The following is a 57671-nucleotide window of genomic DNA, read 5'->3' on the forward strand; positions in this document are numbered from 1 at the left end:
TCGCTTCATCTACAACAGAATGCTTGCAGATAAGATAGAACATTACAAGCAAACGGAAACGATGCTCAAGAATACACCAGCACCATACAAAAAGGAATTCGACTGGCTGAAAGAAGTGGATAGCCTTGCATTAGCTAATGCACAAATGAATCTTGAAAAAGCCTATAAGCATTTCTTTCGTGATAAGAAAGTGGGATTTCCTAAATTCAAGAGCAAGAAGACGAATCACCATAGCTTCACAACCAATAATCAAAATGGAACCGTTACCATTGAAGATGGAACTATCAAGATTCCAAAGCTAAAAACGAGAATCAAAATCAAGTTGCACCGTCCATTTGTGGGGCTTATCAAATCATGCACGATTTCCAAAACGCCAACGGGAAACTATTATGCTTCCGTATTGGTTGAAACGGAGATCGTCCAGTTACCCAAATTGGAAACTAAAATTGGCGTTGATCTTGGACTGAAAGACTTTGCTATTACGTCACATGGCGAAACCATAGCCAATCCTAAATACTTGCGTAAGTCTGAAAAGCGATTAGCAAAGTTGCAAAAGGACTTATCGCGCAAGAAGAAGGGAAGCCATAACCGTCATAAGGCGAGGCTGAAAGTGGCCAAGCTACATGAAAAGATTAGCCATCAGCGTAAAGACTTCTTGCACAAAACGTCTGCCAAAATGATAAACGATAACCAAGTCATCGTTATGGAAGACTTGCGTGTAAAGAACATGATGCAGAATCACAAGCTTGCAAAAGCGATAAGTGAGGTATCTTGGAGCATGTTCCGTACGATGCTTGAATACAAGTCTGCATGGTATGGCAGAGAATTGATGATTGCACCGAAGAACTATGCAAGCAGTCAGTTGTGTTCATGTTGCGGTCACAAAAACGCAGAGGTGAAGAATCTTGCCTTGCGTGAATGGACATGCTCAAACTGTCATTCGCATCATGATAGAGACGTAAACGCTGCTCTAAACCTTTTGAAACTAGCCATGTAAATGGCATCTATTGGGTTAGGAATCTAGCCTGTAAGCTTGGGTAAACTTGGAGCAGTAGCTTCATTGACCAAGAAGCCGCCACCTCTTAGGTGGTTGGTAGTTCACTAAGATCCTTTATGCTCGTGGCATAAAGGTCTACAGGAGAGGCTGGAGTCGTATGTTGGATTCAAATCATTTATTTGGACAAGCCCTTGTCAAATCGCTGGTCGGGGAACGCGGTCATATTCGCATCGCCCGTGCTTTGCCCGACATTGATGCCGAGTTGGCGGGACGTATTCATCAAGCTATGCCTTACAGCATCTATCAGCTGTTGAAACATATGCATTATTGGCAGCATTTCATGCTGGAGCATTTGGAAGGACGGAAGCCGCAGCTTCCTGCAAACGTCATGGAAAGCTGGCCAGAAGAGACTGCCCCGCAAGATGAGCTGTCATGGCAGGCGGATATTCAGGCCTTTCTGGACGGAGTCGATCAAGCGGTAGCTATTGCCGAAACCGCACAGCTGGATGAGCCGCTTCTGTATTTTCCAGGTGAGACAAAGGCGGGGCTGCTGCGCAATATTGCGTCCCACAATTCGTACCATCTGGGCGAAATTGTGCTGCTGCGCCGCTTTTATGGTGCTTGGCCTCCCCCAGGAGGCGGATTTCCGGCGTAACGGATAGAGACACCTTTTTACAGTTGCTTAGGGGCATAGGGGCAAACGCTATTTTTATTAACAGCCTCTAGCCCATTATTTAATGACCTCAGTAAATAATGCAGCGACAGTAGCGGCGAGTTGTTCTGGAGGAAGCTCCAGCTGAAGACCAACTTTCCCGGCGCTGACGACGATCGTCTCCTGTAGCTCAGCGCTGCTGTCGATAAAGGTAGGATACCGCTTTTTCATGCCAATTGGAGAACAGCCGCCGCGTATGTAGCCCGTCCACTTTTGCAAATCCTTCACTGGAAGCATTTCAAGCTTCTTCTCCCCGGCCGCTTTGGCCGCTTTCTTCATATCCAGCTCAGCCCCAACCGGAATGACAAAAATGTAGAGGCTGTTTCCGCTATGGGTGACCAGCGTTTTAAACACGCTATCGGGCGCTTTTCCAATTTTGTTAGCTACAGCACTGCCGTGGATTTTCCCATCCTCGTTATCATAGGTGTGCACCTCATAAGAAATATGGTCGGCATCCAGCATTCGCATGGCATTCGTTTTGGTTACTTGCATGTTTTATTCTCCTTGTGTATAGAAATCGATGTATTTCATAAGCTGGGCTGCGCCTTTAAATTGAAGGATAAGCTTTTCGTTTAAATTTTGGAGGGCAAGCTGAAACGCTTGATCGACTTTTGGATAGCTTTGCAGCTCGAAGGCTTTTAAGAGCTCCTTCATATTTTCGATATAATAAATGGTTTTTCTTAAGCTGCTAATGACGAGTATTTTTCTTAATTCAGGTACGGTGAAAATGCGATAGCCATTTTCTTTATCTCTTTCGGATTGAATCAATCCCTCTTTTTCCCAATGCCTAATTGCGGAAGTGTTCACCCCAGCCATTTCGGCAACTTTGCCAATCGTCATTGCATTCGTCATTTTAACATTTCGATATTTGCTAAAATCAGCATTTTTAATCAGCATAAGGATTTCTTCAACTCTTTGTTTTTCCACTTGGTTGAGGTACAGCTGGTTGTTCACCAGCCAAAGGGCCTGCACCTGATCGCCGTTTTTTATTTTTCTCATGACCTCATAAACGATCGGTATATCATAGCCTCGCAGTAGCGAGCGAATCGTTATAAAAGCTTGAAAATGGATGGGCAAATAGGACCTATGGTTGCCTATCGTTCTCGGTACATCCGGGAGCAAGCCCTGCTCCTCATATCTTCTTAAAGTAGTTGTACTTATTTTCAGCTCATTGGCAATTTGTACAGGGGTAAATGTATTTGTCATGCGCCTGCTCCTCATTAAAGTAAAAGCTTCAAGTGCTACGATAACATAAAAATGCCTGCTTCGAAATCCTGCCGCTGCTTCATGATGAAAAACCGGAATATTGCATGAATGTTGTATGGTATTCATATAAGCGGATTAGGAGTGAAAATCATGAAAAAAATCGTAACTTTAAATGACGGTTCAAAAATGGAGGCGGGTCTAACCGGGAACCCTTCCGGTAAAGTCATCATGCTGCCAATAGCCAAAAAATCGGTTTATGGCCAGCAGGCTGAAAGCTTGAAAAGGTGGGGGGTAGATCCTGAGCTGGGGGAACATTTTATCGATGGACTATCCGATCAGTTTCAGGTTTTGTATTTTGATTATGAAGGCCATCTTTTTGAAAATCCGCAGCCGGATCAGCTCACGCCTGACCATATGACAAAGGATTTTCTGCTCATAGCCGATGAAATGAAGGTGGATACCTTTAGTTATTATGGCTACTCATGGCTTGCGTTAGCTGGCTTGCAACTGGCGATTCGAACAAACAGATTGGAAAGCTTGATTATGGGTGGATTCCCGCCATACGAAGGGCCTTATAAAGAAATGATGATCGTAACGGAAAAGACTCATGGGCAAGCTTTAAATCCAAGCAGCTCCAATGATGCTAAATATGAGGAAAATACGACTCCTGATGAAATCGATTGGGATCATATCCAAATCACTCTCGATCCAAAGCAAACCCAACAATTTTTCACCATGTATCAAAATTTAATGGATTTTGATGATACGTCCATTCATTATGCTTCGGACTTTCCTAAACTAGCCTTCGCTGGAGAAAAGGATACGATTGTTTACGGCGAAAGCTTTGGCAGTGTAACGGTTGATATGATTGGTATATTGCAAAAGAATAAACAGCTACTAGAACAATTGGGCTGGGATGTGGCTATTCTCGAAGGAGAAGGAATGGACCATACACAAGCGATGCAGCCTAATGCTGTTCTGCCCTTGATTAAACCCTGGTTGATGGAGCATTTGTAGGTATGATTAGGACTATTACTAGCTTATAGCCTAAAGGCTCACGTCATTAGCCTGTGATAAAATCCCGACTTATGACGTGAGCTTTTGATGGTTCTTTTCTATACTTATTTATCTATCTACCTATCTGGAATAACAAATGACACCGTTGTTCCTTCATTAACGCTGCTCACAATCGACAAGCCTTGGCCGTACAACTGCTGCAATCGTCGATTCGTATTAGGGATGCCAATTCCGCCTTTTCCACTCTGAGCAGCATTTTGCAATTGGGTCGCCTTTTCCTGATCCATTCCCTTGCCATTATCTTTTACTTCAATAAGGGTGAAGCCCTCACGGCGAGCAACGGAAAGATGAACCGTACCGCCCGCGTTTCGGCTGAGGAGACCGTGCTTGACGGCATTCTCGATCAGCGGCTGAATCGAGAGCGGGGGGAGAAGCAGGCGGATGCCTGGCTCGACCTCCCAATTAATGGACAGCCGCTTCCCGAAACGCGTTTTTTCAATATATAGATAGGCTTCTACGAGCTCCAATTCATGAGACAGCTCGACCAATTCCCCCGTATTTAAATAATCAAAGCTAATTCGTAAAAAGGATGAGAATGCCTGGCCCAGCTTGCGCATGTTTTCTGTATCAATATCACTTAACGCCATTAACGAATTAAGGGTGTTGAATAGGAAGTGAGGCTGGATTTGCGCTTGCAAATAGGCGGCCTCCATACGGAGACGCTCATTAATAGATTGCTTTAGCGCTATCAATGCTCTGATCCGATATCTTAACTCCAGAGCATCTACGGGCTTTGTTACGTAGTCGCTTGCTCCGGCTGAAAATCCGGTGTAAATGTCTGACCGCTGGCTGCGTGCGGTTAGAAGCAATACGGGAAGCTCCGACATGGAAAATTGCTCTCTAACCTTCTGCGTTAATTCATAGCCGGACATTTGGGGCATCATGACATCGGCTATGAGCAGATCCCACTGCCTTGTGCCCAGCAATTCCAGCGCTTCTCGTCCGGAACGGGCGGTTGTAATGGTATACGGCTCGGTCGAAAGAATGCTGGCCAGGACATTCAGGTTGATCGGATCGTCGTCAACGGCAAGAATTTGGGCATACTCCTCCTTGAGCAGCGGCGGAAGTGCGGCAGCGGCCTCCATCTCCCCTAAGAAAGGCTGCGGGAATAGGAAGCCAGTTGGCTTCTCCTCATTGATTGCTGGCAATTGTCCAGAAGCTAGCGGCAACTGCGTTAGTGGAAGTGCGGCTTGATCTGCCAAAGGCAGCTCAAAACTGAATACAGAGCCTTTGCCCAATTCGGAGCGAACCGTCAATGCTCCGCCATGCAGCTCGACAAGCTGCTTGCAAATGCTTAAGCCCAGTCCAATGCCTTGTCCATCGCTTATTCCATTAGAGCCTTGTTCATAAGGGAGAAAGATTCGCGATTGGGTCGCCTCATCCATGCCGGGCCCCGTATCAGCAATATGAACAACAGCCTGCCGGTCCGAAATTTCGGCTGATACGGTAATGCTTCCCTCCTCGGTATATTTGAGCGCGTTATGCAGCAGGTTATACAAAATTTGAACGAGCCTTTTCTCATCCGCTAAAACCAAAGGCAGCGATTCCGGCATATCCATATGCAGGCTAATTGGCTTGCGTTCCTTCATAAATTGCAGCATTGCAATAACACCAGGAACGATGGACTGAATGCTGAGAGGCTCCCGCTGCAAAACAATGCGTTGTTCCTGAAGCTGAACGACATCGAGAAGATCGCCAAGCAGCTGGGACATCCGCCTGCTGATCGTAATGAGGAGCTGCATATCCTCAAGGCTGCTTTTCGCAAGCCTAGTCTTCTCTTTGGTGATAACGTTATAAGCAATATTCATAATACCGTGCAGCGGCGTACGGAGCTCATGAGATGTATTAGCCAAGAACTGGTCCTTAATTTTATCCGCTTTTTGTAACTGCTTGTTCAAATCTCTGTTTTCCATCGAATTTCGAAAATACTTTTTAAACCAATAGGCCGAAAAGCCAGTAATGGCAAAAATAATGTCGATGGGATAGTAGACGGTGGTAACATCTCTTACATTCTCAGCAATACTCCATAATAAGTTGGAGAGGATGCCTGCTGCGGACAACAGCAAGAAAATGATGTCATTATCTTTATTTTTTTGCAAAATCATCGTTCCTACTATGTATATAAACCAGGCGAATGAGATGAAATTTATCGTATTCAATATATTGAAATGAATAAGTCCATAAGTAATATAGACTGGCGAAATCAGAAAAATGACGGTAAGAACTACAATGGCCGCATTGTGCGTTCTGAACCAGTTTTCTCGCAGAGGGGTCGCGTTGAAGCTTTTGAATAGCAGAAGCAGGAACACATTTTGCCACAGCAGAGAGATCATTCTAATCTTGAACGTCCAAGTATAGTTGGTCGGCAGCCACAATAAGAGTATATTGTCGTGACCTATTAGAATTGTAATGCCCACGGATAACGTTAACAGCGCTGCGATTAACAATTTCTTCTCTTGCGGACTGAATAGGTAGAGAATGCAAGCATATAAGCAATGAAGCAGCAGTATAAGAAAAATGAGCATCTGAAACCCAATCGAGTACCAGCGTACAAAATCAATAGTGGCCGCAGTGCCAAAGCGAATCGGCGTTACAATACCGCCCTTATAAGGGCTGTCGAAATTGGCTGCACGAATGACCAATTCGATCTCTGTCGCTCCTTCAATGCCATAAGTAGAGGTGAAAGAGGCGCTTTTCGGCGTATATTCATATGCAGAGTCGGCAAGCTTGCCCTTGCCCCCATCATTTTTTCCGTTAATTTCAATTTCTGATGCCGCCTGAATGGTTTTAAACCAGAATGAAACAGGAGCCTGAAGCGGATCGATCAAAATGCGAAGACGATACGTTCCATATCCGTACGAGTTGCTTGAATGGTGCGGCAGCGCGCTACTCCAATCGCCTGGAACGACAACGTGGCTTGCATCGGATTCCGTCTCCAAAAGCTCGCTGCCCGTTAAGAATTTTTCAGGATAAAACTGCCATTCTCCATTCAAATTAAGCACGGGGGAATTTTCTAAATCGATACCGCGGAGGTCAAGTACACCGCCAACGGCAAGCGGTTGCTGGTCTGACATGGGAAAAAGGACAGACCATGCCCACCTCATGCTGACTAATGCAGCAAAAATTAAAAGCATGATCGTTATATATTTAAAACGTGTGATATGTTTTGCCTGCATGACGTTCATCAATTTTGTCATAAATGAATAAAACCTCTTTTGACCGCTCTTTATTGTTAATCCTTTACATTATAGCATAGGATTTAGCCATTCTCTTGCTTGGCTGCTAAAGAGAGCAGGTAACGACTAGCAAAAAGCCCTTAGAATAAACATTGGAGACCTATGAAGGTTCGCCAGTGGCATTCTAAGGGACGTTTTTTAAAATATAGAAAAGGATATCTTAACGCTATCCATTCTCTATATTTCTACGCGAAACGTTAGCTTTGCCGCCAAAGGACGGCTTCAGTCGTTTACACTTGAAATATAGGAAAGTATAGCATTACGCGATACCTTCTCTATATTTCTCGGAATGAAACGCGCCGCGCTGCCAGAGGACGGCGAGAGCCGTTTCACCTTGAAATATAGGAAAGTATAGCATTACGCGATACCTTCTCTATATTTCTAAGCGAAACGTTAGCTTTGCCGCCAAAGGACGGCTTCAGTCGTTTACGCTTGAAATATAGGAAAGTATAGCATTACGCGATACCTTCTCTATATTTCTCGGAATGAAACGCGCCGCGCTGCCAGAGGACGGCGAGAGCCGTTTCACCTTGAAATATAGGAAAGTATAGCATTACGCTATCCTTTCTCTATATTTCTCGGAATGAAACGCGCCGCGCTGCCAGAGGACGGCGAGAGCCGTTTCACCTTGTGGCGTTTAAAAGGGAGATGTCCTCCTGCGTAATCTCCAGCGTGCCTGTATCATCAAACAGAGGCAGCGTCTCGCCTGCGGACGCTTGCAGCAGCCGCTCGATAATGCGTGAGCCCCATATTTGCTCATTTTGCGACAGCGACGCTGTAATTTGCCCATTCCGAATGGCTTCCTGAATTTCCGGCATCATGCCGAACGTTAGGGAATAGCGGTTTAGACCCTGTGCTTTCCAGACGAGCACCGAGGCGGAGCCGGAGAGGGCATCCATCGATACGAGCGCGTCAAAATGCGGATGGTCGTCGATCATTTTTTCCAGCTGCGTCAGGGCGCGGGTTTCGCTGCCTTCGTTATACTGCACATCGAGCACCTGAATGTCGGTCTGCTCATTAATATAGGACAGCATGCCGTCTAGGCGCTCGCTTAAGCTTTTCATCCGCGTCATCCCCGTCTCGACGATAACCATTCCCCGCCCGCCCAGCAGCTCGGACAGCATGCGCCCCATCTGCCCGCCTGCAGCAGCATGATCCGTTCCGATGAAAGCAGCGCGCTTGCTCTTCGGCGAATCGGATTCAAAGCAAATGACCGTAATGCCTGCCTGCACGGCTTTGTTAATAACAGGAACGAGCGCGTCCGCATCAATCGGATCAAGTGCAATGCCGTCTACCTGAGAGGCAATCATCGTCTCCATCATGCGTATTTGCTGCTCCAGATTCGCTTCATCCGGCGCTTTCACAATGAGCTGGACCCCATGCAGAGCTGCTGCTGCTTTAGCGGATTCCGTCACCGTCTCATAATACGGATGCGCCATCGGATATATAATGCCAAAGGTGGCGATGTCGGGTGCTGCTGTTGAAGAACTTGATGCAATAGGGGAGGAGGAGGGCGGGCCGCTATTTCGGCTGCTGGATGAGATGATGCTGGTAGCGCCCGCCGCTCCCATTCTACTATCGTTGTTGCTGGAGCTTCCAGCGGCAGTGCCGGCTGCTTCATCATTAGTACAGCCTGTCATTAGCAGGCTAAGCACCAGCAGGGCTGTAAGCAAAGCAGCGAGCAAGGGCCTTTGCCGCACAGCAGCCCGTCTATGGAAGAACAATGCCGCCTGTGCTTGCATGATGATACACTCCTCCTGCAGCGGGCGAGCTGCCATCCTGTTCCTGCTGCTTGCGAAACTGCGTTGTCGTCATGCCGGTTACCCGCTTGAACAAATTGGAAAAATAATGCGCGTCATTGTAGCCGACCTGATGCGCGATTTCATACGACTTTGCATTCGACGCCTGCAGCAGCTCCATCGCTTTACGAATGCGTGTGTGGGTGAGGAATTCAATAAAGGTCTGGCCCGTCTCTTGGCTGAACACTTTGCTAAGATGGCTGGGGCTGACGCGCACATGCTCAGCTGCATCATTCAGCGACAAATGATCATCGCCATAATGCTTCAAAATATAGTCCTTCACCTGGCTCAGCATTTCGGCATATTTATCCGCGGCTCCAGCGCGCCATTGCCAGAATTGCGCCAGCAGTGTTTGGAGATAGCCGCAGGCATCCTCTTGGCTGCGTACCTCGCTCATTGCCCGCTGCAGCTTATCCAGCTGCTCCTTTGGCATATCCGGATTGCGCTGAATGGATTTGGCAATATGCACAGCTTCCACCGTCAAGTCATTGAGCAAATAATAGCCGTAAAAAGCGCCGCGCCAGTCCAGTTGACGCAGCCCGTCTGCGAAGCTGGCGACGAAAGCTTCCGTCTTGGCGGGCGTACCGAGCTTGAGAAAATCGATGAAGCGCTGGCGCTGGGCGACTACCGATTGCTCGGATAAGCCGGAGGCGGCATCGCTCAGCGCTTTGCGGTTTTGCCCGGAGAGCCTGCGCCAATGCTTGTCATCCTCCGCCTCCAGATAGGAGGAGTGGATGCCTTGCAGGCGATCCTGAATGCTGCCGATGCCAACGGCTATCGAGCAGCCCGCACTCCGCTCCGCCTGCTCCTTCCAGCTGGAGGCGAAGCGCGCGAGCACCTCTTGCAGCTGCGGCAGCGAATCGCTCTTGAGCAGCCAGATCGTCTCCGTCTGGCTGCGCTTATAGGACAGCGTGCCCGGCAGGAGGGAGCTGATGGCTTCGTGCAGTAGCTGCTCCGTCTGCTGCTGGGTTGCCATATCAACGCTGGCGGAGCCTTCCGGGCAGCGAATGTCCGAGATGGCGGCCGCGTAATAGCTGGCCGTCAGTCCAATCGAAAGCGAGCCGGCTTGGTGGATCGCTTCGGCTGTTGTAATAAAGCCGCTGCATAAATCGCTGAGCAGCTTATGCCGCAGCTGTCCCGCGCTTCCGCCTTGGGCGAACTGCTTCTTCTCCAGCAGCTCGCGCTCATAGCGCTCGCGGTCGATGACGCGGCCGACGTCATGCAGCGTCCGCACGATATCGGCAGCGCTGACTGGCTTGAGGCAATATTCCTCTACGCCGACACGCAGCGCGGCGCGGGCATATTCGAATTCGTCATGCCCGCTGAGAATAATGATTTTGATGTCTGGCATTCGTTCGCGGACGATGGCGCTCAGCTCCAAGCCGTCCATAAACGGCATTTTGATATCTGTAATGAGGATATCCGGCTGGCGCTGCTCAATAAGCGGCAGCGCCAGCTCGCCATCAGAGGCGTCCCCGCAAAAAATAAACCCTTCTTGCTCCCAATTGATACAGTCCCGAATGCTTTCCCTGACAAGAATCTCGTCGTCAACGAGCATAACCTTTTTCATTCGGCTTCATCCTCTCCATTGGAATGCGGATCGTAACCTTTGTTCCGAGCTGGTCTTCACTTTCTACGATAACGGTATAGGCTTCCCCGTAATAGAGGCGCAGCCGCTGCTGGACGTTATGCAGGCCGAAGCCGCCGGATACCTCCGAGCCCGTCTCCTCGGGAATGTGCTGCATGCGCAGCGCCTCGCGCAGCTCGGCAAGGCGCTCCGGCTTCATGCCGATGCCATTGTCCTCAATCATCAAATATACGTCCGAGTCATGGCTGGCATAAGCAGTTATGCGGATTAAACCTTTGCCGCGTTTATTTTTAATGCCGTGATATAAGGCATTTTCAACGATGGGCTGGAGTGTCATTTTCAAAATGGGCAAATCCTTTAGCGCTTCCGGCACATCCAGCTCATACTCCAAAATATCGCGGTAGCGCATCTGCTGGATAATCAAATAGCTTTGCACATGCTCCAGCTCATCCTTGAGGGCAATCCAGTCCCGACCCCGATTGAGGCTAATACGGAAAAAGCGTGACAGAGCCTGCACCAGCTGGATGACCTGCCCACTGCGCCCGGCTTCCGCCATCCAGACGATGGAATCGAGCGTATTATAGAGAAAATGCGGATTAATTTGCGCTTGCAGCGTCCGCAGCTCCGCCTTCTGCAAATGCTCCTGCTCCTCAATGCTTTGCTTGAGCAGTCTCTTGATTTTCTCCAGCATAATGTTGAAGCTGTTGCCCAAATCGGCAATTTCGTCATGTCCGCTTGGCTGCACCTTGACCTCAAGAAAACCGCCGGCTGCCAGCCGCATTTTGCTCTTCAGCAGTTGAATCGGCCGCGTCAGGCGCGCCGTAATGAAATAATGCAGCGTAATCGCAAACACGATGCTGAGCAGCACGCTGATAATGATCAGTTGGCGAATTTCATTCGCCTCGGCGACAATTTCCTGCAGCGGCACGGAGCCGACGATTTTCCAGCCCGTTGTGGACGAGGTCGTGAAGGCGACGAACTTTGGGCGGCCGTTGCTATAATCCACATAGCTGTTTTGCTGCAAAGCGAGCTGCGTACTCAGGTCGGCAGGCGGCTGGGCCTTCGCCAAACTCGTCATGGCCGAAGGGAGGAAGATAGGATTGCCCGCCTGATCGACGACATACACGTAGCCGCTCTCGCCAAGCGTAATATTTTCACAGTAACGCTCGATGATCGAATCATCCAAATCGATGACGATAAAACCGATCACCTCATGGGTAATTTGCTGCTTGACCGTTGCCATGATGGAGATGACGTTATGCTGCGAATAATGAAAGCCGTCGAGACGGTCCAGCGGTGAGGCGTCCGGCGGGGGAATGTTCAAAACCTCATCCGGATGGTTCAGCAAATATTGAAAATGCGGGTTGCGCAGCGGATTCCTGTCCAGCTGGAACACGCCTTTGCGTTCGCTTAAGCCCCGTCCATACAGGTTGACGACCGTAATGTTGAGCACGCTTTCGTATTTATACGTTTCCCGGTATAAGTTCATCGTTTGAATAATAGCTTTGGCATCTTCATACGTATCCGTTTGTGAAAATAAATAATGCAGCACCTGCGGGTTGTTTTCCAGCTCCAGCAGCCTTCCCGTATCCTCAAGCAGCGCATCAATGTCATTGCCAAGCTGGCCCACGACGAGCATCGTTGCCGCTTTGCTGTGATCAGATACCGCATTGTACGATTTTTGATAGGAAATGAGGCCAACCGCAATCAGCGGAACGGAGGTCAGAATAATGAACATCAGCAGCAGCTTGGCCCGAAGGCTTGAGAAAATCCAGCGCATCAGCTTCATAGGTTTATAGGAACCTTTCAAAATGGAAATGTATGCGATTTCAAATCTATCCAACCTTCACTATACCAAATTGCCTGAAACGCCGCTACGCACAGATGTTTTATCGACGAAATTTCCACCTTTCGCACAAAAAATCAAACCATTTGCCGCCCTTGCTTGAAAATTACCCAAAAAATCAAATCGAACGGCTATCGGACTCCGTATCCGGGCCTTTTGTAAGCGTTCTATAATGAGGGCACGCCAAACGTTGGTGAATGACAGGGGAGGTAATACAAAGATGAAAAAAGCAGGAAAACTAGGCATGTCGCTGCTGATGGCAACGATGCTGCTCGTCACATCCGCTTGCGGAAGCGGCAATGGTGGTACGAATACGGCAGGTGCAGACAATGCTGGCGGGACGAGTGCTCCGGCAGCGGCAAGCAGTGAGCCAGCAGCAGCGCCGGCGGATAAAAAAGTGACGCTCGGCTTCGCACAGGTTGGTGCAGAAAGCGGCTGGCGCACGGCGAATACGAATTCGATCAAGGAATCGGCGGCAGCAGCGGGCTATGATTTGAAGTTTTCCGATGCCCAGCAAAAACAGGAAAATCAAATTAAAGCGATCCGCTCCTACATTCAGCAAAAGGTGGACGTTATCGCATTTTCCCCGGTCGTGGAGTCTGGCTGGGATACAGTATTAAAAGAAGCGAAGGATGCGGGCATTCCGGTTATCTTGACAGACCGCGCCGTTGATTCGTCGGATACGTCGCTGTACGAGACGTTTATTGGCTCGGACTTCGTAGAAGAGGGCCGCCGCGCTGGACAATGGCTGGTTGATAAATATAAGGATTCGGCTGAAGAAATCAACATTGTTGAGCTGCAGGGCACAACAGGCTCGGCGCCAGCGATTGATCGCAAAACGGGCTTTGAGGAAGTCATCAAGAGCAATGCCAACCTGAAAGTCATCGCTTCACAAACAGGCGATTTCACCCGTGCAAAAGGCAATGAGGTTATGCAGTCATTCCTGAAAGCGAATAAGAAAATCGACGTCCTCTATGCTCATAATGACGACATGGCGCTGGGAGCAATTCAAGCGATTGAAGCGGCAGGTCTTAAGCCGGGCGAGGACATTATCATCATTTCAGTCGATGGTGTTAAAGACGGCTTTATTGCTGCAAGCGAAGGCAAAATCAACTTTATCGTCGAATGCAATCCGCTGCTCGGGCCGCAATTGATGCAGGCGGTACAGGATGTGCTGGACGGCAAAACGATCGAGAAGCGTATCGTGACCGAGGAAGGCGTCTTTACTTCGGAGCAAGCGAAGGCCGCGCTGCCTGACCGGAAATACTAGAAGCAGAGCAGAAGCCAGCGAAGGAAGCCGCGCAAGGCTGGTCCACGTACCAGGCGGACGGCTTCCTTTTTCATCGTTCATCGCATAGGCGAAATTCAAAACCAAAGGGGAGAAGAAGATGGAGCGGGAACGCGAACCTATCCTGCAAATGAGCAATATCCATAAAGGCTTTCCAGGCGTAAAAGCTTTATCCGGCGTCAGCTTTCGCCTCTTTCCCGGCGAGATCCATGCGCTGATGGGCGAAAATGGGGCGGGAAAATCGACCTTGATTAAGGTGCTGACGGGCGTTTACTCCATTGATCAGGGCACGGTAGAGCTTGCGCGGCAGCGTATGGCAATCGATAGCCCTCAGGCGGCGCAAATGGCTGGCATTAGCACGGTTTATCAGGAAGTAAATCTATGTCCGAATTTGACAGTTGCTGAAAATATTTTTATCGGCCGCGAGCCGCGCCGGTTTGGCCGTATTTTGTGGAAAGAGATGAATGCGGCAGCCGAGAAGCTGCTGCTCACCCGCTTGCAAATTCGAATGGATGTAAAACTGCCGTTATCGGCCTATTCCGTCGCGATTCAGCAGCTTGTCGCCATTGCGCGGGCGCTGAATATTTCGGCGAAGGTGCTCATTTTGGATGAGCCGACGTCGAGCCTGGACCGCAATGAAGTGAAGCAGCTGTTCGAGGTCATGAACAAGCTGAAGGCGGAAGGGCTGGCGATTTTGTTCGTCACGCATTTTCTGGATCAGGTATATGAGGTGTCCGATCGAATAACCATTCTCCGGGGCGGAGAATTTGTAGGGGAGTATTTGGCGAAGGAGCTTCCCCGGATAGAGCTCGTATCGAAAATGATTGGCAAGGAGCTGCAGCAGCTCGATGCGCTGCCGCGTGAGAAAGAGGCGGCTTCGGCTGCCGAGTCTGCGAAGGCATTGGTTATTGAAGCGAAGGCGCTTGGCCGCAAAGGGGCAATCGAGCCGTTCGACCTGACTATTCGCAAGGGCGAGGTTGTTGGTCTTGCAGGCTTGCTCGGCTCGGGAAGGACGGAGCTGGCGCGGCTGTTCTTCGGCGCAGATCGGCCTGATCAAGGCGCGCTGCGGGTGAACGGGGTGAAGGATGGCATCACTTCGCCGCGCGAGGCGATCGATCAGGGAATTGCCTTCTGCCCGGAAAATCGCAAAACGGAAGGCATTATCGACGAGCTGACGGTGCGTGAAAATATGATTCTCGCCCTGCAGGCGACGCGCGGCTGGTTCCGCGCCATTCCCCGCAAGCGACAGGATGAGCTTGCTGACGAATATATCAAGGCGCTCAACATTAATCCGCCGAACCCGGAGCAATTGATTAAGAACCTTAGCGGCGGCAACCAGCAGAAGGTCATTCTGGGACGCTGGCTGCTGACGCAGCCGAAGCTGCTTATCCTCGATGAGCCGACGCGCGGCATTGACGTCGGGGCGAAGGCGGAAATTCAGAAGCTTGTGCTGAAGCTGTCGGGCGAAGGCATGTCGGTGCTGTTCGTCTCCTCGGAGCTGGAGGAGGTACTGCGGGTCAGCGACCGGATCGCTGTGCTGCGGGACCATGTAGTAGTTAAGGAAATAGCTGAAGATGAAATGAGCCAGCAGCAGCTTATGCAGGCCATGGCAGGGGAGTGAGCAAGCATGGTGAAGCATCATTTGTTTTGGCCGCTAGTTATGCTGGGGGCGCTGTTATTATTTAATTTGCTGTATTCGCCGGATTTTTTCTCCGTGCAAATGCGCGCAGGCAAGCTGTACGGCAGCTTGATTGATATTTTAAATTTTGGAGCGCCGCTTATTCTCGTGGCTATCGGCATGACGCTCGTCATCGCCACGAAGGGCATCGACCTGTCGGTCGGCTCGATCGTGGCCATTGCAGGCGCCATGGCGTGCATGACGCTCAGCAAGGGCACTGATCAGAACATGCTGGGCCTTGTGCTCAGCGCAGTCGGCATTGCTCTTGTGCTGGCGCTTGCGCTGGGCCTATGGAACGGGATGCTTGTGGCGGCCTTCGGCATTCAGCCGATTATTGCCACGCTTATTCTAATGGTCGCCGGGCGCGGCGTCGCCCAGCTCATTACGGGCGGGCAGATTATTACCGTATCGAGCAGCGCCTATAAATTCATCGGCGCAGGCTCGCTGCTCACGCTGCCCTTCTCCATCTTTATCGCTGGCGCAGTGCTGCTGATCGCAGCGCTGCTGACGCGCAAAACCGCCCTCGGCCTGTTCATCGAGTCCGTCGGCTGCAACCCCGAAGCGAGCCGTCTGGCCGGCATTCGCTCGCGAGTCGTCATGATCGCCGTTTATATGTTTTGCGGCTTATGTGCGGGCATCGCCGGATTGCTGCTCAGCGCAAATGTATCCAGCGCCGACGGCAACAACGCCGGGCTGTGGTATGAGCTTGACGCGATTCTTGCCGTCGTTATCGGGGGCACCTCACTCAGCGGTGGACGCTTTTATTTGCTCGGCACGGTCGTCGGCGCGCTCATTATTCAGACGCTGACGACGACGATCTACATGATCGGCGTTCCGCCGGAAATTACGCTCGTGGTCAAAGCGTTTGTCGTGCTGCTCGTCTGCCTCATTCAATCGGAGACGTTCCGCAAGACGCTGGTGCACCGCTTTAAGACACGCCGCTATCCGGCAGAAAGAGAGGTTAAACGCCATGCTTAAACGGCAGTACATCCCGATCGTAGTGACAGCTGCGCTGCTCGCTTTCATGTTTGCGGCAGGCTCGTTCCGCTACACAGGCTTTTTCTCGCTGCAGGTGCTGCTCAATCTGCTCATTGACAATGCCTTTCTGCTTATCGTCGCGGTCGGCATGACCTTCGTCATCGTTTCTGGCGGCATTGACCTGTCGGTCGGCTCGGTCATTGCGCTGACGACGATGATTTCGGCAAGTCTCGTCCAGCAGCAAGGCTGGCCGCCCGCCGTCGTCATTCCGCTTGTGCTCGTGCTGGGCGCAGCCTTTGGCTGGCTGATGGGAGCGATCATCCATTATTTTAAAATCCAGCCTTTCATCGTCACGCTCGCCGGCATGTTTCTGGCGCGGGGTCTGTGCTATGTCATCAGCATCAATACGATTACGATTGATCACCCGTTTTACACGAGCATGGCGCAGACAAAGATCAAGCTGCCGGGCGGCTTTTTTATCTCCATCAGCGTTGTTATTGCTCTTGTTGTGGTAGCAGCAGCGATTTATTTGGCCCATTATACCCGCTTCGGACGCAATACGTATGCGCTTGGCGGCAGCGAATCCTCCGCGCTGCTGATGGGGCTGCCCGTCGCCCGGACGAAAATTCTCGTCTATACGTTTAGCGGGCTTTGCTCCGCGCTTGCCGGCGTCGTCTTTACATTCTATATGCTGTCAGGCTACGGCCTGCATGCGGTAGGGCTGGAGCTGGATGCCATCGCGGCGGTCGTCATTGGCGGAACGCTGCTGACAGGCGGCGTCGGCTATATCCTCGGCACCTTTTTCGGCGTATTGATCCAAGGGGTTATCCAGACCATTATTAGCTTTGAAGGCACGCTCAGCTCCTGGTGGACCAAGATCGTCATCGGCCTGCTGCTGCTGCTGTTCATCGTCCTTCAACGTCTGCTCAGTGCAAGGCGGCAAATGCAAAAAGCCTGATTGATCGCGGCTTAAGGGTGCAGCGCAACGATTCGACGTTGTTCGCGGCACCCCCCTGAGTCGTTACGACCATGACAAAGCAGCGTGTATCCATTACAATACGATCAGCAAGCTGGAAGGGCATGGACGCTTTTACTGTCTGAACCGGAGGGAGCCTTATGCGAAGACAAGCTGTATTTGTGAAAATGATTTATGCAATCGCTTTCTTGATGCTTCTGAGCAGCTGCCAGCTTACAGCCCCCGCTCCTTCATCATCGGGGGTAGACCATACGCTGCAGACCGGAACGGGTGCAGGAGAGGGCGCCATAGCAGGAGGCGGAGCGCTGCCTGAGGCAACGGAAATCGAGCTGATACAGCCAGTGAGGCCGATTGTTCTGGGTTTCTCCCAGCTTGGTTCAGAGAGTGAATGGCGAATGGCCAACACCAATTCAGTCAAAGAGGCGGCAAAAGAGGCCGGAATCGAGCTATTGTTCGAAAATGCGGAGCAATCACAGGAAAAGCAGTTTGAGGCGATTCGTTCCTTTATTAAGCGGAAGGTCGATGTCATTGCAATTGCACCGGTCGTACATTCGGGCTGGGATGATATTTTAACCGAGGTTAAGCAGGCGGGTATTCCGCTTATTATATCCGACCGTTCAGTCGATGTGGGCGATTCCTCGCTTTATGTGACGCATATTGGGGCGGATTTATATGAGGAAGGGCGCAAGGCGGGCAAATATTTGGTCGATAAAATGCGGGATGCTGCGGAGACAATCCAAATCGTCGAGCTGCGGGGAACGGAAGGTTCATCCCCCTCGATCCAGCGCGGACAGGGCTTTCGGGATATTGTGCTGAAGCAGCCGGGTTATAAAATCATGGCCAGCGTCGACGCTGATTTTACTTTTGAGCGGGGCAAGGAAGTGATGAGCACACTGCTTGAACAATACGGTGGCGAAATGGACGTGTTGTTCGCCCAAAACGACGATATGGCGCTTGGCGCAATTGAAGCGATTGAGGAATATGGACTGCGGCCAGGCGTCGATATTGTCATTATTTCAGTGGATGGGACGCGGCGGGCGTTCATGAAGCTGGCGGAGGGTAAAATCAACTGCATCGTCGAATGCAATCCGCTGCTTGGCCCGAACATGATGCAGGCGGTGCAGGAGCTCGTTGCCGGGCGAACGCTGCCGAAGCGGATCGTACCGCAGGAAAGCGTCTATACCGAGCAAATGGCGAAGAAGGAAATCCCGTACCGGAAGTATTAAGCGCAGCTTTGATGGTGAAAGGATCGTTCCTCATCCATCATGCACAGCACAAGGCCGTTCCCAACAGCGTAGAAGCTGCGCGGGAACGGCCTTGTGTCGTTTCACTATATGGTTTTGGTAGAAGCGAGGAACAGCGTTACATGCAGGATCGGAATAACCCGGTTATCTAGCCTGAAAGCTTGGTGGAAAATGTCCTTTTCTGTAGAATCCGGCACAGGCTCAATGTCGGCTTCTTCAATGGAAGCGGTATTTTCGATATCATCGACGAGCAGTGCTACTTTGGCTTGCCTGAGCAAAATGATTTTTTGATAGCTGTCTGGGGCCTGTCCAAACAGATTGAATTTTTTGCGCAAGTTAATAATAGTGTAGAGGCCGCCACGAATGTTGGCCACGCCACCATGCCACGGCTCGGCGAAAGGAAGTGGTGTTCCTTCTACGGCTGCTTGAATTTCATCAATTTCCGAAAAATGGACAGCAAACGGTTTGTTGGCCACGTTGAAAATAATAAAGTCGCTCATTAGAGATGGTCTCCTTGCCGTGTTTGGTATGCTTCGAGCAATTCCTATCTCTATTATATTATATCGTTCGACACGCTGCATATAACTTTCAAAATAATGATTTGACATTGCACACAACCTGTAACTATAATAGTTACATAGGGCGAATCGCTTTTTTGAAATATAGGAAAGGATATCCTAACGCTATCCTTTCTCTATATTTCTCGGAATGAAACGCGCCGCGCCGCCAAAGGATGGCGACAGCCGTTTCACCTTGGAAAAATGAATCTTATTTTATATTCAGGAGGAATAGAAAATGAAAATAGCAGTTATTGGCGCGACAGGTAAAGCAGGAAGTTTGATCATTCAGGAGGCGGCAGCAAGAGGACATGAGGTGACGGCAATTGTCAGAACGGCATCGAAGTTTACACAGCCCGATGCGGCTGTATTGGAGAAAGATGCGTTCAAGCTGACAGCTGAGGATTTGAAAGCTTTTGACATCGTCGTCAACGCATTCGGCGCACCGCACGGCGAGGAAACGAAGCATGTGGAGCTAGGCAAAGTGCTGATTGAAGCGCTTAAAGGCGCGCCGGAAACCCGCTTGATCGTAATCGGCGGAGCGGGCAGCCTGTTCGTTGATGAAGCAAAAACGAAGCGTTTGTTAGAAACGGAGCAGTTCCCGAAAGAATATTATGCAACAGCCTTCAACCAAGGCAGCAACCTGAACGATTTGCAAAATTCGGCAGGCATTAAATGGACCTTCGTCAGCCCGGCTGCCTTTTTCAATCCGGATGGCAAACGCACAGGCTCTTACACGAAAGGCAAGGACAACTTCTTCTTTAACGCAAAAGGCGACAGCTATGTAAGCTATGCGGATTATGCGATTGCGATTGTGGATGAGGCTGAGCAAGCGAACCATGTGAACGAGCGTTTCGCAGTGGTATCGGAAGCGGAGTAAGCCGCGCAATAATCAAAAATAACCGACAAGGGCAAGATTCATTTCGACATGAATCTTGCCCTTGTTATCGTTCTGGGAGCTTGCAGGTGGGGTGTTCTGTCGACGCTCTAAGCAAGCTGAACCCGTTTGCCGTTCGTCGATGAAGGCAGCAGGGAATATACATTTTGCAGGTAGAACATGCTTGGGCTGAGCTTAAAGCTGGAGCCTTTGAAGGTGCAGCGATCATAGTTGAAATGCAGCGACGATATCGTAATGATGCAGTTGTTGAAGGTACAGCCAATGTAGTGGTTTCCGTCAAACTTGATTTCTTCACCGTCAAATCGTTTGTTTATAATGTATTCCATCGTAAAAGTCCTCCTCGAAATTGAAATAGATTACTTGTTATTTACCCAAGTAAACAGATGTGAAACAGCTCTTTCTCGTGCTTGTTCATTTTTGCGAAGATAACATGGACGGCCCTTTTGCTAATGGAATAAGAGTTTGTCCCATTTTTAGACGGGCCAGCGAAGCATTCATTTCCCCGCCTAATAGTATGATATGCGATGTAATGAATAACCATACTAGCAAAATAATAATGCCACCAATACTGCCGTATGTTTTGGAGTAGTTGCCGAAATTATTAATGTAAAACTGGAACAGCATCGAGGCTGCGACCCAGCCAATCGTCGTAAACAGCACGCCGGGCAGAACTTCCTTTAGGGTCAGCCTTCGGTTGGGAGCGATCCAATACAGCATCGTAAATACGATAAGCATGGCGGCGAGCGGAATCGCATATTTCACCAAATTCCATACCCACTCGCTTTCACTTGGCACATGAAGCAGGTCGAACAAATAGCTGCTGATCGTCTGGCCAAACACGTGCATAAGCATGACGAGCGTAATGACAAGGCCAAGCACGAGCGTGGCGATCAGTGCTATGCCGCGTATTTTCCAGAAGGGACGGCTTTCCTGCTCCTCATAGGCTGTATTCATGCCTTTAATAATGGCATTCATGCCACTCGATGCCGACCAGATCGTCACCAGCATCCCGACCGACAGCAGCGTCCCATTGCTGCCCTGCGTAATTTCTTCAAGCACCTGGCTGATCGACTCGCCCGTCTCGGCAGGGAGCAGGCGGATGAGCTCGGCAACGAGGCTATCCCCCGATAACTGAACGAAGCCCAGCAGGCTGACAACAAACAGCAGAAAGGGGAAAAAGGACAAAATCAAATAAAAAGTCAGCTGCGCCGCTACCCCCGGCACATCATCATCGCGGAAACGGATATACATATCAAGCAAAAATCGCATCGTTTTTGATTTAGGAGCCATAAGCAGCTACCTCCGTTTATCAACTATTTTTGAGCTGAGTTTTTAACCTATTGTTATGCAGGCTGGTCAGGCCTCAACATTCGCTGTTGCCTATACTGTTGATTATGCTTACCCGTACAGGCGGCGACTCAAGCGAAATGAAAAGCGTACTTATTCAAAGCCAAGTTGACAAACTGAATTAGTGTGGAATAAACTGGGTGTATATCAAAATGCTGTTGTTGACCGGCCAACCGGAGGCGAGGTTCTGCAATACGCTCGCGGTGAAAGGGTATTTGCAATCGACACTGGTCGATTACGAGCTGGGCGAGGGCGCACCAATACCACCCTCGCCACACCTTATTGCGGCAGGAAACCATTCGTACAATTAATCGCGCAGCAGGTACAACTTTTTCCAAATGATCAACGTCTATAGCATAAATGGGCGGACAGGAAGTGATCGTTTGGACGTTTATTTGAAAGCAAGCGTCGTCATTGCGCTGCTGCTAGGAGTGGGCTTGCTGTTTATCGCTTCGTCTAAGAAGCGCCACGGCCAAGATGTGCATATGAGCGAGCGTCGAAAAACGCTGCGGCGAATCGGTGCCTGTATCGTCATTTTCACAACGCTGCTGATCGTGTTCGGCTTATTGTCCTATAACGCCGAGGAAGTGCATCAGATGGGGCATTGAAGCCTAAAGCAGAAAGGGGTTATCCGCAAGTCACGCTTAATAAGGCGACTTGCGGATAACCCCTTCTATTTGTTGCGAGTCAGCTATTGGAAAAGCGGTAGGCTGCGCCAGTATGGGTATTTGGCAGACGTGTATTTCCTTTGCCGAACAGGCGCTCGCGAAGCGTATCCTCCTCGTATTCTTGTCGGAACATGCCGCGCCGCTGCAGTTCTGGCACAACGTGATCGACAAAGTCGATATGCGTTCCGGGCAGCACATAACGCTCCAAATTAAAGCCGTCAATACCGGTTTCCTCTACCCAATATTGCATTTGGTCCGCAATTTCCTCAGCTGTTCCGGCTATTACAATACCGCGAAATTCCTTCTCTGCAAAATTATCGCTCACTTCTCGGACGCTTTGAACTTTGCCGCTATGCTTCGTATACCGCTCGGTATGCGTGCGTCCTTGCTCGGTTTTTATCTGTTCGAACGGCGCATCGGGATCCAGCGCGGACAAATCAATGCCCGTCGCGTTCTCATAGGTGAGCAAAGCCGCCTCCCGGCTGCGATGGGCTTTGTATTCAGCAAGCTTGCGCTCAGCTTCCTCACGCGTACGGCCGACCACAGTCGACAGCCCCGTGAAAATTTTAATTTCCCCTTCCCCTCTGCCATAAGCCGCAGCCCGTTTGCGAATATCCTGCACCTGAGCCCTCAGCGCTTCTATAGTTGGGGCTTTCAGGAAGACACCCTCCGCATGCTTGGCGGCAAAATCACGTCCGCGATCCGAGCTGCCAGCCTGAAACAGGACAGGCGTACGTTGAATGGAAGGCTCACTGGCATGGGAAGCCGTCATTTTATAATATTTGCCGCTGTGCTGAATGACATGAACCTTGTCCGCATCGGCGTAAATGCGGCGTCCGCGATCGGCAATTACAGCGTCATCCTCCCAGCTGCCCTCCAGCAGCTTATAGCTTGCTTCCATAAATTCCTCAGCCTGCTCATAGCGTTCATCATGCGGCAAAATGCCGCTGCGGCCAAAGCTTTCCGCGCCGCTAATGCCGCCTGTAGCAACGACATTCCAGCCAATGCGGCCGTTCGTCAAATGGTCAAGCGTCGAGAAGCGGCGGGCATTAGGAAATGGCAGCTCGTACACAGGCGAGGCCGTCGTTACGAAAGCGAGATGCTTCGTGCTGGCAGCGAGTGCTGAAATGACCAGCATCGGATCATTTGAGGGCGTGTATACAGCTTCGCGATACGAAAGCTCACGCTTATGATGGGGATAGCCATAGGAGTCGGCAAAAAACATAAAATCGAATTTGCCGCGTTCCAGCACCTGCGCAAGCTCAATCCAGAAAGCCAGCTCCTTATAGCGTGTAGATTGATTGGCGGGATGGGTCCATAAGCCCTGCGTCATTTGATTAGGGGTATGAATATCGAAAATGCCTAAATGGATTTTTTTCATCGCAAGCAGCGCTCCGTTCCACTATTTAAATATCAAGTTATTCACTCGGAATAATAGTTATAAGTGAGCATAGCGGAAGGGGCATTATTTGTACAATTGAAAATGCTAAAGCGCGGCTTTAATAAACCTAAAGCATGGACGCCGCTACCACTCTGGATCGGGAGTGAGCGCCTGCTTAATATCGGCAATCAGCTCTTTATTAATTTGGCTTAGCGTCGTGCTGTTCCGCTTAATGAGGATGCCCAGCTCAGGCCCTTCGGCTAAATCAATAACCTGCTTGATGATCGTCCCCGGCAGCGGCGGTGAAATGGCGACGACGGGCGATAGGGCAATACCGAGCTGAGCCTGTACATAATATTTGAGCGCGGATATGCTGGCGACCTCAATGCTGTTATGCCGCAGCTTGCCGATTTTTTTCGTGATCATTTCCTCGATGCGAATGCGAAACGAGCATGTTCCCGGCGTGAACAGAAACTTTTCATTCCGCAAATCCTTCATCCGTATTTCCGCGCGTTCGGCAAAGGGATGCTGAGCAGGCAGCAATAAAGAAAACTGTTCCTTCATTAATCCGTGAAATTCAAGCTCGATATGCGGTTCAGGCTGATTGCAAAGCGCCAGATCAATTTCATCGTCGATGACCATCTGCATCAGCTCTTTGGTCGTACCGACTTTGACTTTAATTTGCACCTTCGGCTTTTTTTGCGTATACGCGGACAAAATGCCAGGCAGGCGATTGCTGGCGGACGGCTCGGAAGCGCCTACCCGAACAACGCCGGCATCACCTTGAATGAAGTCCGCCAAGGAGCTGTTTAATTCGTCGTATTCCCGCAGCAGCATGTCGGCCCGTTCATGGAATAGCCGTCCAGCGCTGGTGAGCGTTATCGTTTTGCCCCGCTCGAACAGCTTCATGCCGAGTTCCTCTTCCAGCTTCTTGATTTGTATCGTAATGGTAGGCTGCGAGTATTGCAGTGCCTCGGCAGCACGCTGGAAATTACCGAGCTTAACAATGGTCTGGAACGTTTTAATTAACCGAATTTCCATGCGATTTCACCCCTATGCTTAAAAAATACTAAATTGGCTATTTAAATCTTTCAATTATACACGTCCAGCTTTATGCCCTATTATAACAGATATAAACCCGATTAAATCAAGTGGATTACACATATTTAAAATGGAAAATGGAGGTTTTACCCTAATGTCGAACGAAAGCCTGTACACCAGACACGCACCCAGCTACTCATCCAAAATATTCAGTTATGCTCCCGATGCCTTTAAGGCCTTCGGCTAATTTAATAAGGAAGCACTCGCTGATGGCGTAATTTCAGTCAAAATCAAAGAATTTATAGCCGTTGCCGTTGCCCACGTTACAGGCTGCCCTTATTGTATTGAAGCCCATGTCGGCAAAGCCAAGGCGCTAAATGCATCGTTCGAGGAATTGTTCGAAGCGGCGGCTGTCGGTGCTGCGGTCAATGCGCATTCCGCCTTCTATCATTCGGTCAATGCGCTTAATGCTTTCAACGGCAGCAAAGAAACGGACTTGTACAGCAGAAGCAATATCGAGCTGGCAGAGCGGCTGGAGGATGTGAATGAAGGGCTGTACAATGCTTTCTTCGAATATTTGCATAAGTCGCTAAAGGCGCAGCATATCGAAGCGAAGGAAAAACTGCTCATCGCGGTAGGCTCGGCCCATGTGACGGGAAGTGCTTACAGCATTGAGATTTTTACAAGACAGGCGAAGGATGCGGGAGCGACACTGGAGGAGCTGGCTGAGACGATTGTTGTGGCAACGGTTTTGAAGGCAGGCTCTGCGATGGCGCACCGGGTAAATGCCCTGCAAGCCTACGAGCGGGAGTAGAAACTTTAATAGCCTGAAGAAAAAGAGGAAGAAAGGGGAAGCGAGCATGGCGGATGAAAATAAAGGCTGGGGCGGACAACTCCCCGAGTGGGTTCATGAGCAGGCTGTAGCATGGCGGAAGCATTTGCATCAGCATCCGGAGCTGTCCTTTGAGGAGACGGAGACGGCGCAGTTTGTCGAAGACACGCTGCGCAGCTTTGGCGGGCTGATCATCAGCCGCCCAACGAAGACGAGTGTGCTGGCGAGGCTTGTCGGTGCATATCCGGGCAAAACGCTGGCGCTGCGGGCTGATATGGATGCCCTGCCGATAGCGGAAGAAAACACGTTTGATTATGTTTCCCAAAATCCGGGCGTCATGCACGCCTGCGGGCATGATGGCCATACCGCTGTGCTGCTGGCGACAGCGCGGTTACTTGTAGAGCAGAAGGAGCGGCTGCACGGCGAAATCCGGTTTATTTTCCAGCATGCAGAGGAGCTTCCTCCGGGGGGCGCGCGTGAGCTGGTCGAAGCTGGCGTACTGGACGGCGTGGATTGGATCGTAGGCGAGCATCTGGCCGCCCAATTGCCTGTTGGGCAAATTGGCGTCGTATATGGGCAGATGTCGGCATCGCCGGATAATTTCACCATTACAGTCAACGGGGTTGGCGGCCATGCCGGCTTCCCTCATCGCTCGGTCGATACGATTGCGATTGGCGCCCAGATCGTGACGAATATTCAGCATATTGTGGCGCGTTATACCGACCCATTGGAGCGGCTGGTCGTTTCCGTGACCCAATTCACGGCGGGAGCCTCCCATAATGTCCTACCCGATAAGGTAACTCTGAAAGGAACGGTGCGGAGCTTCAGCGAGCAGGTGCGCAAGCAGGCGGAGGAGCAGCTGCAGCGCATTGTTGCAGGTATTGTTTCGGCGCATAATGCGCAATTCGAGTTCCAGTATGTGTACGGCTATGATCCCGTGGTCAATGACGAAGCATTGACCCGAATCGTGGAGGAGGCGGCGATTGAAGTCGTCGGCAAGGAGCGTGTCGTTCACAACCCGCCGGGCATGGGCGGCGAAGACTTCTCCGCCTATCAGCGCAAGGTGCCTGGCACATTCATTAATATAGGTGCGGGCAACATCGAGAAAGGCATCGTCTATCCGCATCACCATCCACGATTTGCGATTGATGAGGATGCGTTGGCAAACGGAGTGGCCTTGTTCATAAAAGCAGCAGAAAAGCTAGTTGATTGGCAGTCATAATGCAAAATAACAGGGAGGCACTTTATTTATGAAGCATTATCAAAAGTTAGGCCTAATCGGATTGCTCAGCGCTTTGCTCATCGTTTTCGGCTGCTCCAGCAACAGCTCTGCACCTGCAAGCTCGGAAGGAGCGGCTGCTCCAGTCGAATCAGCGGCTGCTGGCACAGCGGCAGGCGAGAAGCTGGCGACAGAACTGAAATATCCGCTCGCGCAAACGATTCCGACGCTTGATCCGCATCTGTCGCTTGGCGGAAGCAATTCTACGATAGCGGTCAATATTTATGAGGGGCTGTTCGCCTTTAATTCCAAGTATGAGCCTGTTCCTATGCTCGCCGAGTCTTATGAACTAAGCGAAGACGGGAAAGTATACACCTTCCACCTCCGTAAAGGGGTCAAGTTTCACAACGGCAAGGAGATGAAGGCAGAGGATGTAGCGGCCTCGCTCAATCGCTGGAAAAATACGGCGCCGCGCGCGAAGAGCTCTTTTTCCGATCGCGAGTTTGAGGTCAAGGATGATTATACGATCGTGCTCAGCTCGGACGTTCCGAGAAATGATACATTGGCGCAGCTTAGCCATGTGCTTAATTTTGCAGCTATTATGCCGAAGGAGGTCGTGGATGCGGCTGGTCCGGATGGCGTAACCGAGTATATTGGAACCGGACCGTTCAAGTTTGTGGACTACAAAACCGACCAATACGTGCATGTGCAAAAGTTTGCCGACTATCAGCCTGTCGATGCGCCAGCTGACGGTTTTTCAGGCAAGAAGGAAGCGCTCGTGAACGATTTGTATTTCACTTTGGCAACGGATAATGCGACACGTTTCTCCTCTTTCCTTGCGAAGGACTTTAACAATGTCGATGTCAGTCTGGATAATTTGCCGCAGGTTGAAAGTGACCCTGATGTGGAAATCATCAAAAACCTGTCCACCGATTTCAATTTGATTTTCAATAAAAAGGCGCCATTGTTCTCGCAGCTGAAATACCGCCAGGCCGTCGCCTCGGTGCTCGATGTTGACCAAGTATTGCTTGGCATCGTGTCCACACCGGAGCTGTACCGCTTGAACCCAAGCTACATGTACAAGGAAAATACGAAATGGTACAGCGAGGCTGGCAGCGAAGCCTATAACCAGAAAAATCCGGACAAGGCGAAGCAGCTTCTTAAGGAAGCGGGCTACAATGGCGAGGAAGTTACGCTCCTGACGACCAAGGACACAGGCACCTTCTATAATGCAACGTTGATGGTGCAGGCGCAGCTGGAGCAAATCGGCATCAAGACGAAAATCGACATTTCTGATTACGCAACAATGCTGACGAAGCGGGCTGACCCGAATGGCTGGGATATTTATGTCGGTCCATTCCTCGTGCCTTCAACCCCTTCACAGCTGCTGTATTTGAACCCGACCTACGGCTTTGCTGATGATGCCAAGCTTGCAGAGCTGCTTGAAGCTTCTACCTCGGCTATTGGCGACGATGCGATTAAAGCGGCGAATGATGCGCTGCAAGCTTACGAGTGGGAGTATTTGGCGGCGATTAAGATTGGCGATATTTACAATTACAATGCGATTCGCAAAAATCTCGTCGGCTTGACGTTCCTCAGCAACATTCCGAATCTTGCAAATACGAAGCTGGTTGAATAACAGCATTACACAGCATTGCAGCAGGCACACAGCAACTGCACGCCGTGCGGAATTCTACTTTGGAAGGAGGTAAACGGTTTGACCGCTTTTATCGTAAAACGGGTGTTATCGTTGATCCCCATTCTTTTCATCATGTCGGTTATTGTATTCCTGATCATTTACCTCATTCCGGGTGATCCCGCGCGAGTCATGCTGGGCGATGGCGCAGACGAAGCGACGATTCAGCAGCTGCGTGCCAATATGGGGCTTGATCAGCCGCTCATCTTGCAATATGGCCAGTGGATGGGCTCGGCGCTGCAAGGGGATTTAGGCGATTCTTATTTTTTGAAAAAATCGGTGTCGGCTGTCATTGGCGAGCATCTTCAGCCTACCCTGTCGCTCGCGCTGCTTGCCGAGCTGATTGCGATAGCCATTGCGCTGCCGTTCGGCATTTGGGCGGCAGTGAATCGCGGGGGCTGGGCAGACAAGGCATTGACCGCCTATACGCTGCTCGGCATAACCATACCCGGCTTTTTGCTTAGCATGTTTCTGGTGCTCCTGTTCGCGGTCCAGCTGAAATGGCTGCCGGTATCCGGCTATGCGCCGATCAGTGACGGGCTGTGGAACTTCCTGAAATTTTTAATTTTGCCCGGCGTTTCGGTCGGCGTCGTCATGTCGTCGGTCATTGCCAGAATCGTTCGCTCCTCCTTTCTGGAGGTGATGAACCAAGGGTATGTGAAGACGGCGCGCTCGAAGGGGCTGCGCGAGCGGAGCATCGTATACAAGCATATTTTGCGCAATGCGCTGATTCCCATTTTGACCGTCATTGGTGGAACGTTCGGTACGCTGCTCGCTGGCGCTGCGGTTGTGGAGAGTATTTTTAACATTCCGGGACTAGGGCAGCTTCTGGTACATTCGGTATCGCGCCGGGACTATACCGTCATTCAAGGCTTGGTGCTGTTCATCGCGTTCACCTATGTACTTGTGAATTTAGTTGTTGACCTGCTTTATGCGGTCGTTGATCCCCGGATTCGGTTGAATAAATAACAGAAAGGAGGCTGGGCGCGGATGGAAAAAGCACAGCCATCGCTTCATCTGGCAAAGCGCAAGCGCGCTTTCGGCAATCGAAGGCGCGGACTGCTCAAGAGGCTGCTGGCAAGCAAAACAGCATCGGCGGGCAGCGTGCTGATTATAGTGGTCGCCTTCATTTCTTTTTTTGCGCCATGGATTTCGGTTTACGGCCCGCACGAAGTCGATATCGTCAACCGCTTGTCGCCGCCGGGCACGGAGCACTGGTTTGGCACGGATAATCTGGGCCGGGATATTTTCAGCAGGGTGATGCATGGCACGCAAATATCGGCGCAGGTCGGCTTTACCGTCGCTTTATCGGTCGCTATTCTCGGGCTTGTTGTTGGCTTGTATGCGAGCATGTACAAGTGGCTAGATCAATTGCTGATGAGGACGATGGACGCTTTGTTTGCTTTCCCGGCGATTTTGCTGGCGATTGCCATTATGGCCGCGCTCGGGCCGAGCGTTTCCAATCTGATTATTTGCCTGATTATCGTTTTTATTCCGTCAGTAGCCCGAATTGTCCGCTCGGCGGCGCTCGTCGCGAAGGAGCAAACCTATGTGGAGGCGATGCATGCGCTTGGCGCGTCGCAGACGAGAATTTTGTGGCAGCATATTATGCCCAGCACGATTTCGCCGCTTATTGTACAGAGCTCATTTATTTTTGCCGAGGCGATTATTGTGGAAGCCGCACTTAGCTTTCTGGGGGCGGGCATTCCGGCACCGATGGCAAGCCTCGGCAATTTGCTGGCCGATGGAAAAATGTATATATACAACTCCTGGTGGATGACGCTGTTTCCCGGCTTTGCGCTCATTATCTCGGTACTGGCGATGAATTTGTTTGGGGATGGAATCAGGGATTTGCTCGACCCTCATGTAAGACAGGGGAAAGGGAAAAAATAGTGCATCGCAGCCGGCGGGCTGGAGTCCGACTAAGGAGGGGTGGAAGAAATGCCGGAGGAGCTTTTGCTGGAGGTTAAAGCGTTACGAACTTATTTTCATACAGCACGCGGGAAGCTGGCGGCAGTCGATGGCGTTTCCTTTGATGTAAAGCGAGGGGAAATCGTCGGAGTTGTCGGAGAATCCGGATGTGGCAAGAGCGTCACTGCCCAGTCCGTGCTGCGGCTGCTTGATGAGAAGCATGACGTGAGCTATGAAGGGGAAATCCGGTTTGCAGGCAGCAATCTGCTTGAGCTGAAGCAGCGGCAAATGCGGGAAATTCGGGGCAACGAAATTGCGATGATCTTTCAAGACCCGCTTAGCTCGCTCAACCCGGTATACACCATTGGCGAGCAAATTATCGAGGCCATTATGCTGCACCAGAAAATCAGACGCAAGGAGGCGGTTCGCAAAGCGATCGAGCTGCTAAGGCTGACGGGCATTCCTTCCCCGGAGCAGCGGGTATGGGAGTATCCCCACCAGCTTTCTGGAGGCATGCGCCAGCGCGTCATGATTGCCATTGCACTGGCTTGCGAGCCGCAGCTGCTCATTGCCGACGAGCCGACGACAGCGCTGGATGTGACAATTCAAGCGCAAATGATGGAGCTGATTACGGAGCTGAATCGCAAGCTGGCTATGAGCGTTCTGCTCATCACGCATGATTTGGGCGTCGTCGCAGAAACATGCCAGCGCGTCGTTGTCATGTATTTGGGACAGGTCGTTGAAATGGCTGATGTCGCCTCGTTGTTCGCCCGCCCGCTGCACCCGTATACGATTGGCCTGATGGGAGCCATACCGCGAATGGATAGTGACAGAACGCAGGATTTGCAGGCGATTGAAGGCAGTGTGCCTTCGCTATTGAATGTGCCCTCTGGCTGCCGCTTTGCGCCGCGCTGTGCCTATGCCGACGAGCAGTGCCGCCAGCATATGCCGGAATTAAAGCGCGATGCTGCCAGTGGAACGATGGTGCGATGCTGGCATGCCGGCACTTTGGCTGAAGCGTTCGAAGCAACAGAAGCAGCTATAGCAACTGAAACATCCGAAGCAGCCGAAAGAGCCGAGGAGAAAGGAGGCGTGCAGCATGCCATCTATCCATGAACAGGAAGGCGGGCCCATGCCGCTGCTGGAAGTGAAAGGTTTATCCAAGCATTATAGTACGAAGCGTCCGGCATCCTTTCGCAAAAGCCTCGTTAAAGCCGTTGATGATGTCTCCTTTCACATTTATGAAGGGGAAACCTACGGGCTGGTCGGGGAATCGGGCTGCGGTAAAAGCACACTAGGCAAGACGCTGCTGCGTCTCGTTGAGCCTACTGCCGGAGAAGCGCTGTATCAGGGCGAGGATTTAAACCGCATGCCGAGCCGCCAGCTTCGGGCCAGCCGCCGGCAGCTCCAGATGGTTTTTCAGGACCCGTATTCTTCGCTAAATCCCCGGAAGACCATTGGCAGGACGCTGGAAGAGCCGCTCATCATTCACGGTATAGGCAGCCCACAGGAACGAACCGAGCTTGCGATGCGGATGCTGGAGACGGTGGGCTTGCAGGAGGAGCATTATGATCGGCTGCCGCATGAGCTGTCCGGCGGCCAGCGCCAGCGGATTGGCCTCGCCCGGGCTCTTATTCTTGAGCCGCGCCTCGTCATCTGCGATGAGCCCGTTTCGGCGCTGGACGTCATTATTCAATCGCAAATCATTAATCTGATGCGCAAGCTGCAGCGGGAATTAAAGCTGACGTATTTATTTATCGCCCATGATATTGGCGTCATACGCCATATATCTGATCGCATTGGCGTTATGTATTTAGGCAAAATGGTCGAGGAGGCCAGAACGGACGATCTGTTCGCACAGCCGCTGCATCCTTACACGCAGGTGCTGCTGTCCGCTGTGCCGATTCCCGACCCCAGGGTCAAGAAGGAGCGGATGATTTTGCAAGGGGACATTCCGTCTCCGCTGGAAACGGTCAGCGGCTGTGCCTTTCATCCGCGCTGCCCGTTTGCGGTTGAGACATGCCGGAAGCTCGCGCCGGCCAAGCGGGAGGTTGCGCCGGGCCATTTTGCAGCGTGCCATCTTGCGTAAGGCCCGTGCAGACAAGCTAAGCTAATGAGGGATAGGAGAGAGTAGACAATGAAGAAGAAAATTCATTTGGGCGTATTCGAGGTGAATGCAGTCAATCATTTGACCCAAGGCATCTGGACGCATCCCGAGCAAAATCGCATTCATTATAATAGCATTGATTATTGGATTGATATCGCCCGAACTTTGGAGCGGGGCAAGTTTGATTTTATGTTTTTCGCCGACAGCTACGGCTATCCGAAGGAACGGACCGAGCTTGCGTTCCGCGAGGCATCGGGCGCAGTAGGCAATGACCCGATGCTGCTCATTCCAGCGCTTGCGCAGGCGACCGAGCATCTCGCTTTTACGATGACGACCTCGACGACGTATGAGGCTCCTTATGCGAATGCGCGCAGATTTTCAACGCTGGATCATATTACGAAGGGGCGAATCGGCTGGAACGTCGTGACGACGAGCAGCAAATCGGCCGCCGATTTGTTCGGAAGAAGCGAGTTTCTGCCGCATGACGAGCGTTATGATATGGCTGATGAATATATGGATGTCAGCTATAAGTATTGGGAGGGCAGCTGGCAGGACGATGCGCTGCTCGTTGATCGCGAGAAGCGGATATTTGCTGATCCGCAGAAGGTTCATAAGGTGAAGCATGAAGGGAAATATTTTAAGTCGGAGGGGTACCATGCCTCGACACCTTCCCCGCAGCGGACGCCGGTCATTTTTCAGGCGGGCAGCTCAGGAAGGGGACGCGCTTTCGCCGCGAAGCATGCGGAGGGCATATTTCTCAAGGCGCCGACGACGGAGGTGCTTCGGGACCAGATCGCTGATATTCGCAGGCGGGCAGCGGAATATGGGCGTGATCCGGCAGCGGTGAAAGTATTCACCGGGCTGTCGGTTGTAGTGGCAGAGACGCGCGAGGAGGCGCAGCGCAAATTCGACGAGTATATGCAGCATCAGAGCGCAGAAGCGACGCTATCCAGCTACGCTGGTGTGACGGGAATCGACCTGACGCAGCTTGATCCGAACGCCTATTTTGAAAATATTCATACCGAAATGGGCCAAACGCATACCGACCGTTTTACGAAGCACAGCAAGACGAAGAAGACGGTGCAGGAGGTCATGGACGATTTTGTGCAAAAGGGCTTTCGCGGACTGACCGTTGTCGGTACGCCGGAAGACGTTGCCGATCAAATCGAACGCTGGACGGAGGAAACGGACGTGGACGGCTTTAATCTGGAGCCGTATGTGCTGCCAGGCTCCTATGTTGATTTTGTCGATCTGGTCATACCGGAGCTGCAAAAACGGGGGCTGTTCAAAACCGATTACGAAGCAGGCACGCTCCGCGAGCGGCTGTTCGGCAAGGGCGAGGCACGCCTGCCGGAGCATCATCCAGGCGCTTCGTTCCGCACGCCGGCCGCCCTTGTCTGATCGAAGGAAAGAAGGAGACGATTATGTTTAACGACGAGAAGCTCCTCCAGCTTGTAGAGCAGACCGAATATACGCAGCGCCAAGCGGAGCTCCTCGCCCAGCTTCGCCGTATAGGCCAGCAAAGCATTGGGCCCGCCGCAAAGCAGGTGGATAACGAAGGCGCTTATCCGTATTCATCGCTGGCTGCGCTTAAGAGCGAAGGCTTGCAGAATCTGTCCGTTCCTGAGGCGTTCGGCGGATTCGGCGCTGGCTACAAGGGAGATGCTGTGCTGCTCGTATTGGCGCTGATGGAGCTGGCTTCCTGGTGCTCGTCCACCTCGCAAGTATTTGCCTTGCACAATACGGGTGTACAGCTGGTGCATGCGATGGGAGATGCGGGGCAGCAGCGATTTTTTTTCGAGGAGGTTCGGCGCGGCCACCTATTTGGGAGTTTTGGGAGCGAGGCAGGGGCGAATCGTTTCGTGCTGGCCAATACGCTTCGCAAAGTAGAGGGCGGTTACCGGCTGAATGGGAAAAAGATCTTTGCAACCGGCTCGCCCGGCGCAAAATGGGCGTTCTGGCGCTCGGTGTCCGAGGATGCGCCGGGCAATCAGGATGAGCGGTATATGATGCCTATAGCGGAGCTTAATGGAGCGGGCATTACGATCAACGATGATTGGGATGGCATCGGACAGCGCGGCACTGGAAGCGGAACCGTCATAGCGCAGGAGGTTTTTATTCCTGAAGCGCATGTGATGGGAGGACCTGGCGCTTATGCCGCCCATGCTCCTTTTTTCGCAGCACAGTTTCATATACATTTTGCGGCCCAATATGTCGGGATTGCGATTGGCGCTTATCGGGAGGCTGTTGCATATTTGAAGGAGAAAGCGAGGCCTTGGTCAGACGTCAAGACGGCGGCTGAGGACCCGGTAACGCAGCTCCGTGTGGGCGAAATGGCAGCCAAGCTCGCCTCCGCGCAGCAGCTGGTGCTTCGCGGCGCACGCCTGCTGCAAGCTGTCATTGAGCGGCCAGAAGAACCGGAATTGCACAGGGCTGTTCAAGCAGCGGCGTCCCATGCCAAAATCATTGCGACCGACACCGCGCTCGACGTAACGAATGCGATTTTTCAAATTATGGGTGCCCGCTCGGCGACCAGAAGCTGCAATTTCGACCGTTATTACCGCAACGCCAGAACGCTCACACTGCACGACCCGGTAGACAAGCAGCGCGAGGCGGCGGGAAGGCATGAGCTGGGGCGGTAGCCTGGAAATACAATCAAGCACAAACATGGAAGCACTCCGAATGTCCATTTGGAAGGCATCCTTATTTGTGCTTAGCTAGGTTTGGGGGAGCAAGCAGGAAATAATGATATTATTGAAAACGCTTGCAAAAAATACTATACTTTGATAAGCGGCAGAAGAGAGAGGTGTAAGGCATGAGGTTCCGGCATTCGTTTTTTTATCGAACACTCCGTTTTAAGCTATTATTTGGCTTTCTGCTGCTCGTCATTCCGATTGTTTCCTTCATGATCTACAACAACTTGTATGCGATTAATGTTGTACGCAATCAGGTGGCCCAGTCCAATAAAAATCTGATCAGCCTCTATATGGGCCAAATTGACCGCAATTTGGAGGATGTGGAGAAATATTTGTTTAATATTGCGGCGATGGAGACAGGCCTGCTCGTGCTGGAGCAGCCGCGTGAGCAAAATCCCGACAGCTATTCGTTCGAGAAAATCCAGCTGAGAAATCAATTGAGGAATGAATTGCCCAATTATAAGTCGATGGATATGTTCTTCATTTATTCGCCGGAGAACGATGATTTGATGAGCGTGTTTGGCATTGTCCCGGATTATGCCACCCGAACCGTGATGGAGCAGAACATTGTAGATAATATCAAGCTTGCCAAGAAGCCGCTGCAAAAGGACTGGTTCGTCCAGCATATGGCAGGCAGTGATTATTTAGCCTATGTCATTCAATACGGCGACATTTATATAGGCGCGATGGGCAATGTCGATCAGCTGATGGTGCCGCTGCATTTAATTGATTTGGGTGAAAATGGCCGGGCCTTTCTGACGGATGACCGTATGAAGCCCATTATAGACACGCCGCTGGATGGCGACATCTCTATTGAACCAAGCAGCAGCGGCAACGAAGGCTACCAGCTTACGGGAAGCAACGACCAATTTATCGCAGTCGGCGAGCGTTCATCGCGAGGCCGCTTCGGGCTTGTCGCCCTCATTCCCGACAGCGTCGTGCTGCAGAAGCTTCCCTTTCTGCGCAGCATCGTCTCGCTTATATCCTTTGGGGCGATTATCATTTTGCCGATTATTTTGCTGCTGCTGCGCAAGCTGGTGCTCGTCCCGGTCAATCGCATTATTATGGCGATGCGCCGCATCGAGGACGGCAATCTGGATATGCGGATTACGAAACCGTCCTCCACGTTTGAATTTGAGGTGATGAACGAATCGTTCAACCGCATGATTAAGCAAATTCAGGAGCTCAAGGTCAATGTGCTGGAGGAGCAGCTGAATTACAAAAAAGCGCAGCTTAAGCATTTGCAGCTGCAAATCAATCCGCATTTTTTTCTTAACTCACTTAATATTGTTTATAATTTGGCGCAGGTGAAGGACTATCATCTCATTCAGGAAATGACCCATTGCCTGGTCCAATATTTCCGGTTTATGTTCCGCAGCAACCTGTCGTTCGTATCTCTGTCTGACGAGCTTGCCCATACGATGAATTATTTACGCATTCAGGAAATGCGCTTTCCGGGCGATCTGACCTTCGCTTTCCATACGGATGAGAGTCTTGGCAAAGTACCGATTCCACCACTAGTCATTCAATCGTTCGTGGAAAATACGATTAAGCATGCGGTAAATACGGATACGCAGGTTCACATTGCCGTTACCGCCCAAGCGCATAATGAAGATACGCTATATGTCCGCATCGAGGACACGGGAGAGGGTTTCCCGCCGCAGGTGCTGGCACTGCTCCAGCGAGATATGGAGCTCAGCAATGAAGAAGGCGATCATATCGGCATTCAAAATGTGAAGCAGCGGCTGGGGCTGCTGTATCACGATGCAGCCCGCATGGCACTTAGCGGCAGCTCCGGCCTGGGAGCAGTCGTGGAGCTGTGGCTGCCGATGCAACCAGAAGAGACAGGGGGACGACGAGGATGAGACAGCTGTTAATTGTCGATGATGAGCGGCATGCGGTGCGGGGCATTAAAGCAGGCGTTGAATGGGAGACGCTTGGCATCTCGGTCGTGCATGAGGCGTACAATATTCGCACCGCTAAGGAAATTATGAGCGACAGCAAAATCGATGTGCTTATTTGCGATATCGAAATGCCGCAGGGCAACGGCTTCGAGCTGCTGGACTGGGTAAAAATCCATTATCCGCAGACGGAGGCAATGTTCCTTACCTGCCATGCTGATTTCTCCTATGCGCAAAAAGCGATTCAGCTTGGCAGCTGCGATTATATGCTCAAGCCCGTCCGTTACCCCGAGCTGGCCAGCACGGTCAAGCGCGCGCTGGATAAGCTGACGAAAGCCGATCTAGATCGCGAAAAGCTGCAATTCGCCGACATGTACGAGCATTATTACCGGCTATGGGAATCGTACCAGCCGATGTTTATGGAGCGCTTCTGGCAGGAGCTGCTAAGCCGCTCGATTCCTTCGACCAAGGAAGGCGTTCGTGAAGCGCTGGCGAAGCATAACATTGCCTATGAGGAGCTGCCGCACTATAAGCCGGTGCTCATTAGCGTCCAGCGCTGGCATAAGGAGCTGACGCTGCGTGAAGAGAAGATTATGGAATATGCGCTGCGCAATTCCTTTGAAGAGATGATTCTCGCGAAGTCCGGGCTCGGCCGAATTATTCAGGTGCGCAGCGGGGCGCTGCTCGCGCTGCTGCCTATTCGCCAGGAGGAGGATGGCGAGCAGCTGCATGAGCAGATCGATTCGTACATCGAGGCGTGCAATCGTTATTTTTTCTGCGACTTATGCTGTTATATGGGCAGCGCGGTACCTGTGGAGGAAATATGCGACATGTACGAGCAGCTTGCCGAGCTGGAGTCGCATAATGTGACCCGGACAAATGAACGGCTTAGCCTAACCAATTGCAGCGTTAGCCCGGATGTCGCTCCGCTTCCGGTGATGAGCGGCTGGGGTGAAATGCTCAAGCTCGGCTGCGGAAAGGAAATGCTTGAGGAAATCGAAAAGTATTTAGACAGCGTCAAGCATACGGGGCAGGCCGATGCCCGCTGGCTGCGCAGCTTTTATGAGGATTTTCTGCAAATGGTGCATCAGGTGCTGCATGCGAAGGGACTGCGGGCGCATCAAGTGTTCTCCGCCATGGTGCTGATGAAGCGGGAGGATGCCGTCACCCGTTCCATTACCGACTTGTCGGAGTGGGTAGGGGTGCTCATCTATGAGGTCAGCGGCAATCTGAATGTCATGGATGAGACACAGACCGTTGTGGACAAGGTGAAGCATTATATTGCTAAGCATATGAGCGAGGATTTATCGCGCGAGGATATTGCGAGCCATGTCTGCCTTCATCCCGATTATTTGGCCCGGCTGTTCAAGAAGGACACAGGGCTGACGATTTCCGAATATGTGCTGCAGGAGCGGGTAGCGCTCGCCAAGCAAATGCTGGCGAAGACGGAGCTGGCGATTACGAGCATTGCCTACGAGCTCGGCTACGGCAACTATTCACATTTTTCGAAAATGTTCAAAAAAGCGACATCAGTGGGGCCGCAGGAATATCGCAAGCTCCAGCAAAGCGGGCAGGCTAAGGGAAGCTGACCTATTTAATAGCACTTTGCTAATTCAAAATAGCCCTTCAGTTCCGCAAAGCGAGGCGCCTGGCAAGCAGTAAGCCACCGTCCATCCGCTGCGGAATGGAGGGCTTTGTTTGTTTTCCAAAAAGCAGCTGGCGGACTGCGAATTAGTATTGCTTTTTTTCCAGTATTCAACTATAAATAGATCAGACTTAGGGCGGAGGTGCTGTTGGATTTGCAGGTGATGCTTAAAATAGTGCGCCGATTTGCCGCATACAAGCTGCTGGGCAGCGTTTTCTTATTCACCTTATTAATAGAAGTAGCTTATACAGTGGCAGCGCCGCTCAGCCTGAAATATTTGGTGGATGAAGCTTTTACGCCGCGCAATTTTCAGGCGTTTATGATCATTTTGTTCATCTTGCTCGGCGGGGGCATATTGAATGTAATTGCCGGTGCGGTGTCGGACTATTCATTAGGCAGGCTGGCTGGAGAGGTCGTTCGCAAGCTGAGAACGGAGCTGTTTGCTCATATCCAGCTCCAGTCCTTGCCTTTCTACGAGCGTTATCGGGTAGGTGATTTGGTGACCCGCTTCTCGGCTGATATGGGCTCCATTGAACGGGTTATTCGCGGCTCCAGCCCTTTGCTGCTCAAAGAATTGCTCGCTGTAGCGCTGGGGCTTATTATGCTGTTTACGCTGGAATGGAAGCTGACGCTTGCGATGCTTGCGGGCTCGGTTGTTATGTTTGTGCTGCCTCAGCTTGTGCAGAAGCGCTCGGAGCGAGCGAATCGGGAGTATAAGGAAGCGCAGGAGCGCTTCTCCAATATGATCGATGAGATGGCCAAGGGGCACAAAACGATTCGAGGCCTTCATCAGCAAGGCCGGTTTCGCATGCGGGGCGACAACAAAATTACGGCTTTGTTTAAGACAGGCATGAATCTTCATATGAGCAATTCCTTGATGGAACGGCTGCCTTTAACGGCTTTGCTGCTGCTTAATGGAATTATGATGGGATTCGGCGGTTATTTAATATTTCATGATGCCATGACCGTTGGCGGCTTTATCGCTTTTTTCACCTTGTTTATGAGTGTCGGGCAGTCCGGCTCAAATCTGGCCTTTCTCATTCCGAATTTAATTGAATCAAGCATTAGCTTCCAGCGTATCGAGGAAATAATGGCTTGCGAGCCAGATTTGCCAGAAGCCGAGCAACCTGTATCGCTGCCGGAAACAAGCTTGTCCCTGCGTATGGAGCGGGTTACCTTCGGCTACAATGAGGGCACTTCGCAGCTGAAAGACATCAGTGTGGAGATTGAGGCGGGCAGCTTTGTCGCTTTCGTTGGCCCAAGCGGATCGGGCAAAAGCACGGCGCTCCAGCTGCTTTCCCGCTTCTATGATCCCCAGCAGGGAAAGGTATTCATTCATGATTTACCGCTGCAAAATATTAGCGAGTCCTCGCTGCGAAAACGTGCTGCGCTTGTATCGCAGGATACGTTTCTGTTCCATATGAGCCTTCGGGAAAACCTGCTGCTAGGCAGCGATATTGAGGAAGCTGACATGATCGCAGCCGCAAAGCAGGCAGGCATCCATGAGGTCATTGCAAGCTGGCCAGAGGGCTACGACACCTGGATTCATCATGAAGGCGGCTCCTTGTCAGGCGGGGAGCGGCAGCGTATTGCGATTGCACGCGCACTGCTCCGCAGGCCGCAGCTGATGCTGCTTGATGAAGTAACATCGGCGCTGGACCCGGCAGCTGAAGCGGATATCAACCACCTTATTGAACAATTAAAGGGTAGCCGAACGATCGTTTCAGTTACCCACCGCCTCTCCTCCGTCGTAAATGCGGATCGAATTTATGTATTTCAGGGCGGGCACATAGTAGAGAGCGGCTCCCACCAGCAGCTGCTTAGGGAGCAAGGACTTTACAGCAGCCTATGGGAGAAGCAGCATGGCTTCTATGTGTCGGGAGACGGGCGGCATGCCGCGGTAAAAGGGGAACGGCTTGCGAAGCTGCCGTTTTTTGCAGGAATGGAACCAGCACTTCTGGCAGGCGTGGCCGAATTGTTCACCTCCGAAACGTGCAGGGAGGGCGAATCGGTTGTGCGTGAAGGCGAGGAGGGCGATAAGTTTTATATTATCGTTCGCGGCATTTTTGAAATTTGGAAGACGTTTGCTGGTGAAGCGGATAAGAAGGTAGCGGTATTGCAGGACGGTGACCATTTCGGAGAAATTGCCCTGCTGCGAAACATTCCGCGCACGGCCACGGTGAAGGCCGCTGGTCCAGGCGTCGTGCTGTCGATGCGCCGCGAAGCCTTCCATCAGCTGACGGAGGAGCACCCGCAGCTGCTGCATGCGCTGGAGCAAACGCTGCAGCAAAGAATGTAGAGCAAGGGCAGAAATGGCAAGCTGCTTAAGTGTCCGCTTGGAAAGAAACGGGACATTTTCAGATGAAGAGAGGGGGAATTGAGGTGGCAAAGGCGTATTTTAAACAGTGTGAAAATGATGAGGAATATGCGAAGGCCAGCTTGTTTTTGTTGAAGCACAGGCGAGATTTGCATCCCGCATATACGACTATGGACACGTTGTCGCTGCTGTACTCTTATTTGACGGAGGGGCAGTTAGTTATAGGGTTGGATGAGCAGCACCAGGTTAATAGCATTTCCGCTTATTATTATGGGACACCGGAGCAGGATTTTCAGAATAAGGAAGTTGTTTTTGTGGATATGGTCATTGTGGAGCAAATGCATCGGGGAACGCGCTTGTTTGCAGAAGGGCTGAATTTTCTGGTCCATAAAGTGCTGGAGAACCGCCCGGAGGTTCAGGAGCTGAGCCTTGCAGCCTTGTCGGAAAATAAACGGCTTTGCCGGATGTATAGCAAGTTCGTAGAGGAGAAGTACAAGCGCGAGGGAGCGCTTGGAGAAGAAACAGTTTTTGGCGGGGAAATTAGAAAAATTGGTACTATGCTAAGAAAAACCAATCCAGTATAATCGTTTTTGTAGGAAAAATTAACAAAGAATGGAGGCGGACAAATGATTCCACCATTTGGATTTGGCAGCAAAGACACGAGCAAAAAAGGCAGCGGTTTTGGCAAGATTGTTAAGGTTAATGAAGCATTGAGAGCCCAAGCGAACTAATGTCGTTTTTATTTCGCCCCTGTGCGCTTGAAATGGATGAGGAAGCGTATGCTGCGTTTCTGATTCAGCATCATGATGAACTGAATTTGCCTTATTCCTTCCCTATGAAGCTAAGCTTTATGGGAGGACCGCTTATTTTGGGTAAGGGCCTGCTTCTCTTTCGTGAGGAGCCTTACGAGATTGCTGGCGCTGCGGGCTTCGTCTGCGGGACAGGCGAGCATGATTACGAGGATCAGCATATTTGCCAGATTGAGATTGCTTTTATCCGCAAGGAATATCGTGGCACAAGGCTGTTTGCGAACGGCTTGCATGCGCTCATCGATTTGATGAAGAAAACAAGCCCTGGCGTCCAGCAGGTACAGTTTTGGGTGAGGGCGGATGATTGCCGGCTTGATAGGCTGCTGTCCAAATTCACAGCGCTGCCAGGCGCATCGAAGTCGCCCGTGAACCATCTTATCCTTTACAAAATCCCCTTTAGCGAGCTCGAAGGCTACGTTCAGAAACGAGTTGCTGCGACTCGCCCCTAACCTTTAGAAATGAAGGTTATCCGTATGTATTACTTTCCCAAACAGCTAATATATCATGTAGCAAGCTTTTGATTATTTAGCGCTAACACAGGCACTCCCTGCAAGTGATAGTGAAATGAATAATGAATGGAGGTGAGCGAATGATTCCACCAATCGGTTTTGGAAATAAAAAAAATGTCAAAGGCAGCGGTTTTGGCAAAATCGTTCAGGCAAATGAAGCATTGAGAGCACAAGCATAAGGAATGCCATTCCTTTTTTTAAAAAATACGCTTGCAATGGATGGGAAGTTGTAAATTCGTTTCTTATCCGGTTTCATGATGAATTGAATTAGCCTAAATATTCCCCATGGAGCTGAGCTTCATGGGGAATATTCAATTTGTTTCCGAAATAACGGCTATCCTCCTTAATGAGCTTTCTATATTTCAGAAGACCATTGAGGGGCATATGAAAAGCCTGCTCTGTACGTGCAATCGTACGGGGCAGGCTTTTTAGCTATTTGTTAAAAGGATATGTCTTTTTTCAAATATAGGAAAGGATATGATTTTTCCATCCCTTCTCTATATTTCTCGGACTGAAACGCGCCGCGCCGCCAAAGGACAGCGACAGCCGTTTCACCTTGATCCCCTTCCTCAAGATGTCGGAAGATGACAACGAAGAAGTCGGTTTAGTCGTAGTCTGCAACCTTGCGAAAAACTAAGATAGAGGTAGAAGAAGTGAAGGGGGAACCGCGATGGCGACGACGGCAAGCACAGCGACAGCAAAACCAGCGGAGCAGCAGACGGAAGTAAGACGGGCACAAAATCCCGTATTGAAAAGGCTGAAGCGTTACGCACCATTATTCATTATGATTATTCCCGGAGTCATCTATTTGTTCATCAACAACTACTTGCCGATGCTGGGGCTAATTATTGCATTCAAGGATGTCAACTTTGCCAAAGGCATTCTGGCCAGCGATTGGATCGGCTTTAAAAACTTTGAATACCTATTCAAAACCGAAGATGCTTGGATTATTACCCGCAACACGCTGCTCTACAACATATCTTTTATCATATTAAACCTGATTATAGCGGTGGGCATCGCCATCTTGCTCAATGAAGTAAAGAAAAAAGTGGCCGCCCGTTTTTATCAAAGTATCGTCCTTATTCCTTATTTGATCTCAATGGTTATCGTTGGTTATTTGGTGCTTGCCATGCTGAGTGGTGAAACCGGATTCATTAATAAGCAAATCCTTCCGCTATTCGGGATTGATCCAATCTCTTGGTATAGCGAGCCTAAATATTGGCCTGTCATTCTAGTCATCGTTAACGTTTGGAAAAATGTCGGCTACCTCTGCATTATCTATCTTGCAGCTATCATCGGCATTGATCCAGAATATTATGAAGCCGCTACCATCGATGGGGCAGGCAAATGGCGCCAAATTACGCAAATTACGATTCCTCTTATCGCGCCGGTTATTACAATCATGACGCTGCTGCAAATTGGACGTATTTTCTACTCGGATTTTGGTTTATTCTATCAAGTACCGCTGAATACGGGCGAGCTGCTCTCGACGACGAACGTAGTAGATACGTATGTATATCGGGCACTCATCAATCTTGGCGATATCGGGATGTCCTCCGCTGCCGGCTTGTACCAATCCGTTGTTGGCTTTGTGCTTGTGCTGCTGTCCAACTACATTGTAAGTAAACGAAACCGCGACAATGCGCTGTTCTAGGAGGTTATAGTCATGGTAAATACGAAGGATAAAATATTTCAAGCTGCGATTCATGTTTTCTTTATTGCTGTTGTGCTCATGTGCCTCATGCCATTCGTGCTGCTGCTGACGACTTCCTTTACGAGTGAAGCGTCCATTGTCAAGGAAGGGTACTCCTTAGTTCCGAGCGAATGGAGCCTTGATGCTTACAAGTTTTTGTGGAGTGATGCTGAAAATATTACCCGCTCCTATGGCATTACCATATTCGTGACATTAATCGGAACCTTCGTCGGATTGTCCATATCGGCGCTGCTCTCTTATCCGATGTCGCGCAGCGATATGCCAATGAAAAAGCAGCTCGCCTTTTACGTCTTTTTCACGATGCTGTTTAACGGTGGACTCGTTCCGACCTATATCATTTACACCCAAGTATTTGATATGAAAAACTCCCTGCTGGCGCTTATTATTCCAGGCTTGCTGACGAATGGTTTCTTCGTTCTCATTATGCGGACGTTCTTCCAAAATTCGATTCCGCATGCGATTATTGAATCCGCTTCCATTGATGGTGCAGGCGAGTTTAAAATTTTCTTTAAGATGATTTTGCCGCTGTCGCTGCCGATTTTGGCAACGATTGGCCTCATGCAGACGATTGGCTACTGGAATGACTGGTTTAACGGGCTCATTTATATTACCGACAGCAAGCTGTTCAGTTTGCAAAACCTGCTGAACCGGATTTTGCTCAACGCCCAGTTTATCCAGAACAACGCCTCGACGCTTAATGCGGGGGAAGTAGCCAATGCGCAAATTCCGCTAGAAACGGTAAGGATGGCAATGGCGGTTATCGGCGTAGTGCCACTGCTGTGTGCGTACCCTTTTTTCCAAAAATATTTCGTCAAAGGGCTTGTCATTGGTGCCGTTAAAGGTTGATGAGGTCAAACGTCTGGCTACACACGGCTATCAGCCGGTTAGCATACAAGCTTGAACATACAGGGAGGTTGCAGAGATGAGAAAACGGACAAATGGAATAGTGGCGATGCTGCTGACGGTTATGCTGGTGCTTGCGGCATGTGGTGGCAACAGCGGCGGTTCAGCATCTAATGCCGGAGCAACGAACGCTGCAGGTGGAGAAACAGGCGGAGCGTCTGAATTGAAGCCTTATGAAATGACGGTGGCATTCTTAAGCATCGGCAATACGAAGGATTTGGCTGAGGTTCAAGCTGAGGTCAATAAAATTACACAAGCCAAAATCAATGCAACCGTTAAATTCCTGCCAATCGATATCGGGGCATGGCAGCAGCAGATGAACCTGATGCTTGCAGGCAATGAGCCGCTGGACATACTCGTAACCGGCACAGGGCTTAACTTTGGCACACAGGCTGCTAAGGGCCAGCTGGTAGAGATGGATGACCTCCTGGCGAAATACGGACAAGATATTCAAAAGGTTGTTGGCGAAGATGTGATTAAAGCCGGCTCCTCGAATGGCAAAATTTACGCTCTTCCAAGCGTACGTGACTGGGCAGCAGATTATGGCCTCGTTATGCGCCAAGACATCGTAGATAAACACAAAATTGATGTCAATGCGATTAAGACGCTGGATGATTTGACGGCTGTTTTCCAAACAATTAAAGATAATGAGCCGGGTATGGCAGCCGTTCTGCCAGAAGGTCCAAGCTTCTCGGTTATCCAATCCATGGTGGGCAGCGTCATCGATCCGCTTGGCGACGAGAATGGTGTACTGGTCGGCTTTGATGGCGAGCTGAAGGTAGTAAACTGGTATGAAACGCCTGAATATGCGAGCTTGGTGAAAAAAGCAAGAGAGTGGTACAATGCGGGCTTTATTCCTAAAGATGTTTCCACGAATCAAACGACTTCCGAGCAATTGATCAAGGCTAACAAGGCGTTTGCCTTCATGGCGCATATGAAGCCTGGCTATGAAAGCAAGGAGTCGCTGCTTACAGGTACGCCGCTCGTTGCAGCACGTATTTCCCCAGCGATTTCGACGACTTCTTCGATCGCTAACATTATGTTTGGCATTGCAAGAAACTCCGAGGACCCTGAGCGCGCTATGATGTTCCTGAACCTGCTTTACTCAGACGCTGACCTCGTTAATCTGATCGACTACGGCATTAAAGGCAAGCACTATGAAGTGAAAGATGGCAATATTATCGGCTTCCCGGCTGGCGTAGATTCCTCCAGCTCGACTTACAACCCGACACATGGCTGGATGTGGGGCAATCAATTGCTTTCCCATATTTGGGAAGGGGACAACGCGGATCTGTGGACGAAGCTTGATGAGTTCAACAAATCGGCGGTTAAATCGAAAGCGCTTGGCTTCAGCTTTACAGCGGACCCCGTCAAAACAGAAGTGGCGGCTGTGCAGAACGTGAAGGAGCAATTCAAGATTGGTTTGGAAAATGGTACGCTTGACCCGGATAAATATTTGCCGGAATATATTGCGAAGCTGAAATCGGCTGGCATGGATAAAATCGTTGCCGAAAAACAAAAGCAGCTTGATGAGTGGGCTGCAGCCAATAAATAATATTCGAAGGAGTGATGGTCTGGCATGAGCATTCAAGCAGGCATTAACATTTATTCCGTCCATGAGCAGCTAGCTCAAGATTATTACGGCACTTTGCGCCAGCTTGCGGAAGCAGGCTATACCCATCTGGAAATGCTAGGCTTCAATATGGTGAAAATGTCGCGGTTCAGCGATGAATTTCCGGCCAAGGAGGTTGCCGCCGAGCTGGCGGCTTCCGGCCTAAAGGCCATCGCAGCCCATGAAGGACCGATGCCGGGCGAAGATTTGCTGGCCCACCGCTGGGATGAGCTGATGGATTATTACGAGCAGCTCGGCTGTACGTCGCTTGTGCTCCCATCCGTATGGATGGATGACAAGGGCAGCACGCTGCGTCTCGCCGAGCAGCTGGACCAGCTTGGCAGTAAGCTTTCGCAGCGCGGCTTCCAGCTGTACCTTCATAATCATGCCCATGAATTCAAGTCGGACGGCGATACAACATTGTTTGATATCCTTGCTGCCCATACCGATCCCAAGCATTTGAAATTTGAGCTGGATCTTGTGTGGGTGATGCGGGCTGGGGTTGATCCGATTGCGGTAATGGAGCGTGTAGGCGACCGCTGCGATATGATTCATCAGAAGGATTACAGCAAGCAGCTGTCCGGTCCGCTTAATTTATTCGAATCGATACGTGCGAACGGCGACGAAGGGCTTGGGCTGATGGATGTATACCGCAAATATATTGTGCCTTCGGACTTTGTTGATCTCGGTACAGGCGCCTTCGATTTTGCTCATGTGTATGGGAAGATCAAGGAACTCGGCCATGTGAAATATGCGTTGGTTGAAAATGAAGGCAAATCTGCGGATAAGCTCGCCAGCGTCCGCAACGATCTAGAATATTTGCGTACATTCATTTAAAATATAAGAATTTATATGCTCACATCTATAACTATGCTTATATTTCATCGCGAAACGGTTGCTTTGCCGCCAAGGGACGGCGACAGCCGTTTACGCTTGAAATATAAGAATCTATAAGCTTCACATTATAAATAGACTTATATTTCTCGGACTGAAACGCGCCGCGCCGCCAAAAGACGGCGACAGCCGTTTCACCTTAGGAGGCTGCAAACGATGGGGAAATTGAAAGCAGGCATTATAGGCTGTGGAGGCATCGCCTTTCAGAAGCATATGCCGTCACTTAAAAATAATAGCGATTTGGTCGAGATGGTTGCGTTCTGCGATATCATCCCGGAGCAGGCAGAGAAAGCGGCGCAGCAGTTCGGTACAGAGGATGCCAAAACGTATACCGATTATAAGCTGATGCTTGAAGATAGCTCAATTGACATCATCCATGTGCTGACGCCAAACCTGCAGCATTCATTTATTACGGTAGATGCGCTGGAGGCGGGCAAGCATGTGATGTGCGAGAAGCCGATGGCGATTAACTCGGCAGAAGCGCGTAAAATGCTGGATGCCGCGGAGCGAACGGGCAAAAAGCTGACGATCGGCTACCAAAACCGCTGGAATGACGATTCGCAGACGCTGCATCAAGCTTGCCGGGAAGGCGCGCTGGGCGAAGTATATATGGCGAAAGCCCATGCAATCCGCAGGCGGGCGCTTCCAACATGGGGCGTATTTGCCGACAAGGAGCAGCAAGGCGGCGGCTGCCTGATCGATATTGGCACGCATGCGCTTGATTTGGCGTTATGGTTTATGGACAATTACAAACCAAAGTCCGTTAGCGGCTCGGTGTTCTACAAGCTGCGGGATAAGCCGGAGGGCAATATGTTCGGTCCGTGGAAGCCAGAGGAGCTGGAAGTCGAGGATTCCGCATTCGGCCTCATTAAGATGGAAAATGGCGCAACGATTTTCCTTGAGAGCTCCTGGGCATTGAATACGACGGATGTGAAGGAAGCGAAGGCATCGCTTTATGGCACGAACGGCGGCGCAGAGATGAAGCAGGGCGCGGATTACGCCGGTGAGCTGATCTTCAACAACGTCCAGTTCGGCAAGCTGATGGAAACGAAGGCAGCTGCAGGTCCCGGCATCGCGTATTTCGGCCCCGGCTCGAATGATCCGGGAACGAAGGAAGCAAGGCAATGGCTGGAGGCGGTTATCCATGATACGGAGCCGCTCGTTAAGCCGGAGCAGGCTTTCGTGGTGACGCAAATTTTGGAAGCGATCTACGAATCGGCAGCAACTGGCAAGGAGATTTATTTGTAAAAGCATGCATTGAAGCTCGCAGCGATATTCGGCCCAGCCGAAGCTGCGGGCTTTTTTGCATATTAATCGAACCTATCGTTATTTTCATTGTAAATGAGAAGTTTTATCAATTATAATAAAGAAACTAGAGGATAGCTCGAGCGGCTCGGTTAAGGCAGGGAGTGGGGACGATGAGGAAATGAAGCTGGACGAGCATATAAAGTTATGGAATCAGGCGGCGATTAAAATATGGGATATTCGCCATGTCGTCATGCAGCCAGGCGAGCTGCTGGAGGATTATATGCTGCCTTCAAGCGGCTTCATTTACAGTGTGCGCGGCGCAGGGCATTTAAAGCTGGACGGCAGGGAGCATGAGGCTCAGCGGTTTCATGTGCTGCATGGCGGCAAGGGCATGCGGCTGGATGTGTGGGCGGAGGAAGAGTTTGAATATTATTTGCTCTTGTACCGGGCGGTGTATGCTTTGCCGGGCAATAAAGAGCTGGCGAGGTTAATGGAACGGCATCAGCCATTTGCGCTGCAATATGGTTTTCTGCCAGAGGAGCCGCTGCCATTGCTTCGTCCGCTGGAGCTGATTCGCAAAGCGTGGCAAAACGCAGATGATCTGGATCGTATCCAGATCAAGGGGTTATTTTATCAATTTATCCATGAGCTGCTTCGGCAAATGAAGACGCAGGGCATTAAAGTAAGCAAGCCGGACCTCGTTACGCAGGCCATCCGCTATATGGAGGAGCATTTTCAGGAGGGCATTACGCTGGAGACGCTTGGAGAAAAGCTGAATTACAGCCCCCGGCACCTGTCGATGCGCTTTAAAGAGCATACGGGAGCAAGTCCGATTCATTATTTGATTCAAATTCGGGTGAAGCGTGCCGCCGAGCTGCTGATCGGCACGGATGCGGCACTGAACGAAATCGCACTTGAGGTCGGCTATGCGGATGTCTATTATTTCAGTCGAATTTTCAAAAAGCATACCGGATTATCGCCTGTTCGTTTTCAGGAGCGGGAACGCAAGAAGCGGCTGTCAGAAGATCGTCCATTCATCTTATCTGAAATATCCATTGGAACGGGCACATTGCGGCGTTATATTGGTAATTATGATAATCATTATCAATATAAACGTGGAGGGTCTGTTCGAATGAAAAGAAATACAACATCTGGTCTCGCTATTAGCTTGTTGCTCACGTTAACGCTATTGCTAGGTGCCTGCTCATCAGGCGCTGCGAATACGAGCTCGAATGCCGGAGCTTCTGCTTCGCCGAGCAATACGACGGAATCAGCGTCACCCGCTCAAAATGACGGCGGCCAAGCGTCGCCTGCGGAAGCAGCAACTCGTATTATCAGCACAGAGAAAGGCGATGTGGAAGTGCCTGCCGAGCCGAAGCGCGTCGTCGCGCTTTATATGCTGGGCGATGTGGTAGCGATGGGTGTGAAGCCGGTCGGTATTTCCGATGTGTATGAGGGAGCGGCGTTTGAGCAGGAGCTTGCGGGCATTGAAACGCTGGGCGAGTGGTTCGAGCCGAATCAGGAGGCGGTACTCGCGCTTGATCCAGACTTGATCATTGCTCCTTCTGAGGATACGTATAACAAGCTGCATGAAATTGCGCCGACGGTTTACATTCCGTTTGACAAAATGACTACGGAAGAACGTATGAATATGCTGGGCAAAGTGTTCGGCAAGGAGCAGGAAGTAAAAACGTTGATGGAAAACTTCAACAAGAAAGTGGAAGAGAGCAAGGAGAAGCTGAAAGCAGCAGGCGTTTATGACAAGACGGTTTCCATTATTGAAGGCGGCAAAAAGCAAATGTCGGTCATCTCCAGCAAGCAGTATGGCCGCGGCTCGCAAATTATTTATGAGTACCTAGGGATGAAAGCTCCAAAGGTTATTCAAGATAAAATCGATGTCGCAACAGTTGGCAATGGCGAAAACGTATCACTGGAGGTGCTGCCGGAATACACGGGCGATTATATTTTCCGCTCTTCATGGATGGGTATGGATGATTTATCCGACAACTCAATCTGGAACAGCATCCCGGCTATTAAAGAAGGCCGCTTGATCGAAATCGAATTTGGACTTGCCTATTACAGCGATATTTATTCGCTGGACAAGCAGCTTGATTTTATCGTGGAGAAGCTACTTGAGAAAGCGCCGAAGGCATAGCAGCTGCTTTTGCCAAAGCTAACCAGCTGTTGGATAATAGCTGGCCTCTTGATTAAGAGAACGCTCGTTTACATGCGCGAATAGCGGATGTGGACTGGCGTTCTCTTTTTTATTTATATAGAAGGAGTCTATTAATTGTACAGTCATAACCAGCGAATAGTGCAGTGTGAACAAATGAAACCTGGGTGAACAATTTGCGGGATCAGCAGCGGTTCAGCCTGCTCCAAATTGTTCAATTGATCGATAGCCAGTGGTTGGTTACAATCCATTGTGACGCTCCAGTATTTTTTGTAAACGCATACATGGTTGGGGTGATCTATATACAGAGAGGGGATTCATCGTATTGAAGAAGCGAAAATGGTTTTCGGCCGCATGCTCTTGTCTATTGGTGCTGTCCATGCTCGTAACTGCTTTTCCTGCCTATGCGGCAGATGAGCAGCAAAACGGGGGCAATTCGGCTGGTGTGAGCGCAGCGGTACGTGATGATTTTACCGAGCAGGAACTGAAGGATAACGACTATATTCTTTATTTTGTGAATGCAGGGGACACAACGCCGTCTACGGTAGAAGGCACCGATAAGTTTGGACTGTATTCCTCCGTAACCGAGCAGGTATATGGGGCGGATGCCGTAACGGGGAAAAAATGGGGGTTAGTGACGACTACAACTGGAACTAGAACAGGCGACGCTTCAACGAAGCTGGGGACGCTGCGTTATTATAATGGCACACAAGTAAGGGAAAAGGCGATTGAATACAAATTTGAGCTGCCGGAAGACAGCTATGATATTACGTTCGGGTTCAAAAACCCATGGAGCGGCCGCAGCGTCAATATGGTTGTGAACGGAACGAATCTCTCCGGTGAATATGCCATTGGCGAGTATGATGCGGTGAAGGAGGTTACTTATCGAAATGTGAGCATTACGGGCAATGAAATGCAGGTTCGCGTTCAAGGTCCTTCTTCCGCAGCATTAAGCAATTATAATGATCCAATGCTTAGCTATATCATTGTGCGGCTTAATGTCACAATTCCTTTGTCTGATCTGGGAGAAAAGCTGGATGAGGCGAGAGACGAGGCGGCTGATGTGAAATATACACGCTACAGCGTGCAGGTGCTGAATGATGCAATTGCCACTGCTGCGAGTGTATTCGATGCATTGTCTGCGAACGGGACAGACATTCAGGACCCAGCGGTGCAGGAGCAGATTCGCTCGGCTATTGCAACGCTTAATGCGGCGCTCGCGCAGCTTTCACTGGATGTGCCGAATACGTCGTTTAAGCCGGGCGCGGTATGGAATGATACGAGCGGTGCGCTTATTCAGGCGCATGGCGGCGGCATTATCTACGATGAGCATACGCAAAAATATTATTGGTATGGCGAGGATAAAACCAATGGCTATTTGCCAGCGCGCGGCGTGCGGGTATACTCCTCAACCGATTTGTACAATTGGGAGGATCATGGTCTGGCGTTGACTGCGATTGAGTCGATGGATGATTTTACGAATGATCCGCTGATTTCTGAGCTTTATGCGGGCAGAACGGATCAAGCCAGCATTTTGAATGATATTGGGACGAATCGCATTATTGAGCGTCCAAAGGTCATTTACAATGATGCAACGGGGAAATACGTGATGTGGATGCATACGGATGGACCGTCGGAAACGTCGACAGCCAACTATGCGAAGGCGGAGGCAGGCTATGCGCTGAGCGATTCGCCGCTAGGACCGTTTGTTTACGGCGAAAGCCACCGAATGGACCGTGCCCCTGCGGATGCCACCTATAATGGGCAGCCTAATCAACCGGGGATGGCACGGGACATGACGCTGTTCAAAGATGATGACGGCACAGCTTATCTCGTCTATTCGAGCGAGGAAAATATGACGATGTACATTTCCAAGCTGAACGAGGAATACACCGATATAGTCGGTTGGCATAAAGACGGCAATGTCGAGCGCGATACCGAATACAAAGCCGAATACGGTGTTGATTACGTTCGGGTATTCCCGGGAGGACAACGGGAAGCGCCCGCCTTGTTCAAATACCAAGGCAAATATTATATGATCACATCAGGCGCAACCGGATGGGACCCGAACCTCGGGAAATATACGGTCGCGGATGATATTTTCGGCGAATGGAAGCCGATGCGCGATGTGGCGCCGGGCAGCTCGACGACGTTTGGCTCGCAAAGCACGCATGTTCTTCCGATTGATCCAGCGGCGGGCAAGTTTCTGTATATGGGTGATCGCTGGGACAAAAATGATTTGAAAAATTCGCGTTATATCTGGCTGCCGATCGAATTCGGCCAAAATGATGAAATCGCTTTGCGTTGGCGCGATGAATGGACGCTGGGTGAGCTGAATTCAATGGGACGCATTACGATTGATACGCCTCTGCCATCGCAAACCGCGATTGGCAAAGTACCTGTGCTGCCAGATACGGTGCAGATTACAGTGTCTGGCGGTTCCCAAACGACGGCTGCAATCGCTTGGAATGCGACGCCGGAACTGTTCGCTAGGCCTGGAATCGTGACGCTGAAGGGGACGCTCAGCGGGGCGGTCAACAAAACGATTGAACAGCACATTTATGTGGTGCCGGATCGCAGCGCTTATTTCGTTCATGCCGGAGGCGCGGCGACCGCCGATTATAACGACATGATTTCCTACATGGATGATACGCTTATTAATAAAGGAGCGATCGATCAGAAATATGACCCGGATAACGGTCAAAATTGGGGTTATGTAGGCGATATTACATCGAGCTCTGGCACCGACAGTGGCGATTTATTCGCATCGCTGCGTTATTTAAAGTCTGGAACAGGCGATGATTTGTCGTACCGTTTTGATATTGCGAATGGCGAATACGATGTATATGTCGGCTTGTATGATCCATGGTCGCAATATAACCCAGGCACTCGCAAGGCTCATATCGTTATTAATGATGAAATTAAAACGAACAGCTATACATTTAGCGCTTCGCGCGATGTGCTTGGCTACGAAGACGTGAATGTGTCTGAAGGCAAGCTTGCGCTGACGGTTCGTCGGGCGGTCAGTGGCGCTCCTAATCCGCAAATTAGCTGGATTATGATCGTCGATAAGGAGCAGACAGCAGCACAGGCGGCAAATCGTCTGGGCGAAATAGCGGCTCCGGCGCAAGGAGCGGTGCAACTGACGCTGCCGGAAGCCCCAGAAGGCTTCACGCTGGCGATCAAATCCTCCAACAGCGAGATCATTGGTACCGATGGTACGATTACCCCGCCAGGGCAAGCGACAACGGTTCAATTGGAGCTGGAAGTGACGCGGCTATCGGATCAGACCAGCGCTACCGTCGTTCGTACCGTTATCGTTCCTGCCAAAGCAAGCAGTGGCGGCGGAACGGATCCGGGCACGAATCCGGGCACGAATCCGGGAACAAACCCAGGAACGAATCCAGGCTCGGGGTCCGGCAGTAATCCAGGTTCTGGAAGCGGTTCAGGCAATGGGACGAATCCGGGCACTACGCCGGGCGGAGGGACTGGAACAGGCACGGATACGGGAACAAATCCAGGCACGAATCCGCCAGCATTCCCGGATGTCAGCCATCACTGGGCAGGAGCGGCAATTGGCAAGCTGACGGAGCAGGGCATTATGCAAGGTTATCCGGATGGCACGTTCCAGCCGGATAAAAAGATGAATCGTGCAGAGTTTATGACGATTATTTTCCGCTTTTTGAAGCTGGACACGGCTGCGGGCTCATCGAAATTTAGCGATGTGTCAGAAGGAGCTTGGTATGCAGGCTCGGTAAATGCTCTAGTTAATGAAGGAATCGTCAGCGGATTTGCTGACGGCAGCTTTAAGCCTAGCCAGGAAATTACCCGCGAGGAAGCCTTTGTGATTTTGTACCGTGCAATTAAGGGGCAGCTTGCTGCTGGTACAACGAGTGGCGAAGGTGGCTTCAAGGATAGCGGCAGCATTTCCGCTTGGGCTGCGGAAGCGGTTCAGGCGCTTGCAGATCATGGCCTGATCAGCGGTTATAAGGATGGCTCCATCAAACCGGAGCAATCGATCAATCGTGCTGAAATAGCTACGATTATCGCCAAGCTTTTGCAAGAGCAGCAGTAAATGAGAAGAGCAAGGTTTCCCGAATCGTCGGGAGAACCTTGCTCTTTTTGAGTTGTTTTTCAACGGTCCCGTTAGAAGGAGCCTTCGTCAGTTCACTTTAAAGCTGGAAATAGCCGCCTCCAAATCGCGAACAATGCGATTCAGTGCTTGTGCCGATGATGCGATATGCTCCATCTGCGCTAGCTGCTCCTCCGTTGCGGCCGCCACGTCATCTGTTTTCTCCAAATTGGAGGCGGCGCCTGCCGCAGCTGATTCTGTCGAGGCGCTAATTTGCTGCGAGCCTGCGGATAATTGCTCAGCAATAGCTGAATTATCATGGAGCTGATTCGCAATTTGCTCAATAGCGATTGAGATGGCATCAAGCCGCTCACGCACAACGTTCAGCTGGCCACCGCCATTTTCGACCTCTTGGACGGTTGTCGCCATAAAGCTGGATGCATTGGCAATTTCACTGCGTGTGTCAGCTACGAGCGTATTGATGCCTTCTGCCGATTCCAGCGAGGCTGCTGCCAGCTTGCGGATTTCCTCCGCCACAACGGCAAAGCCTTTGCCTTGTTCCCCTGCCCGTGCAGCCTCAATAGAGGCGTTCAGCGACAAAATATTAGTTTGACCGGCAAATGCGGTAATATTTTGGGCGATTTTGCCGATTTGCTGCGAGCGGTGCTCCAGAGATTGAATGCTCTCTGAAAGCTTGGTGATAACGGTACGAATGTCCGCCATCTGCTCAACGAGCGTATTCAGCGCTTGCTGGCTTTGCTCGGTTTGCTCTGACGTGCCAGAGGAATGCATAGCAATGGAAGTAGTATTTTCGGCAATCCGCTGAATGCCAATCGCCATCTCTTCAATCGCACGTGACGTTTCCTGTGCGGTTCTAGCTTGAACCATCGAGCTTTGAGCGACCTCCTGAATCCGAATCGCGGTATGCTCTGCGGCCTCGGTCGATTCCTGTGATGCGGCTGTTAGCTGGGAGGAGGCTGCGCTCACCTCGATCGCGGACTCCGAAATGCCGGTAATGAGCTTGCGCATCGTGTCAATCATATGATCGACGGCAGCTGATATGCGGCCAAGCTCGTCCTTGCCAGGATTTTCATCCCGCTGCACCGTTAAATCTCCCGCTGCCACTTGATTGGATTTGGCGACAATGCTGTGGACTGTCCGCATAATTTGACGAACGGTGATGATAACGACGACGATTAAAAGGAGTGTAACTAAAGTAGTTGCTATGAATGCTACAAGCTGATTTTGCTCCACTTGCTCGTTGATGGCAGCAATCGTCAGCTCTGAATGCTTGTCTAAGCTTGCTCCAATCTCGTCAATGCCGGAGCGGCTGGATTTAAAAGCGTCGTCAATCTCGGCATTACGGAACTGGTGCTGGTCCCCAGCAGCAGCCTGCACGGCAGCAGAGGACCACGATTCAAATTTCGGCTGAAATTGCCCCAAAATGTCCTCAATCGTACGGCCAGATTCACCATATGCCAATTTTTTCAAAGCTTGCGCTTCAATAATAGCTTTTGCTTTTCCGACGCGTTCGGATACTTGCGCAATATTATCGGACAACTCTTTGCGCGCTTCATCCGACTCGGCCGCGTTTAACGTACCAGACTCCACATTTAAATACGCTTGATAGGCTTGATACATATCTCGGTCTGCATTCAAAATCAGTGAATTGACCTGATTGGACGTGTCATAGATTTCCTCTGTCATCGTATGCACAATTTGCTGCTGCCCGTTCAGATAATACAAGCTCGACAGCACATACGCAATAAGCGGAATCGCAGCAAGCAGTGCAAGCCGCCAGCGTAAAGATAGTTTCAACATAAAATCCCGCCTCTCTTTCCAAATCATCTAGCATGGAATATATATCGGTGAAAATCGGGTTTTCCATAACGATTTTAGAAAGCGTTTTAAAATAATTGTGTCGAAGCTGTATGGTGAAAAGAGGTGGGGAAAACGAAGACTCAATTATGGCTCAGAAGCTACTGGGTGGCAGGCAGCGACACACTGAAATTCTGGATGAACAAAGATTTCATGGAAGTAAACAGCATGAAAAAATCCGTTGGCGCTAAAGTGTTTGTTAACTCCGACAACAGAACGGTCGTTCCACTTCGCTTCATTACAAATAAAAATCCCCGCAAGCCGATCACTTGAAAAAGTGTCCGCTTGCGGGGATTTTTTTGAATCAAACAAAGTATTGTGCATAAGGCAGCTGCGTCAGGCAAGCTATATGAGCAGCCTATCAGCTACCTTTTTACTATAAAAATCGTTGCCATTACGCGCATCAAAGCGTTGTGCCGCCGCAGCGGCGAGGCTTTCAAAATGGGCGGCGAGCGTTGGCAGGCTGGTATCTTCATGCGCCGCAAGGAAGGAGGCTGGAAGCCGCAGCAACACATCCGATCCTTCTTGAACGAGTTTCTTCAGCAGATGTGCCGTATGTAGATGAAACAGCATAATTTCATAAGGGTTCTCATGGTCGAGGATAAACGGCAAATGCAGTTCTACGACCTCGATCGCTTTCGCCGGCTTTGTCATCGTCAAATATTCAATATGCTGGGCGACGCTTTCCAGCAGATCGCGTTTGCCTTTGACGAGACGATAGCCTTTCGTATGCGCTTTTTTCGCTTCCTCGTGGAGGTTTAGGCGTTGCATAGGCAAGAGCAGCTCCGGCAGCGTAATATGAGGCACCTCAGCACATTTCATGTTCCCTAATATAATCGGCTCCGCCGCCTTTAATGCTTGCTCATCCTCGCCCAGTCTTGAATAAAGCATGACAATATAATGCTGTTCACAGGCGATACAATCGCTCATATGATCCCGTTCCACTTTCATAAACTGCTGGAGATAATCCTTGGCCTCATCGAGCTTGCCGTGATCAAGGGCGAGGCGGGAGCGGAAA

45 protein-coding genes and 1 pseudogene (1 of these 46 running past the window's edge) are annotated in these 57671 nt (G+C 50.7%); 33 read left to right on the forward strand and 13 right to left on the reverse strand.

Annotated features, from left to right (window positions below; translation table 11 throughout):
* Together tnpB and WH37_RS25775 are read left to right on the forward strand one after the other, a co-directional pair.
* A partial coding sequence (gene tnpB / locus WH37_RS25770; protein ID WP_046233530.1) for an IS200/IS605 family element RNA-guided endonuclease TnpB occupies positions 1–997 on the forward strand: 997 nt, incomplete at its 5' end.
* 157 nt (positions 998–1154) lie between these two features.
* On the forward strand, positions 1155–1652 hold the full coding sequence (locus WH37_RS25775) for a DinB family protein (protein ID WP_046233531.1): 498 nt from the start codon (positions 1155–1157) through the stop codon (positions 1650–1652).
* A 75-nt stretch (positions 1653–1727) separates the two neighbouring features.
* Here WH37_RS25775 and ybaK read toward each other — a convergent pair whose 3' ends face one another.
* Positions 1728–2201 carry a Cys-tRNA(Pro) deacylase gene (ybaK, locus tag WH37_RS25780; RefSeq protein WP_046233532.1) on the reverse strand — a complete coding sequence of 158 codons (474 nt, stop codon included), beginning with the start codon at positions 2199–2201 and terminating at the stop codon, positions 1728–1730.
* Between the two features lie 3 nt (positions 2202–2204).
* Positions 2205–2915, reverse strand: coding sequence for a MerR family DNA-binding transcriptional regulator (locus WH37_RS25785; protein ID WP_046233533.1), 711 nt, complete (start codon positions 2913–2915; stop codon positions 2205–2207).
* Between the two features lie 150 nt (positions 2916–3065).
* Between WH37_RS25785 and WH37_RS25790 the strand changes: the two genes are divergently transcribed.
* Entirely contained in the window at positions 3066–3932 is an 867-nt protein-coding gene (locus tag WH37_RS25790; RefSeq protein WP_046233534.1) for an alpha/beta fold hydrolase, read from the forward strand.
* Positions 3933–4048: 116 nt separating this feature from the next.
* On the opposite strand, the gene WH37_RS25795 is transcribed toward WH37_RS25790, so the two are convergent.
* The 4 genes from WH37_RS25795 to WH37_RS25810 form a co-directional block, all read right to left on the reverse strand.
* Positions 4049–7189: a hybrid sensor histidine kinase/response regulator gene (locus tag WH37_RS25795; protein ID WP_046233535.1), complete on the reverse strand. Its 3141-nt coding sequence runs from the start codon at positions 7187–7189 to the stop codon at positions 4049–4051.
* Positions 7190–7851: 662 nt separating this feature from the next.
* Positions 7852–8970 carry a sugar ABC transporter substrate-binding protein gene (locus WH37_RS25800; protein ID WP_231594367.1) on the reverse strand — a complete coding sequence of 373 codons (1119 nt, stop codon included), beginning with the start codon at positions 8968–8970 and terminating at the stop codon, positions 7852–7854.
* On the reverse strand, positions 8939–10597 hold the full coding sequence (locus tag WH37_RS25805; RefSeq protein ID WP_052737219.1) for a response regulator transcription factor: 1659 nt from the start codon (positions 10595–10597) through the stop codon (positions 8939–8941). The genes WH37_RS25800 and WH37_RS25805 overlap by 32 nt, the downstream gene beginning before the upstream one ends.
* Entirely contained in the window at positions 10575–12404 is a 1830-nt protein-coding gene (locus tag WH37_RS25810; RefSeq protein ID WP_046233536.1) for a sensor histidine kinase, read from the reverse strand. Before WH37_RS25810 ends, WH37_RS25805 begins: the two co-directional genes overlap by 23 nt.
* 277 nt (positions 12405–12681) lie before the next feature.
* On the opposite strand from WH37_RS25810, the gene WH37_RS25815 reads away from it, so the two are divergent.
* The 5 genes from WH37_RS25815 to WH37_RS25835 all read left to right on the forward strand — a co-directional run bounded on the left by WH37_RS25815 (position 12682) and on the right by WH37_RS25835 (position 18607).
* Positions 12682–13731, forward strand: coding sequence for an ABC transporter substrate-binding protein (locus tag WH37_RS25815; protein ID WP_046233537.1), 1050 nt, complete (start codon positions 12682–12684; stop codon positions 13729–13731).
* Positions 13732–13849: 118 nt separating this feature from the next.
* Positions 13850–15370 (forward strand): sugar ABC transporter ATP-binding protein, encoded by a 1521-nt coding sequence (locus WH37_RS25820; protein ID WP_046233538.1) that lies wholly within the window; start codon positions 13850–13852, stop codon positions 15368–15370.
* Between the two features lie 6 nt (positions 15371–15376).
* The gene (locus tag WH37_RS25825) at positions 15377–16405 is read left to right on the forward strand and encodes an ABC transporter permease (protein WP_046233539.1); all 1029 of its coding nucleotides are present in this window, start codon (positions 15377–15379) and stop codon (positions 16403–16405) included.
* Positions 16398–17363, forward strand: a complete 966-nt coding sequence (yjfF, locus tag WH37_RS25830; RefSeq protein WP_046233540.1) for a galactofuranose ABC transporter, permease protein YjfF — start codon at positions 16398–16400, stop codon at positions 17361–17363. The genes WH37_RS25825 and yjfF overlap by 8 nt, the downstream gene beginning before the upstream one ends.
* A 158-nt stretch (positions 17364–17521) precedes the next feature.
* Positions 17522–18607, forward strand: a complete 1086-nt coding sequence (locus WH37_RS25835; protein ID WP_231594368.1) for an ABC transporter substrate-binding protein — start codon at positions 17522–17524, stop codon at positions 18605–18607.
* A gap of 104 nt (positions 18608–18711) precedes the next feature.
* On the opposite strand, the gene WH37_RS25840 is transcribed toward WH37_RS25835, so the two are convergent.
* Positions 18712–19125: a chemotaxis protein CheW gene (locus WH37_RS25840; protein WP_046233541.1), complete on the reverse strand. Its 414-nt coding sequence runs from the start codon at positions 19123–19125 to the stop codon at positions 18712–18714.
* A gap of 295 nt (positions 19126–19420) precedes the next feature.
* On the opposite strand from WH37_RS25840, the gene WH37_RS25845 reads away from it, so the two are divergent.
* On the forward strand, positions 19421–20062 hold the full coding sequence (locus tag WH37_RS25845; RefSeq protein WP_046233542.1) for an NAD(P)-dependent oxidoreductase: 642 nt from the start codon (positions 19421–19423) through the stop codon (positions 20060–20062).
* A gap of 107 nt (positions 20063–20169) precedes the next feature.
* On the opposite strand, the gene WH37_RS25850 is transcribed toward WH37_RS25845, so the two are convergent.
* Together WH37_RS25850 and WH37_RS25855 are read right to left on the reverse strand one after the other, a co-directional pair.
* Positions 20170–20406 carry a hypothetical protein gene (locus WH37_RS25850; protein ID WP_046233543.1) on the reverse strand — a complete coding sequence of 79 codons (237 nt, stop codon included), beginning with the start codon at positions 20404–20406 and terminating at the stop codon, positions 20170–20172.
* A gap of 85 nt (positions 20407–20491) precedes the next feature.
* Positions 20492–21370, reverse strand: coding sequence for a YihY/virulence factor BrkB family protein (locus WH37_RS25855; protein WP_082111009.1), 879 nt, complete (start codon positions 21368–21370; stop codon positions 20492–20494).
* 209 nt (positions 21371–21579) lie between these two features.
* On the opposite strand from WH37_RS25855, the gene WH37_RS35745 reads away from it, so the two are divergent.
* Together WH37_RS35745 and WH37_RS25860 are read left to right on the forward strand one after the other, a co-directional pair.
* Complete coding sequence (locus WH37_RS35745; protein WP_156182368.1) at positions 21580–21738, forward strand: hypothetical protein; 159 nt, start codon at positions 21580–21582, stop codon at positions 21736–21738.
* 72 nt (positions 21739–21810) lie between these two features.
* Positions 21811–22035: a hypothetical protein gene (locus tag WH37_RS25860; RefSeq protein ID WP_046233545.1), complete on the forward strand. Its 225-nt coding sequence runs from the start codon at positions 21811–21813 to the stop codon at positions 22033–22035.
* Between the two features lie 79 nt (positions 22036–22114).
* On the opposite strand, the gene WH37_RS25865 is transcribed toward WH37_RS25860, so the two are convergent.
* Both WH37_RS25865 and WH37_RS25870 read right to left on the reverse strand, forming a co-directional pair.
* Positions 22115–23476 carry an LLM class flavin-dependent oxidoreductase gene (locus WH37_RS25865; RefSeq protein WP_046233546.1) on the reverse strand — a complete coding sequence of 454 codons (1362 nt, stop codon included), beginning with the start codon at positions 23474–23476 and terminating at the stop codon, positions 22115–22117.
* Positions 23477–23620: 144 nt separating this feature from the next.
* A complete protein-coding gene (locus WH37_RS25870; protein ID WP_046233547.1) occupies positions 23621–24517 on the reverse strand; it encodes a LysR family transcriptional regulator in 897 nt (298 codons plus the stop codon).
* A 262-nt stretch (positions 24518–24779) separates the two neighbouring features.
* On the opposite strand from WH37_RS25870, the pseudogene WH37_RS37525 reads away from it, so the two are divergent.
* The 21 genes and pseudogenes from WH37_RS37525 to WH37_RS37150 form a co-directional block, all read left to right on the forward strand.
* A pseudogene (locus tag WH37_RS37525) lies at positions 24780–25331 on the forward strand (carboxymuconolactone decarboxylase family protein); the annotation flags it as partial.
* A gap of 46 nt (positions 25332–25377) precedes the next feature.
* Positions 25378–26571, forward strand: a complete 1194-nt coding sequence (locus WH37_RS25880) for an amidohydrolase (RefSeq protein WP_046233548.1) — start codon at positions 25378–25380, stop codon at positions 26569–26571.
* 28 nt (positions 26572–26599) lie between these two features.
* A complete protein-coding gene (locus WH37_RS25885) occupies positions 26600–28207 on the forward strand; it encodes an ABC transporter substrate-binding protein (RefSeq protein ID WP_046233549.1) in 1608 nt (535 codons plus the stop codon).
* Between the two features lie 78 nt (positions 28208–28285).
* Positions 28286–29233, forward strand: a complete 948-nt coding sequence (locus WH37_RS25890; RefSeq protein ID WP_046233550.1) for an ABC transporter permease — start codon at positions 28286–28288, stop codon at positions 29231–29233.
* 21 nt (positions 29234–29254) lie between these two features.
* Positions 29255–30157, forward strand: a complete 903-nt coding sequence (locus WH37_RS25895; RefSeq protein ID WP_046233551.1) for an ABC transporter permease — start codon at positions 29255–29257, stop codon at positions 30155–30157.
* A gap of 48 nt (positions 30158–30205) precedes the next feature.
* Positions 30206–31291 carry an ABC transporter ATP-binding protein gene (locus WH37_RS25900; RefSeq protein ID WP_063838045.1) on the forward strand — a complete coding sequence of 362 codons (1086 nt, stop codon included), beginning with the start codon at positions 30206–30208 and terminating at the stop codon, positions 31289–31291.
* Positions 31275–32264, forward strand: coding sequence for an ABC transporter ATP-binding protein (locus WH37_RS25905; protein ID WP_046233552.1), 990 nt, complete (start codon positions 31275–31277; stop codon positions 32262–32264). Before WH37_RS25900 ends, WH37_RS25905 begins: the two co-directional genes overlap by 17 nt.
* A 48-nt stretch (positions 32265–32312) precedes the next feature.
* Entirely contained in the window at positions 32313–33683 is a 1371-nt protein-coding gene (locus tag WH37_RS25910; RefSeq protein ID WP_046233553.1) for an LLM class flavin-dependent oxidoreductase, read from the forward strand.
* A 23-nt stretch (positions 33684–33706) separates the two neighbouring features.
* Positions 33707–34924, forward strand: coding sequence for an acyl-CoA dehydrogenase family protein (locus tag WH37_RS25915; RefSeq protein ID WP_046233554.1), 1218 nt, complete (start codon positions 33707–33709; stop codon positions 34922–34924).
* A gap of 173 nt (positions 34925–35097) precedes the next feature.
* Positions 35098–36843: a sensor histidine kinase gene (locus WH37_RS25920; RefSeq protein WP_046233555.1), complete on the forward strand. Its 1746-nt coding sequence runs from the start codon at positions 35098–35100 to the stop codon at positions 36841–36843.
* Complete coding sequence (locus WH37_RS25925) at positions 36840–38468, forward strand: response regulator transcription factor (protein WP_046233556.1); 1629 nt, start codon at positions 36840–36842, stop codon at positions 38466–38468. The genes WH37_RS25920 and WH37_RS25925 overlap by 4 nt, the downstream gene beginning before the upstream one ends.
* Positions 38469–38672: 204 nt before the next feature.
* Positions 38673–40823 carry an ABC transporter transmembrane domain-containing protein gene (locus tag WH37_RS25930; protein WP_052737221.1) on the forward strand — a complete coding sequence of 717 codons (2151 nt, stop codon included), beginning with the start codon at positions 38673–38675 and terminating at the stop codon, positions 40821–40823.
* Between the two features lie 83 nt (positions 40824–40906).
* Positions 40907–41425, forward strand: coding sequence for a hypothetical protein (locus WH37_RS25935; RefSeq protein ID WP_046233557.1), 519 nt, complete (start codon positions 40907–40909; stop codon positions 41423–41425).
* A gap of 146 nt (positions 41426–41571) precedes the next feature.
* The gene (locus WH37_RS25940; RefSeq protein ID WP_052737223.1) at positions 41572–42099 is read left to right on the forward strand and encodes a hypothetical protein; all 528 of its coding nucleotides are present in this window, start codon (positions 41572–41574) and stop codon (positions 42097–42099) included.
* An 844-nt stretch (positions 42100–42943) separates the two neighbouring features.
* On the forward strand, positions 42944–43813 hold the full coding sequence (locus tag WH37_RS25945) for an ABC transporter permease (protein ID WP_046233610.1): 870 nt from the start codon (positions 42944–42946) through the stop codon (positions 43811–43813).
* Between the two features lie 12 nt (positions 43814–43825).
* The gene (locus WH37_RS25950; RefSeq protein WP_046233558.1) at positions 43826–44719 is read left to right on the forward strand and encodes a carbohydrate ABC transporter permease; all 894 of its coding nucleotides are present in this window, start codon (positions 43826–43828) and stop codon (positions 44717–44719) included.
* Positions 44720–44795: 76 nt separating this feature from the next.
* Positions 44796–46331, forward strand: coding sequence for an ABC transporter substrate-binding protein (locus WH37_RS25955; RefSeq protein ID WP_046233559.1), 1536 nt, complete (start codon positions 44796–44798; stop codon positions 46329–46331).
* A gap of 24 nt (positions 46332–46355) precedes the next feature.
* Positions 46356–47225: a sugar phosphate isomerase/epimerase family protein gene (locus WH37_RS25960; RefSeq protein WP_046233560.1), complete on the forward strand. Its 870-nt coding sequence runs from the start codon at positions 46356–46358 to the stop codon at positions 47223–47225.
* A gap of 213 nt (positions 47226–47438) precedes the next feature.
* Entirely contained in the window at positions 47439–48530 is a 1092-nt protein-coding gene (locus WH37_RS25965; RefSeq protein ID WP_046233561.1) for a Gfo/Idh/MocA family protein, read from the forward strand.
* Between the two features lie 178 nt (positions 48531–48708).
* Entirely contained in the window at positions 48709–50685 is a 1977-nt protein-coding gene (locus tag WH37_RS25970; RefSeq protein ID WP_046233562.1) for an AraC family transcriptional regulator, read from the forward strand.
* Positions 50686–51028: 343 nt separating this feature from the next.
* Positions 51029–54778: an S-layer homology domain-containing protein gene (locus WH37_RS37150; protein ID WP_143088625.1), complete on the forward strand. Its 3750-nt coding sequence runs from the start codon at positions 51029–51031 to the stop codon at positions 54776–54778.
* 87 nt (positions 54779–54865) lie between these two features.
* On the opposite strand, the gene WH37_RS25980 is transcribed toward WH37_RS37150, so the two are convergent.
* Complete coding sequence (locus WH37_RS25980; RefSeq protein WP_046233563.1) at positions 54866–56596, reverse strand: methyl-accepting chemotaxis protein; 1731 nt, start codon at positions 56594–56596, stop codon at positions 54866–54868.
* A 123-nt stretch (positions 56597–56719) separates the two neighbouring features.
* Between WH37_RS25980 and WH37_RS35750 the strand changes: the two genes are divergently transcribed.
* Positions 56720–56926, forward strand: a complete 207-nt coding sequence (locus tag WH37_RS35750) for a stalk domain-containing protein (RefSeq protein WP_143088626.1) — start codon at positions 56720–56722, stop codon at positions 56924–56926.
* Positions 56927–56998: 72 nt separating this feature from the next.
* Here WH37_RS35750 and WH37_RS25985 read toward each other — a convergent pair whose 3' ends face one another.
* On the reverse strand, positions 56999–57671 hold the 3' portion of the coding sequence (locus WH37_RS25985) for a hypothetical protein (RefSeq protein WP_046233564.1). The gene runs 386 nt beyond the window's last position; 673 of the gene's 1059 nt are visible here — the last part of the coding sequence; its start codon lies off the right edge, out of view; it ends in the stop codon at positions 56999–57001.

Source organism: Paenibacillus algorifonticola (assembly GCF_000971975.1).
GTDB classification, from domain to species: domain Bacteria; phylum Bacillota; class Bacilli; order Paenibacillales; family Paenibacillaceae; genus Pristimantibacillus; species Pristimantibacillus algorifonticola.

Coding starts and splice junctions, on each gene's coding strand:
- WH37_RS25775 (WP_046233531.1), top strand. CDS start 1,155: ATGTTGGATTCAAATCATTTATTTGGACAAGCCCTTGTCAAATCGCTG.
- ybaK (WP_046233532.1), bottom strand. CDS start 2,201: ATGCAAGTAACCAAAACGAATGCCATGCGAATGCTGGATGCCGACCAT.
- WH37_RS25785 (WP_046233533.1), bottom strand. CDS start 2,915: ATGACAAATACATTTACCCCTGTACAAATTGCCAATGAGCTGAAAATA.
- WH37_RS25790 (WP_046233534.1), top strand. CDS start 3,066: ATGAAAAAAATCGTAACTTTAAATGACGGTTCAAAAATGGAGGCGGGT.
- WH37_RS25795 (WP_046233535.1), bottom strand. CDS start 7,189: ATGACAAAATTGATGAACGTCATGCAGGCAAAACATATCACACGTTTT.
- WH37_RS25800 (WP_231594367.1), bottom strand. CDS start 8,970: ATGCAAGCACAGGCGGCATTGTTCTTCCATAGACGGGCTGCTGTGCGG.
- WH37_RS25805 (WP_052737219.1), bottom strand. CDS start 10,597: ATGAAAAAGGTTATGCTCGTTGACGACGAGATTCTTGTCAGGGAAAGC.
- WH37_RS25810 (WP_046233536.1), bottom strand. CDS start 12,404: ATGAAGCTGATGCGCTGGATTTTCTCAAGCCTTCGGGCCAAGCTGCTG.
- WH37_RS25815 (WP_046233537.1), top strand. CDS start 12,682: ATGAAAAAAGCAGGAAAACTAGGCATGTCGCTGCTGATGGCAACGATG.
- WH37_RS25820 (WP_046233538.1), top strand. CDS start 13,850: ATGGAGCGGGAACGCGAACCTATCCTGCAAATGAGCAATATCCATAAA.
- WH37_RS25825 (WP_046233539.1), top strand. CDS start 15,377: ATGGTGAAGCATCATTTGTTTTGGCCGCTAGTTATGCTGGGGGCGCTG.
- yjfF (WP_046233540.1), top strand. CDS start 16,398: ATGCTTAAACGGCAGTACATCCCGATCGTAGTGACAGCTGCGCTGCTC.
- WH37_RS25835 (WP_231594368.1), top strand. CDS start 17,522: ATGCGAAGACAAGCTGTATTTGTGAAAATGATTTATGCAATCGCTTTC.
- WH37_RS25840 (WP_046233541.1), bottom strand. CDS start 19,125: ATGAGCGACTTTATTATTTTCAACGTGGCCAACAAACCGTTTGCTGTC.
- WH37_RS25845 (WP_046233542.1), top strand. CDS start 19,421: ATGAAAATAGCAGTTATTGGCGCGACAGGTAAAGCAGGAAGTTTGATC.
- WH37_RS25850 (WP_046233543.1), bottom strand. CDS start 20,406: ATGGAATACATTATAAACAAACGATTTGACGGTGAAGAAATCAAGTTT.
- WH37_RS25855 (WP_082111009.1), bottom strand. CDS start 21,370: ATGGCTCCTAAATCAAAAACGATGCGATTTTTGCTTGATATGTATATC.
- WH37_RS35745 (WP_156182368.1), top strand. CDS start 21,580: ATGCTGTTGTTGACCGGCCAACCGGAGGCGAGGTTCTGCAATACGCTC.
- WH37_RS25865 (WP_046233546.1), bottom strand. CDS start 23,476: ATGAAAAAAATCCATTTAGGCATTTTCGATATTCATACCCCTAATCAA.
- WH37_RS25870 (WP_046233547.1), bottom strand. CDS start 24,517: ATGGAAATTCGGTTAATTAAAACGTTCCAGACCATTGTTAAGCTCGGT.
- WH37_RS25880 (WP_046233548.1), top strand. CDS start 25,378: ATGGCGGATGAAAATAAAGGCTGGGGCGGACAACTCCCCGAGTGGGTT.
- WH37_RS25885 (WP_046233549.1), top strand. CDS start 26,600: ATGAAGCATTATCAAAAGTTAGGCCTAATCGGATTGCTCAGCGCTTTG.
- WH37_RS25895 (WP_046233551.1), top strand. CDS start 29,255: ATGGAAAAAGCACAGCCATCGCTTCATCTGGCAAAGCGCAAGCGCGCT.
- WH37_RS25900 (WP_063838045.1), top strand. CDS start 30,206: ATGCCGGAGGAGCTTTTGCTGGAGGTTAAAGCGTTACGAACTTATTTT.
- WH37_RS25905 (WP_046233552.1), top strand. CDS start 31,275: ATGCCATCTATCCATGAACAGGAAGGCGGGCCCATGCCGCTGCTGGAA.
- WH37_RS25910 (WP_046233553.1), top strand. CDS start 32,313: ATGAAGAAGAAAATTCATTTGGGCGTATTCGAGGTGAATGCAGTCAAT.
- WH37_RS25915 (WP_046233554.1), top strand. CDS start 33,707: ATGTTTAACGACGAGAAGCTCCTCCAGCTTGTAGAGCAGACCGAATAT.
- WH37_RS25920 (WP_046233555.1), top strand. CDS start 35,098: ATGAGGTTCCGGCATTCGTTTTTTTATCGAACACTCCGTTTTAAGCTA.
- WH37_RS25925 (WP_046233556.1), top strand. CDS start 36,840: ATGAGACAGCTGTTAATTGTCGATGATGAGCGGCATGCGGTGCGGGGC.
- WH37_RS25940 (WP_052737223.1), top strand. CDS start 41,572: ATGTCGTTTTTATTTCGCCCCTGTGCGCTTGAAATGGATGAGGAAGCG.
- WH37_RS25945 (WP_046233610.1), top strand. CDS start 42,944: ATGATTATTCCCGGAGTCATCTATTTGTTCATCAACAACTACTTGCCG.
- WH37_RS25950 (WP_046233558.1), top strand. CDS start 43,826: ATGGTAAATACGAAGGATAAAATATTTCAAGCTGCGATTCATGTTTTC.
- WH37_RS25955 (WP_046233559.1), top strand. CDS start 44,796: ATGAGAAAACGGACAAATGGAATAGTGGCGATGCTGCTGACGGTTATG.
- WH37_RS25960 (WP_046233560.1), top strand. CDS start 46,356: ATGAGCATTCAAGCAGGCATTAACATTTATTCCGTCCATGAGCAGCTA.
- WH37_RS25965 (WP_046233561.1), top strand. CDS start 47,439: ATGGGGAAATTGAAAGCAGGCATTATAGGCTGTGGAGGCATCGCCTTT.
- WH37_RS25970 (WP_046233562.1), top strand. CDS start 48,709: ATGAAGCTGGACGAGCATATAAAGTTATGGAATCAGGCGGCGATTAAA.
- WH37_RS25980 (WP_046233563.1), bottom strand. CDS start 56,596: ATGTTGAAACTATCTTTACGCTGGCGGCTTGCACTGCTTGCTGCGATT.